The organism is Intestinimonas sp. HCP28S3_D6 (genome assembly GCF_052065695.1).
In the GTDB taxonomy this organism is placed as follows: Bacteria; Bacillota; Clostridia; order Oscillospirales; family Oscillospiraceae; genus Intestinimonas.
The window spans coordinates 1-56,988 of record NZ_JBQHTM010000014.1 but is presented as its reverse complement, the minus strand read 5'-3'; the positions used below and the strand labels follow the sequence as shown (position 1 = coordinate 56,988).

The 56,988-nt window shown below is 63.3% G+C and carries 51 protein-coding genes (1 of these 51 only partly in view); 28 read left to right on the top strand and 23 right to left on the bottom strand.

Annotated features, from left to right (window positions below; genetic code table 11):
- The 5 genes from ACTNBK_RS06670 to ACTNBK_RS06650 form a co-directional block, all read right to left on the bottom strand.
- Positions 1-1,280: the 5' portion of an MATE family efflux transporter gene (locus tag ACTNBK_RS06670; RefSeq protein WP_441144702.1), read on the bottom strand. It extends 58 nt beyond the left edge of the window; 1,280 of the gene's 1,338 nt are visible here — the first part of the coding sequence; it begins with the start codon at positions 1,278-1,280; the stop codon falls past the left edge of the window.
- A 26-nt stretch (positions 1,281-1,306) separates the two neighbouring features.
- On the bottom strand, positions 1,307-2,128 hold the full coding sequence (locus ACTNBK_RS06665; protein WP_441144700.1) for a hypothetical protein: 822 nt from the start codon (positions 2,126-2,128) through the stop codon (positions 1,307-1,309).
- Between the two features lie 2 nt (positions 2,129-2,130).
- Positions 2,131-2,694, bottom strand: coding sequence for an N-acetyltransferase family protein (locus ACTNBK_RS06660; RefSeq protein ID WP_441144699.1), 564 nt, complete (start codon positions 2,692-2,694; stop codon positions 2,131-2,133).
- Between the two features lie 79 nt (positions 2,695-2,773).
- Positions 2,774-4,105: a 2-hydroxyglutaryl-CoA dehydratase gene (locus ACTNBK_RS06655; protein ID WP_441144697.1), complete on the bottom strand. Its 1,332-nt coding sequence runs from the start codon at positions 4,103-4,105 to the stop codon at positions 2,774-2,776.
- 82 nt (positions 4,106-4,187) lie between these two features.
- Positions 4,188-7,148: an acyl-CoA dehydratase activase gene (locus ACTNBK_RS06650; RefSeq protein WP_441144695.1), complete on the bottom strand. Its 2,961-nt coding sequence runs from the start codon at positions 7,146-7,148 to the stop codon at positions 4,188-4,190.
- 269 nt (positions 7,149-7,417) lie between these two features.
- Here ACTNBK_RS06650 and ACTNBK_RS06645 point away from each other — a divergent pair, with 269 nt between their 5' ends.
- A complete protein-coding gene (locus tag ACTNBK_RS06645) occupies positions 7,418-7,840 on the top strand; it encodes a hypothetical protein (RefSeq protein WP_441144693.1) in 423 nt (140 codons plus the stop codon).
- Positions 7,841-7,918: 78 nt separating this feature from the next.
- The gene (locus tag ACTNBK_RS06640) at positions 7,919-8,392 is read left to right on the top strand and encodes a hypothetical protein (RefSeq protein WP_441144691.1); all 474 of its coding nucleotides are present in this window, start codon (positions 7,919-7,921) and stop codon (positions 8,390-8,392) included.
- Between the two features lie 69 nt (positions 8,393-8,461).
- Here ACTNBK_RS06640 and malQ read toward each other — a convergent pair whose 3' ends face one another.
- The gene (malQ, locus tag ACTNBK_RS06635; RefSeq protein WP_441144689.1) at positions 8,462-9,940 is read right to left on the bottom strand and encodes a 4-alpha-glucanotransferase; all 1,479 of its coding nucleotides are present in this window, start codon (positions 9,938-9,940) and stop codon (positions 8,462-8,464) included.
- 160 nt (positions 9,941-10,100) lie between these two features.
- On the opposite strand from malQ, the gene ACTNBK_RS06630 reads away from it, so the two are divergent.
- The 15 genes from ACTNBK_RS06630 to cls all read left to right on the top strand — a co-directional run bounded on the left by ACTNBK_RS06630 (position 10,101) and on the right by cls (position 31,885).
- A complete protein-coding gene (locus ACTNBK_RS06630) occupies positions 10,101-10,952 on the top strand; it encodes a patatin-like phospholipase family protein (protein ID WP_441144687.1) in 852 nt (283 codons plus the stop codon).
- 237 nt (positions 10,953-11,189) lie between these two features.
- Complete coding sequence (gene glnA / locus ACTNBK_RS06625; protein ID WP_441144685.1) at positions 11,190-12,521, top strand: type I glutamate--ammonia ligase; 1,332 nt, start codon at positions 11,190-11,192, stop codon at positions 12,519-12,521.
- An 87-nt stretch (positions 12,522-12,608) separates the two neighbouring features.
- Positions 12,609-13,142 (top strand): ANTAR domain-containing response regulator, encoded by a 534-nt coding sequence (locus ACTNBK_RS06620; RefSeq protein WP_441144715.1) that lies wholly within the window; start codon positions 12,609-12,611, stop codon positions 13,140-13,142.
- A gap of 184 nt (positions 13,143-13,326) precedes the next feature.
- Positions 13,327-14,118: a diaminopimelate epimerase gene (dapF, locus tag ACTNBK_RS06615; RefSeq protein WP_441144683.1), complete on the top strand. Its 792-nt coding sequence runs from the start codon at positions 13,327-13,329 to the stop codon at positions 14,116-14,118.
- Positions 14,119-14,130: 12 nt separating this feature from the next.
- Positions 14,131-15,345, top strand: a complete 1,215-nt coding sequence (locus tag ACTNBK_RS06610; RefSeq protein WP_441144681.1) for an LL-diaminopimelate aminotransferase — start codon at positions 14,131-14,133, stop codon at positions 15,343-15,345.
- 157 nt (positions 15,346-15,502) lie between these two features.
- Positions 15,503-20,026: a glutamate synthase large subunit gene (gltB, locus tag ACTNBK_RS06605; RefSeq protein ID WP_441144679.1), complete on the top strand. Its 4,524-nt coding sequence runs from the start codon at positions 15,503-15,505 to the stop codon at positions 20,024-20,026.
- Entirely contained in the window at positions 20,026-21,489 is a 1,464-nt protein-coding gene (locus ACTNBK_RS06600; RefSeq protein WP_441144677.1) for a glutamate synthase subunit beta, read from the top strand. The genes gltB and ACTNBK_RS06600 overlap by 1 nt, the downstream gene beginning before the upstream one ends.
- Positions 21,490-21,617: 128 nt before the next feature.
- Positions 21,618-22,376: a GH25 family lysozyme gene (locus ACTNBK_RS06595; RefSeq protein WP_441144675.1), complete on the top strand. Its 759-nt coding sequence runs from the start codon at positions 21,618-21,620 to the stop codon at positions 22,374-22,376.
- Between the two features lie 160 nt (positions 22,377-22,536).
- Positions 22,537-23,451: a UDP-N-acetylmuramate dehydrogenase gene (gene murB, locus ACTNBK_RS06590; RefSeq protein WP_441144673.1), complete on the top strand. Its 915-nt coding sequence runs from the start codon at positions 22,537-22,539 to the stop codon at positions 23,449-23,451.
- 21 nt (positions 23,452-23,472) lie between these two features.
- Positions 23,473-24,333 carry an RNase adapter RapZ gene (gene rapZ / locus ACTNBK_RS06585; RefSeq protein ID WP_441144671.1) on the top strand — a complete coding sequence of 287 codons (861 nt, stop codon included), beginning with the start codon at positions 23,473-23,475 and terminating at the stop codon, positions 24,331-24,333.
- Positions 24,334-24,336: 3 nt separating this feature from the next.
- Positions 24,337-25,401 (top strand): gluconeogenesis factor YvcK family protein, encoded by a 1,065-nt coding sequence (locus ACTNBK_RS06580; protein WP_441144670.1) that lies wholly within the window; start codon positions 24,337-24,339, stop codon positions 25,399-25,401.
- Between the two features lie 40 nt (positions 25,402-25,441).
- Complete coding sequence (gene whiA, locus ACTNBK_RS06575; RefSeq protein WP_441144668.1) at positions 25,442-26,338, top strand: DNA-binding protein WhiA; 897 nt, start codon at positions 25,442-25,444, stop codon at positions 26,336-26,338.
- 2 nt (positions 26,339-26,340) lie between these two features.
- On the top strand, positions 26,341-26,784 hold the full coding sequence (locus ACTNBK_RS06570) for a hypothetical protein (RefSeq protein WP_441144666.1): 444 nt from the start codon (positions 26,341-26,343) through the stop codon (positions 26,782-26,784).
- Between the two features lie 25 nt (positions 26,785-26,809).
- Positions 26,810-30,304 (top strand): DNA polymerase III subunit alpha, encoded by a 3,495-nt coding sequence (locus tag ACTNBK_RS06565; RefSeq protein WP_441144665.1) that lies wholly within the window; start codon positions 26,810-26,812, stop codon positions 30,302-30,304.
- A 48-nt stretch (positions 30,305-30,352) separates the two neighbouring features.
- Entirely contained in the window at positions 30,353-31,885 is a 1,533-nt protein-coding gene (cls, locus tag ACTNBK_RS06560; protein ID WP_441144663.1) for a cardiolipin synthase, read from the top strand.
- A 69-nt stretch (positions 31,886-31,954) separates the two neighbouring features.
- Here cls and ACTNBK_RS06555 read toward each other — a convergent pair whose 3' ends face one another.
- On the bottom strand, positions 31,955-32,836 hold the full coding sequence (locus ACTNBK_RS06555; protein ID WP_441144661.1) for a putative ABC transporter permease: 882 nt from the start codon (positions 32,834-32,836) through the stop codon (positions 31,955-31,957).
- Positions 32,837-32,854: 18 nt separating this feature from the next.
- Positions 32,855-33,397: a DUF4364 family protein gene (locus tag ACTNBK_RS06550; RefSeq protein WP_441144659.1), complete on the bottom strand. Its 543-nt coding sequence runs from the start codon at positions 33,395-33,397 to the stop codon at positions 32,855-32,857.
- Positions 33,398-33,594: 197 nt separating this feature from the next.
- Between ACTNBK_RS06550 and ACTNBK_RS06545 the strand changes: the two genes are divergently transcribed.
- A complete protein-coding gene (locus ACTNBK_RS06545) occupies positions 33,595-34,680 on the top strand; it encodes a DUF3048 domain-containing protein (RefSeq protein ID WP_441144657.1) in 1,086 nt (361 codons plus the stop codon).
- 55 nt (positions 34,681-34,735) lie between these two features.
- On the opposite strand, the gene ppk1 is transcribed toward ACTNBK_RS06545, so the two are convergent.
- The 3 genes from ppk1 to ACTNBK_RS06530 all read right to left on the bottom strand — a co-directional run bounded on the left by ppk1 (position 34,736) and on the right by ACTNBK_RS06530 (position 38,078).
- The gene (ppk1, locus tag ACTNBK_RS06540; RefSeq protein WP_441144656.1) at positions 34,736-36,880 is read right to left on the bottom strand and encodes a polyphosphate kinase 1; all 2,145 of its coding nucleotides are present in this window, start codon (positions 36,878-36,880) and stop codon (positions 34,736-34,738) included.
- A gap of 13 nt (positions 36,881-36,893) precedes the next feature.
- Entirely contained in the window at positions 36,894-37,790 is an 897-nt protein-coding gene (locus tag ACTNBK_RS06535; RefSeq protein ID WP_441144654.1) for a Ppx/GppA phosphatase family protein, read from the bottom strand.
- A gap of 69 nt (positions 37,791-37,859) precedes the next feature.
- Positions 37,860-38,078 (bottom strand): DUF6774 domain-containing protein, encoded by a 219-nt coding sequence (locus ACTNBK_RS06530; protein ID WP_441144652.1) that lies wholly within the window; start codon positions 38,076-38,078, stop codon positions 37,860-37,862.
- Positions 38,079-38,194: 116 nt separating this feature from the next.
- Between ACTNBK_RS06530 and ACTNBK_RS06525 the strand changes: the two genes are divergently transcribed.
- From ACTNBK_RS06525 to ACTNBK_RS06505, 5 genes are all read left to right on the top strand, one after another.
- Positions 38,195-39,316, top strand: a complete 1,122-nt coding sequence (locus tag ACTNBK_RS06525) for an aldo/keto reductase (protein ID WP_441144650.1) — start codon at positions 38,195-38,197, stop codon at positions 39,314-39,316.
- Positions 39,317-39,318: 2 nt separating this feature from the next.
- The gene (locus ACTNBK_RS06520; RefSeq protein WP_441144648.1) at positions 39,319-39,855 is read left to right on the top strand and encodes a GNAT family N-acetyltransferase; all 537 of its coding nucleotides are present in this window, start codon (positions 39,319-39,321) and stop codon (positions 39,853-39,855) included.
- Positions 39,852-40,421: an NUDIX hydrolase gene (locus tag ACTNBK_RS06515; protein WP_441144646.1), complete on the top strand. Its 570-nt coding sequence runs from the start codon at positions 39,852-39,854 to the stop codon at positions 40,419-40,421. The genes ACTNBK_RS06520 and ACTNBK_RS06515 overlap by 4 nt, the downstream gene beginning before the upstream one ends.
- A 121-nt stretch (positions 40,422-40,542) precedes the next feature.
- Positions 40,543-40,788, top strand: coding sequence for a FeoA family protein (locus tag ACTNBK_RS06510; protein WP_441144644.1), 246 nt, complete (start codon positions 40,543-40,545; stop codon positions 40,786-40,788).
- Positions 40,785-42,050, top strand: coding sequence for a FeoB small GTPase domain-containing protein (locus ACTNBK_RS06505; RefSeq protein ID WP_441144643.1), 1,266 nt, complete (start codon positions 40,785-40,787; stop codon positions 42,048-42,050). Before ACTNBK_RS06510 ends, ACTNBK_RS06505 begins: the two co-directional genes overlap by 4 nt.
- A 68-nt stretch (positions 42,051-42,118) precedes the next feature.
- On the opposite strand, the gene ACTNBK_RS06500 is transcribed toward ACTNBK_RS06505, so the two are convergent.
- The 11 genes from ACTNBK_RS06500 to ACTNBK_RS06450 form a co-directional block, all read right to left on the bottom strand.
- Positions 42,119-42,718 (bottom strand): ABC transporter ATP-binding protein, encoded by a 600-nt coding sequence (locus ACTNBK_RS06500; protein WP_441144641.1) that lies wholly within the window; start codon positions 42,716-42,718, stop codon positions 42,119-42,121.
- Positions 42,715-43,632 (bottom strand): ABC transporter ATP-binding protein, encoded by a 918-nt coding sequence (locus ACTNBK_RS06495; protein WP_441144639.1) that lies wholly within the window; start codon positions 43,630-43,632, stop codon positions 42,715-42,717. Before ACTNBK_RS06495 ends, ACTNBK_RS06500 begins: the two co-directional genes overlap by 4 nt.
- Before the next feature lie 16 nt (positions 43,633-43,648).
- Positions 43,649-44,476, bottom strand: a complete 828-nt coding sequence (locus ACTNBK_RS06490) for an ABC transporter permease (RefSeq protein WP_441144638.1) — start codon at positions 44,474-44,476, stop codon at positions 43,649-43,651.
- A gap of 1 nt (position 44,477) precedes the next feature.
- Positions 44,478-45,488 carry an ABC transporter permease gene (locus ACTNBK_RS06485; RefSeq protein ID WP_441144636.1) on the bottom strand — a complete coding sequence of 337 codons (1,011 nt, stop codon included), beginning with the start codon at positions 45,486-45,488 and terminating at the stop codon, positions 44,478-44,480.
- 135 nt (positions 45,489-45,623) lie between these two features.
- Positions 45,624-47,189, bottom strand: coding sequence for an ABC transporter substrate-binding protein (locus ACTNBK_RS06480; RefSeq protein ID WP_441144634.1), 1,566 nt, complete (start codon positions 47,187-47,189; stop codon positions 45,624-45,626).
- A gap of 15 nt (positions 47,190-47,204) precedes the next feature.
- Positions 47,205-48,614 (bottom strand): nickel pincer cofactor biosynthesis protein LarC, encoded by a 1,410-nt coding sequence (larC, locus tag ACTNBK_RS06475; RefSeq protein ID WP_441144632.1) that lies wholly within the window; start codon positions 48,612-48,614, stop codon positions 47,205-47,207.
- A 1-nt stretch (position 48,615) separates the two neighbouring features.
- Entirely contained in the window at positions 48,616-49,383 is a 768-nt protein-coding gene (larB, locus tag ACTNBK_RS06470; protein ID WP_441144630.1) for a nickel pincer cofactor biosynthesis protein LarB, read from the bottom strand.
- Between the two features lie 15 nt (positions 49,384-49,398).
- Positions 49,399-50,142, bottom strand: coding sequence for an ATP-dependent sacrificial sulfur transferase LarE (gene larE / locus ACTNBK_RS06465; RefSeq protein WP_441144628.1), 744 nt, complete (start codon positions 50,140-50,142; stop codon positions 49,399-49,401).
- Between the two features lie 206 nt (positions 50,143-50,348).
- Positions 50,349-50,888 (bottom strand): EutP/PduV family microcompartment system protein, encoded by a 540-nt coding sequence (locus ACTNBK_RS06460; protein WP_441144627.1) that lies wholly within the window; start codon positions 50,886-50,888, stop codon positions 50,349-50,351.
- A gap of 11 nt (positions 50,889-50,899) precedes the next feature.
- The gene (locus ACTNBK_RS06455; RefSeq protein WP_441144625.1) at positions 50,900-51,331 is read right to left on the bottom strand and encodes a BMC domain-containing protein; all 432 of its coding nucleotides are present in this window, start codon (positions 51,329-51,331) and stop codon (positions 50,900-50,902) included.
- 8 nt (positions 51,332-51,339) lie between these two features.
- Positions 51,340-51,702, bottom strand: a complete 363-nt coding sequence (locus tag ACTNBK_RS06450) for a BMC domain-containing protein (RefSeq protein ID WP_441144623.1) — start codon at positions 51,700-51,702, stop codon at positions 51,340-51,342.
- Positions 51,703-51,911: 209 nt separating this feature from the next.
- Here ACTNBK_RS06450 and ACTNBK_RS06445 point away from each other — a divergent pair, with 209 nt between their 5' ends.
- The 3 genes from ACTNBK_RS06445 to ACTNBK_RS06435 all read left to right on the top strand — a co-directional run bounded on the left by ACTNBK_RS06445 (position 51,912) and on the right by ACTNBK_RS06435 (position 55,123).
- Complete coding sequence (locus tag ACTNBK_RS06445) at positions 51,912-53,579, top strand: recombinase family protein (protein ID WP_441144621.1); 1,668 nt, start codon at positions 51,912-51,914, stop codon at positions 53,577-53,579.
- Between the two features lie 96 nt (positions 53,580-53,675).
- Complete coding sequence (locus ACTNBK_RS06440; protein ID WP_441144619.1) at positions 53,676-54,458, top strand: nucleoside recognition domain-containing protein; 783 nt, start codon at positions 53,676-53,678, stop codon at positions 54,456-54,458.
- A gap of 155 nt (positions 54,459-54,613) precedes the next feature.
- Entirely contained in the window at positions 54,614-55,123 is a 510-nt protein-coding gene (locus ACTNBK_RS06435; RefSeq protein WP_441144617.1) for a DUF6465 family protein, read from the top strand.
- A gap of 40 nt (positions 55,124-55,163) precedes the next feature.
- Here ACTNBK_RS06435 and ACTNBK_RS06430 read toward each other — a convergent pair whose 3' ends face one another.
- A complete protein-coding gene (locus ACTNBK_RS06430; RefSeq protein WP_441144615.1) occupies positions 55,164-56,075 on the bottom strand; it encodes a LysR family transcriptional regulator in 912 nt (303 codons plus the stop codon).
- Between the two features lie 164 nt (positions 56,076-56,239).
- On the opposite strand from ACTNBK_RS06430, the gene ACTNBK_RS06425 reads away from it, so the two are divergent.
- Together ACTNBK_RS06425 and ACTNBK_RS06420 are read left to right on the top strand one after the other, a co-directional pair.
- Positions 56,240-56,710, top strand: coding sequence for a MarR family winged helix-turn-helix transcriptional regulator (locus tag ACTNBK_RS06425; protein WP_441144613.1), 471 nt, complete (start codon positions 56,240-56,242; stop codon positions 56,708-56,710).
- Positions 56,707-56,892, top strand: coding sequence for a hypothetical protein (locus ACTNBK_RS06420; protein WP_441144611.1), 186 nt, complete (start codon positions 56,707-56,709; stop codon positions 56,890-56,892). The genes ACTNBK_RS06425 and ACTNBK_RS06420 overlap by 4 nt, the downstream gene beginning before the upstream one ends.
- Positions 56,893-56,988 lie beyond the last annotated feature (96 nt).

Here is a 56,988-nt window from a genome sequence, read left to right as displayed (position 1 = left end):
CAGGTGAGGACCTCGGCCAGAGGAAAAGAGAGCCATGTGAGCTGGGCTTGGACAAGGCCAAGGAGATAGGCGGCGGGGAGGATGAGGACCACCTGGCGCAGCAGGGAGATAACCAGACTGGTCATGGCGGCGCCAAGGGCCTGAAAGACGGCACAGAGCACGGTGGAGAGCCCGCTGAATATGAGACCGACAGCAATCCACCGCAGGGCCGGGATACCGGAGTTCAGAACGGTCTGATCGGCGCCGAAGAGACCAAGAAGGGGGCCGGGGATGAAGAGCAGCAGGACAGTGCCCACAGCCATGATGACGGCGCCCAGGAACAGGGCGAACCGGGTCAGAGCCAGGATGCGCTCCCGGCTCCTGGCGCCGTAGTTGTAGGCCACCAAAGGGGTGAGTCCGTTGGTGAGTCCGGAAACCGGCATGATGAGGAAGGTCTGGAGTTTAAAATATGCGCCCAGGATAAAGACGGCACCGGGGTCGTAGAGGGCCATGATTTTGTTGAGGCCCAGAGTCATAACAGAGGAGAGGGATTGCATTGCGGCAGCAGGGATGCCGATCCGGCACAGCTCGGCCAGGATGTCTCCTCTGGGGCGAAAACCTTTGGGGGAGAGGGGGAAGCGACGGAGCCGACGGAGAAGAAGAAAGCCCACGGCCATGCCGGTCCACTGGCCCATGACAGTGGCGATGGCGGCGCCGGCCACTCCCAGGGCGGGGAAAGGCCCCAGACCGAAAATGAGGATGGGGTCCATAATCAGGTTGACCACAGCGCCCACCCCCTGGATCACCATGGGTCCCACCGGGTCGCCGCAGGCCAGAAGGATGCGCTCGGTGGTAAACTGCATGGTCATGCCCACCGAGACACCGGTGACAATGGTGAGGTAGGTCCTCCCCGCCGACAGAATGGTGGGATCGGCAGTGAAGAAGGCCATGAAGGGCCGGGTGAGGAACAGGGCAAAGGAGAGGAAAATGAGGTAGCACAGCAGATAGAGGAATACGCCGTTGAGGGCCACTGCCTTGGCCTCCGTCCGGTCTCCCTGGCCCAGACGCTTGGAGAGGAGGGCATTGAGCCCTACACCAACACCCACGCAGACCGCCACCATAAACATCTGCACCGGATAGGCCAGGGACAGGGCTTGGAAGGCCTCTCCGCTGAGCCGGGAGACGAACATGGAGTCCACCAGGTTGTAGAGGGCCTGGATGAGCATAGAGAGCATCATGGGCCAGGCCATCCGCAGCAGAAGCGGACGTACCGGCATGGTGCCCATACGGGCGTCATCCATATGTGCTCCTCCTTTCCATATCAAATTCAGACCACCGTGGTGGGTTCTACCCGGATGTCCCGCAGGGTAAAGGTATCCCCTTCACAGTCGATGGTGGCCAGCACGTTGGCAAAGAGGACGCCGGTGGCGTCCAGCCGGGCACCCAGCACCACGGTGAAGACTCCTTCCTGTTCCCGGAAGAAGCAGGTGTCCAGCGTAAGCTGGCCTGGGTGGGACTGGTACTGACCGGGTACCTGGTAGACGGCGCTGGTGGCGCCGTAGGACAGGGTGAACTGTCCTGTGCCGGTATCATAAGCGGTGGTCACTTCATCCAACGCTTTCTGAGCACAGACCTCATGGGTGACAGCCAGGTCGGACCAGGTGTCCTCCACCAGGCGATAGACATGGAGGTCATAGGCGATCCTGTCCCCCTGGGCTTCCATGAGGTAGCGGACCGCCAGCTCCTCCTGATCGTCACCGTCGGTGTCGGTGAGGTAGAGCTCCGGCAGGGCAGGGGTCTCCGGAGAGGCGAATTCCTGGTCGAAGTGGGTGAGCTCCTCCCCACGGCGGAGGAGGACGCCACCGCCGTAGCCGTCGTTCAGACCGTAAAGGTAAAGTTCTTCACTGAGCTTGCAGCCCAGGAGATAGACCTGTGGACTATCATCAGAAAAGAGATCGTTGGGGTCGGCCAGGGAGGTGGGAAGGTCGTCCACGGTGAGGGAGGCCCAGGGCGCCTCATCTTCGGCAGCGGCAGTGGCTGTCGGCCGAGGTGTGGCGGGGGTGGGCGTCCAGTTGAGGGGCTCCTCCTTGCCGCAGGCGGCCAAGAGGGCCAGGGCGCACAGCAGGGCGGGTAGGATCGGCTTTCTCATGGTCACAGCTCCCTTGTGTAGCGCAGGTCCACACAGATAGCGTCGGGGGGGAAGGGAATGTCGGCGTGGGTGCCGTCCCAGGAGAAGCCATGGGCGGCATAGAACCGGCGAGCCTTTTCGTTCTCCCGGAGAACAAAGACAAAGCAGTTCTTGTAGCCCTCCCGCCGCAGGCGGTCCATGGCCTCCTCGATGAGGAGACTGCCGTAGCCCTTGCCCCGTTCGGCGGGGTGGGTATAGAAGGAGATGAGCTCTCCCCAGCCGGCATAGGCGGCGTTGGGAAAGTCGGAGCCCTCCTTGGTGCCGGCATTGTAGTTCTCGGTCCGGGCAGGGCCATAGTTGATGCAGGCCACCGGAGTGTCATCTCTATAAAGCAAAAGACCATGACAGCGCTTGAGGCGATAGTCGTCCCGGAAAAAGGGGACCCAGCGCTCATCGGTGATCTCCCGAGCCATATACTCCGCCGGCACTGCGTCCACATAAGTGTCTCTCCAGCCTAAGGCGTGGATGAGGGACATGGCGCGAAAGTGCTCATCAGTACAGGCGTCCACAAAGTGTAGCTGTTCCATTTGGTATTCCTCCAGTCTAGGGAAATTCCCACCATAGGGGAATCCCCGGTCTCCCAAACTGGGAGACCGGGGAGGGAGATCACACGCTGACAGGCTCAGCCTTGGTGTCCGCCGGAGCGGATGCGTAAGCCTCCTCCTCGGCGTGCTGTTTGGCGAGGCCACGGGCGTTGGCCAGCATGAGCTTGATACGGTTTTCCTGGTTGATCTTGGTGGCGCCAGGGTCGTAGTCGATGGCCACAATGTTGCTCCAGGGGTAGTCATCCTTGAGCTTGCGGATCATACCCTTGCCCACAATGTGGTTGGGCAGGCAGCCGAAGGGTTGAGTGCAGACGATATTGGGCACGCCGGTGTGGATGAGCTCCAGCATCTCAGCGGTGAGAAGCCAGCCTTCGCCCATCTTATTGCCGTCGCCCAGGTAGCCCTTGATGTAGCTGTGGAGCTCGTCAAAGTCGCCGGGGGCCCGGAAGCGGTTGGAGCGCTTCAGGGCGTCGATGAGGGCGTGCTGGTACTTTTTCACATAGTTGGCGAAGAGGCGGCACACCGCCTGCTTTACCCACTTGCCGCCGTAGAGGTCCACATCCACGTCCCGGTTGTAGATCTTGAAAATGACGAAGTCCACCAAACCGGGGACTACCGGCTCCGCCCCCTCGGAGAGGAGGAACTGGTTGAGGTTGTTGTTGCCCAGGGGGGCGTACTTGACATAGATCTCGCCCACCACGCCCACGCGGACCTTCTCCTCGCCGGTGACGGGGATGGCCTTGAAGCGGTCGATGATGCGGTCAAAATTCTTCACCATACTCTTGTAGGAGAGGCCCTTGCCCTTGGCCATGTCCTCCAGCAGGAAGTCCATGCACTCGGAGGTCACCCGGTCGGTGTCCCCGGCGGTGACCTCGTAGGGGCGGACCTGGTTGCCCACGTTCATGATGAGGTCGCCGTACATGACGGCGAAGATGGCCTTGCGGATGAAGCCCAGGGTGAGCTTGAAGCCGGGGTTGTGCTCCAGGCCGGACAGGTTCACCGAGATGACGGGGACATAGGAGAGGCCCGCCTTCTCCAGGGCCTTGCGGAGCAGGTGGATGTAGTTGGAGGCCCGGCAGCCGCCGCCGGTCTGGGTAATGACCAGGGCCACCTTGTGGGGGTCGTACTTGCCGCACTGCACCGCGTTGATGAGCTGGCCGATAACCAGGATGGCGGGGTAGCAGGCGTCGTTGTGGACGTACTTCTGCCCGGCGTCGATGACCGGCTTGCCGGTGTTGCTCAGCATCTCCACCTTGTAGCCCTCGTTCTGCATGATGCGCACCAGCAGGGCGAAGTGGTCGGGGAGCATCTGGGGGACCAGGAGGGTGTACTCCTCCTTCATCTCCTTGGTGAAGAGGAGACGGCCCGTCTTGTCGTATACCAATTCTGCCATAACAGTAGTTCCTTTCAGCGATGGGGGCGCGCCCGGATCGGGTCGACGCTGTCATGTATTTTTACCTGACAGGCGCTGGGCCTCAGGCGGTAGCCTCTTCACGGGCGGGTTCCTGACCCTTTCTGGCGTCCATGGCTGCCATGAGGGAGCGGATGCGGATGCGCACGGCGCCCAGGTTGTTGATGTCGTCGATTTTCAGCTGGGTGTAGAGCTTGCCGCCCTTTTCCAGGATGTCGCGCATCTCGTCGGTGGTGATGGCGTCGGTGCCGCAGCCGAAGGAGACCAGCTGCACCACCTGCATGTCGGGCTGGGTGCAGACGTACCGGGCAGCGTTGTACATCCGGCTCTGGAAGGTCCACTGGTTGAGGACCTTCCGGGGGGCGTAGCCCTCCAGGTAGGAGAGGGCGTCCTCGGTGACCAGCACGAAGCCGAAGGAGGTGATGAGGTCGTTGATACCGTGGTTGATTTCCGGATCGATGTGGTAGGGGCGGCCGCACACCACGATGATGTTCCGGCCCTCGGCCCGGGCCTGGGCGATGTACTTGGCGCCGGTCTCCCGCACGTCGTGGACGTAGGCGTCGTAGGCGTCGTAGGCCGCCTTGGCAGCCCGGACCGACTCTTTCCTGGGGATGCCGAACTCCTCCTCCATGAGTTTGGCGACGCGCTTTTCAAAGTCCTTGTGCCGCCAGAGGCCCACATAGGGGTCCAGGTACTTGGTCTGCTTAAGAACGGGTACGTTGGCGGCCAGCAGCTCGGGGTAGTAGGCCACCACGGGGCAGTTGTAGTGGTTGTCGCCGATGCCCTCGTCGTTGTTGTAGGACATGCAGGGGTACCAGATGGCGTCCACGCCCTCCTCCACCAGGGCCTCCACGTGGCCGTGGAGGAGCTTGGCGGGGTAGCACACCGTGTCGGAGGGGATAGTGTGCTGGCCCTTCAGGTAGAGCTTCCGGGAGGACTTGGGGGAGAGGACCACCTCGAAGTTGAGCTTGGTGAAGAAGGTGTACCAGAAAGGCAGGTTCTCGTACATGTTGAGGCCAAAGGGAATGCCGATCCGGCCCCGGGAGCCGTCGCCGTCTCCCTTGCCCTCCATAGCCCGGAGCTTGTTGTACTTGTAGACCATAAGGTCGGGCATGGATACCTTCTCCTTGCCCAAGGGGCGGGAGCAGCGGTTGCCCGAGATGAATTTGCGCCCGCCGTCGAAGCTGTTGACGGTGAGGGAGCAGTGGTTGGTGCACAGGTTGCAGGTCACCGGCTTTGCGGTGTGGGTGAAGGACTGCAAAGCCTTTTCACTTAACAGGGAGCTCTTCTCCAGATGAAGGTCCCGGGCGGCCAGGGCGGCTCCAAAGGCGCCCATAAGGCCGGCAATGGTGGGCCGGGTGACGTTGCGGCCCAGCTCCAGCTCGAAGGCCCGGAGAACGGCGTCGTTGAGGAAGGTGCCGCCCTGGACCACGATGTGCTTGCCCAGGTCGTCGGCGGAGGCGGCCCGGATGACCTTGTAGACGGCGTTCTTCACGATGGAGATGGAGAGGCCGGCGGAGATGTCCTCTACGCTGGCACCGTCCTTCTGGGCCTGCTTCACCGAGGAGTTCATGAACACGGTGCAGCGGGAGCCCAGGTTCACCGGATGCCGGGCGAAGAGGCCCAGCTTGGAGAAGTCGGCGATGTTGTAGCCCAGGGCCTTGGCAAAGGTCTCGATGAAGGAGCCGCAGCCGGAGGAGCAGGCCTCGTTGAGCATGATGGAGTCCACGGCGCCGTTGCGGATCTTGAAGCACTTCATGTCCTGGCCGCCGATGTCGATGATGAAGTCCACGTCGGGGTTGAAGTGGGCAGCGGCGTTGTAGTGGGCCACCGTCTCCACCAGGCCCAGGTCACAGCCGAAGGCGTTCTTGACCAGATCTTCGCCGTAGCCGGTGACGGCGGCGCCCTTGATGGTGATGCGGTCGCCGCAGAGCTTATAGATCTCCTTGAGCTGCTCCAGCACCACCGCCACCGGATTGCCCAGGTTGGAGTGGTAGTAGGTGTAGAGGAGGCCGCCGTCGGGGGCGATGAGGCACATCTTGGTAGTGGTGGAGCCGGCGTCGATGCCCAGCCAGGCGTCGCCAGTGTAGGTGCTCACGTCCACCTCGGGAGGGTGGTTGGCATTGTGGCGGACGGTAAATTCCTCATACTGCTCGGGGCCGTCAAAGAGGGGGAGGAGGGTGTCCATGGTGTTCTTGGCCTCCACGGACTCTTCCAGCAGCTTGAGGGCCTCGTCAAAGGGGCGCTCCACATAGTCAGTGGAGCACAGGGCGGCGCCCATGGCGGCGAAGCAGTCGCCATCGGCGGGGAAGATGGCGTGCTCCTCGTCCAGCTTCAGGGTCTCCACGAACCGCTGCCGCAGGCCCATGAGGAAGTAGAGGGGACCGCCCAGAAAGACGATCTTGCCCTTGAGCTCACGGCCCTGGGTAAGGCCGGCCACGGTCTGGTCCACCACAGCCTGGAAGATGGAGGCGGCCACGTCCTCCTTCCGCCCACCCTGGTTGAGGATGGGCTGGATGTCGCTCTTGGCAAAGACGCCGCAGCGGGAGGCGATGGGATAAATCTTCTCGTGCTTGAGGGAGAGAGCGTCCAGCTCGTCGATGGAGACGTTGAGCAGGGAGGCCATCTGGTCGATGAAGGCGCCGGTGCCGCCGGCGCAGGAGCCGTTCATGCGTTCCTCCAGAGCGCCGCCGAAGAAGATGATCTTGGCATCCTCACCGCCCAGCTCGATGACGGCGTCGGTGCCGGGGATGTAGGTGTTGACGGCGGCGGCGGTGGCGTAGACCTCCTGAACGAAGTCGATGCCGGCGGCCTTGGCCACGCCCAGTCCGGCGGAGCCAGTGATGACCAGCTTCACATCCTTTCCGGCCAGCTTGTCCTGAATGGAGTGGAGGGTCTCACAGGCCCGCTCCCGGGCCTTGGAATAGTGCCGCTCGTAGGAGCGGAACAGGAGTTTGTTGTCCTCATCCAGCACCACGACCTTGACGGTGGTGGAGCCGATGTCGATGCCGATGCGAAGGCTCATAGGTTCACCTCATAGCCCCGGAACCCACCGGGGGCGTATTTTTTCGTACCCTATATACTATAACAAATCGACAGATTTTACAACTGATAAATCTGTAAAGAAAATACCACAAAACCTAGTGGATTTCAATGGTATTTTGACGGAAAGAATTGGATGGTTTTTGGAAACGGTTCAAGACCAAGATTTTAAAGAATCTTAATCCTTATCTTCTCTTGGTTTAAGAAAGCTGGACTACAATAGGGCTGAAAACAGAGAAAGGAAGGATGGCCATGCGGGCGATCACAGATGGAAAAATGGAAAACGGGCCGTGGGAGATCAGGGAGGAGCCGGTCTCTCAGCACCGGCGGTGGCCGGTGTGGCTTGTCGTGCTGGCTTTATGCGGGGCGCCCATCGTCATCCCCCTGGCGGTGGGGGGCGTCGCCCTGGCCGGAGGTCTGCTGCTGTGCCTTTTGACCCTCATCGCCGGCGCCGGGGTGGCCGGTGTGCTGAGCATGGGAGCGGGAGCGGTGGCCTCGGTGGTGGGTTTTGCCGGGCTCTTTGTCCACGGCCTGGGCTGGGGACTCCACTATATGGTGGGCGGTGTAGTGTCCTCTCTCTTTGGACTTTTGATGTTGGCGCTCTTCGCCGCGGGCGTGTTCCTGTGCCGCCAGGCGGTGGTGTGGTTTCTCCGGCGGCGGGGTTCCGCGATGTAAAAGACGAAAAGAATATTTAACCATAGTGCGAAATGTGCTATCCTGATGGTACCAGATCCATGAAGGGTGGTGCGGACGGTGACGAAGGCATTCCGGAACAGGAAAACGACGTTGTGGCTGCTGGCAGGGATAGCAGCGCTCTTTCTTGCAGCTGGCTTGCTCTGGCGGGGCCGACCGGCGGAGGCCAGGCCCGCTCTGACTGACTATGTGGGGGACCTGGACGGGTATGAGACGGTCCGGGCCACCCGGCAGGACGGCCAGACGCTGACGCTGGAGGGGGCGCAGGCGGCGGAATTGAAGGGACTGCTAGACCAACTCTCCTTCGCCGGGGCGGCGGAGGAAAAGCCCAGCCGGGCGAACAGCGCCCCGGGCGTTGAAGCCGTGGTCCGACTGGAGTCCTCCATGGGGGCGGCATGCTCCGTCACTTTCGTGACCAACAACCCGGAGACCTCCCATATGTGCCTTGGGCTTCCCGATGGGACGGAGGTCCACATCATAGGTGCGTTCCAGGCGGATTACAGGGCGGCGACAGATTTCATCAACGGACTCTGAGGACGGTCATCCGACAGAAGACGAGGCGCTTCCCTGGAGGGAAGCGCCTCGTTTTTATGAGATAAGTTCTTATCCCCGGCGATAGGTCCGGGTAATGTGCGCCAGCTTGCCGGAGACATCGGGGTTGAGGGCGGCGGAGCGAACCCTCCAGGACCAGTTGAGGGGGCCGGTGGTGCCGGGGAAGTTGACCCGGGCGTCGGCGCCCAAGCCCAGCACGTCCTGAAGGGGGGCGATGGCCAGGGCGCTGGGGCACATCCAGGCGCCGCAGATGGCCCCCCAGCCGAAGCCCTCGTCGGCCCGGAGCCGCAGGTAGTCGGAGGCGAAGTCCCGCTCGGCGGGGGTGGCCTCGTCGAAGAGCCACTGGACAAAGGTGGGGGTGTCGTGGGTGCCGGTGTAGACCACCGACTCTTTGGGGCAGTTGTGGGGGAGGTAGGAGCTCTCCCCGTTGGGATCAAAGGCGAAGACCAGGATCTTCATTCCGGGGATGCCGGAGTTGTGGATGAACTGCCATACGTCGTCGTCCAGTACGCCCAGGTCCTCGGCGATGAGTTCCAGCTCCGGCACCTCTTTGGCAAAATGGTCTAGCAAGGCTTGGCCGGGGCCCTTCTCCCATTTGCCGTCCTTGGCCACAGTGGAGGAGGCAGGAATGGCCCAGTAGGTATGGAAGCCCCGGAAGTGGTCGATGCGCAGCCGGTCGTAGAGAAGGGCGGCGTTCCGGAGCCGCCGGGTCCACCAGTCAAAGAGCTGGGCTCTGTGGCCGGCCCAGTCGTAGAGTGGGTTGCCCCAATACTGGCCCACGTCGGAAAAGGCGTCGGGGGGGACGCCGGCCACGGCAGTGGGAACGAAGTCGGCGTCCATTTGGAAGAGCTGGGGCTGGGCCCACACCTCCACGCTGTCGGCGGAGACGTAGATGGGCAAGTCGCCCATAATGGCAATACCCTTCTGGTTGGCGTAGGCCTTCAACGCCTTCCACTGGCGGAAGAAGTGGTACTGGAGGAAGACCTGGTAGTCCACCTCGTCGGCGAGCTCTGTCTGCCAGCGCGCCATGGCCTCGGGTTCCCGACAGCGGATGTCATGGGGCCACTGGTCCAGGGGGAGCCCCAGCTTCTCATGGATGGCGGAGAAGAGGGCGTGGTCGGGGAGCCAGTCGGCCTGCTCGGCCAGAAAGGCAGCCCGGGCGGCGGTGTCGGTGTCCCGGCGCCAGGCGGCGCGGAGCAGGGGAGGACGGTTCTCCCGGAGCCAGTCGTAATCCACCCGGTCGGGGTCGGGGTAACGAGCGGAATTCAGTTCCTCTTGGGTGAGGAGTCCCCGCTGGACGAATTCCTCCAGATCCAGCAGCCAGGGGTTGCCGGCGAAGGCGGAGGGGGACATGTAGGGGGAGTCGCCGCTCCCCGGGGGGACCAGGGGGAGGATCTGCCAGGTGTGTTGCCTGGCCTGGGCGAGGAAATCGATGAACTGACGGGCGCCGCTGCCCATGGTCCCGATGCCGTAATCGCCGGGCAGGGAGAAGATGGGCAGGAGCAGGCCGCTGGAACGTCCTTTGAGCATGAACGTGCCTCCATTTCGTGGACCCGCGGGGAAGCGCTGTCCCGGGCGGGGTGGTTTCTCTCCTATTATAAATCAAAGGGGGCGGCTGGTGCAAGGGCGGCGGGCGGCTTTACATTTTGACGGAAGGGGGCGTATAATAAAATAGTAAGGAAGTGATACCATGAAGACCGGCATCGTGTTGGAGGGCGGCGCCCTCCGAACCATTTTTTCCAGCGGCGTCTGTGACGCCCTACTGGAGGCGGACCTCCTGCCCGACTATGTCATCGGTGTTTCGGCGGGCATCGCCTACGGCGTGAGCTATGTCTCCCGCCAGAAGGGGCGCAATCTGGAGATCGTGACCAAGTATGCCAACGACAAACGCTATATGGGGCTGCGGAACCTGCTGGTTCCGTCCAACCGCTGTTATTTCGGCCTGCGGTTTACTTATGAGACCATCCCAAACGAACTGGTGCCCTTTGACTATGACACCTTTGCCGCCTTCCCCGGAGAGGTGGAGGCGGTGGTGAGCAACCTGAAGAGCGGTCAGGCGGAGTATTTGCCGGTCCCCCGGCGGGATGATAAATTCCTCATTCTACAGGCTACCTGTGCCATGCCCGTTCTCTTCCCCATCTTCTGGATGAACGGAATGCCCTATCTGGATGGGGGCTCGGCGGATGGTATTCCGTACCGCCGGGCTTTTGAGATGGGCTGTGACCGGGTGGTGGTAGTCCTCACCAGGGAGCGGAGCTACCGACGGGGACCGGAAAAGTTTCAGCGGCTCATCAATCTGCGATACAGCCGATACCCGAATTTCTGCGAGACCATGCGCACCCGGGCGGAGCGGTATAATGCCTGCCGGGAGGAGCTCTTTCAACTGGAGAAGGAGGGGAAGGTCCTTCTCATTGCCCCAAAGAGTACCGAGGGCTTTTCCCGGGTGGAACGGGATCTGGATAAAATCCGGGCGTTGTGGAAAGACGGCTACGATCAGGGTCTGGCCCACAGTGAGGAGATACGGACCTTCTGGGGGAAATAAAACAATACGAAAAAGTGCATAAAGGACCAAGCAGGAAGGGGAAGCCCTCCCGCCACTTGCTACAAAAAAGCGTCAAAGTAGAATCTGGGTCTTGACAGAGAATGGGGGAACCGGTATACTTAGCGCATCAGTTGAGAACGAAGGCGTTCCACCCGATGAGGGCGGAGCGCCTTCTCTGCTATCCAAGGTCATCCGCACCGCCGATGGCGAATCCAATAGAGGAAGGGGACACCAACAATGGCGCACACCAAGGAAGACATTATTCGTATGGTCAAGGAGGAGGACATCGAGTTCATCCGCCTGCAGTTCACTGACATCTTCGGCCAGCTTAAGAATGTGGCCATCACCGCCTCCCAGATCGAGAAGGCGGTCAACAACCAGTGCATGTTCGACGGCTCCTCCATCGAGGGCTTTGTACGTATCGACGAGTCCGACCAGTATCTGTACCCTGATCTGAAGTCCTTCCGGGTGTTTCCCTGGCGACCCAGCCATGGGAAGGTGGCCCGTCTCATCTGCGACGTCCACAACCCCGACGGTTCCCATTTTGAAGGTGATCCCCGGTACGTGCTGAAGCGTGCCATCGAGAAGGCAAAGGCCATGGGCTATGACGCTTTTAACGTAGGTCCTGAGGCGGAGTTCTTCCTCTTCCAGACCGACGACGAGGGCAAGCCCACCACCAAGACCAACGATGAGGCCGGCTACTTTGATCTGGGTCCTCTGGACCACGGTGAGTCCACCCGCCGGGAGATCTGCATGGCCCTGGAGGCCATGAAGTTCGAGATCGAGGCCAGCCACCACGAGGTGGCCGAGGGCCAGCACGAGATCGACTTCAAGTACGAGGAGGCCCTCCACACCGCCGACAACATTATGACCTTCAAGCTGGCGGTCAAGACCCTGGCTCAGAAGAACGGCCTCCACGCCACCTTCATGCCCAAGCCCATCTTCGGCATCAACGGCTCCGGCATGCACACCAACATGTCCCTTTTCCGGGACGGCAAGAACGTCTTCTATGATCCCAACGATCCCCGCGGCCTGTCCAAGGAGGCTTACAGCTTCATCGCCGGCCTGCTGGCCCACGTGAAGGGCTTTGCCGCTATTACCAACCCCCTGGTGAACTCCTACAAGCGTCTGGTGCCCGGCTACGAGGCTCCCTGCTACCTGGCCTGGTCTGCCTCCAACCGTTCCGCCCTCATCCGTATCCCTGCCGCCCGTGGTCAGGCCACCCGTGTAGAGCTGCGCTCCCCCGACCCGGCCTGCAACCCCTACCTGGCCTTTGCCGTGTGCCTGGCTGCCGGCCTGGACGGCATCGAGAAGGGTATGACGCCTCCTGAGGAGGTCACCGAGAACATCTTTGCCATGGATCAGGCCGCCCGTGAGGCCAACGGTATTGCGTCCCTGCCCGGCTCCCTGGAGGAGGCCATCCACTCCCTGGAGAAGGATCAGCTGATCCTGGATACTCTGGGCGAGCACGTGGCCACCAACTTCATCGAGGGCAAGATGAAAGAGTGGGATGAGTACCGCACCCGCGTGAGCTCCTGGGAGCGGGACAAGTATATCATCAACTACTGATTCCCAATAGAGACCCATGACCCCGCAGGCATGTCGGCCTGGCGCCGGCGTGTCACTCCTGCCAGAAGGAGTTGAGAAACGTTGGAGATGGAAAGTGTCATCGTGGCCTTTGAGAGCGACCGCAGCTGCGAGCGGATCCGGGACATCCTGGAGACCAGCGGCACTGCTGCGTGTATCCTGTGCCATTCCGCCGCCGAGGTGAAGCGGATCGTGAGCAAGCAGCGGATCACCACTGTGATTTGTGGCTTCAAGCTGCCTGACCAGCCCGCCGAGGCCCTCTTTGAAGACCTGCCGCCTACCTGTTCCATGCTGATGGTGGCGGTCCAGGGCATGCTGGACCTGTGCCAGAACGACGACATCTTCCGTCTGGCGTCCCCGGTGCGCCGGGGTGATCTGGTGGCGTCGGTGCGCCTGCTGCTCCAGATGGGGCACCGGCTGGAGAAGTTCGTCCGTCCCCAGCGCAGTCAGGAGGAGGAGAACCTCATCCGGTCGGCCAAGGAGCTGCTCATGGACCGCAACGGTATGACAGAAGAGCAGGCCCATCGGTTTTTGCAGAAAAAGAGTATGGATTCTGGGGTCAAGATGGTCCAGACTGCCCGACTGGTGCTGGGCATGGGCTAACGCCGCCCCGAAAAAACGCCACCGGAAGATTGAAGGGCCAAAGATGGCCTAGGATCGGTCCCAGGCGCATACATATCGTCAGACGAGGATGTCTCTCCGCCCGGGGCGGCAGTTCGGAACGCGATGCTGGACTGCCGCCCTTATGCTATCCACAGGGGGAGAGCGCCGGACAGGAGGTCTGACGATGCGTTTCACCAAAATGCAGGCCCTGGGCAACGACTACGTCTGCCTGGACTTGACCCGCCAACAGCCGGAAGGAGAGCTTTCTCGGCTGGCCCGTACCCTCACCGACCGCCATTTTGGGGTGGGGGCCGATGGACTGCTGTGCGTGCTTCCAGGGCAGGGAAGCCGCCTGCGGATGGCCCTCTACAACGCCGACGGCTCCCGGGCCGCCATGTGCGGCAACGGCATCCGCTGTTTGGCTGCCTACGCCTGGTCCCACGGCCTGGCGGAGGAGGGGAAACCGCTCACCTTGGAAACTGACGCCGGGCTCCGTACCCTCACCGACGCCGCAGACGGAATCCGGGTGGAGATGGGGCAGCCGGTGTTGGGGGAATCCCTGGTCCTGGAGGCTGGGGGAAGGACTTGGCGGGTACGGCCCGTGTCCATGGGCAACCATCACGCTGTCATCTTTGTGCCCCGCCTGGACCGGGCTCCGCTGGAACAGGTGGGGCCGGAGCTGGAGCGCCACAGTGCCTTTCCGGACCGGACCAACGTGGAGCTGGTAGAGGTCACCACCCCAGACCTACTGCGGATGCGGGTGTGGGAGCGTGGTTGTGGGGAGACCCTGGCCTGCGGCACCGGCGCCTGTGCCGCCTTTGCCGCGGCGGCGGTCTCCAGACTGACGGCCCGGCGGGGGCGGGTGGAGTTGCCCGGCGGCGTCCTCTCTCTGGATTGGCCGGACCCGGAGGGCTCCATTTTTCTGGAAGGCCCCGCGTTCACCGTGTTTGAAGGTGAGTGGCCGGGGGGATCATAAGGAGGTAACAACGTGCACATCAACGAGAATTTCGCAAAACTGCCCGGTAGCTATCTCTTTTCCGAGATCGCCCGCCGGGTGACGGCTTACAACGGGGAGCACCCTGAGGCGGACCTTATTCGCCTGGGCATTGGCGACGTGACTCTGCCTCTGGCACCGGCGGTGCTGGAGGCTATGCACAAGGCGGTGGACGAGCAGGGGAAGGCCGAGACCTTCCGCGGCTACGGCCCCGAGCAGGGCTGGCCCTTCCTCCGGGAGGCCATGGCCAAGTATGATTTCCAGGCCCGGGGGATGGATATTTCCCCCGAGGAGATTTTCATCAGTGACGGCGCCAAGAGCGACTGCGGCAACATTGTAGACCTCTTCCAGAGCGGCAATAAGGTAGCGGTGTGCGACCCGGTATATCCGGTGTATGTGGACTCCAACGCCATGGCCGGTCGTGCGGGGGACTATGACGCCGATACCGGCCGGTGGACGGGGCTTCTTTACATGCCCTGCACGGCAGAGAATGGTTTTCTTCCTGAGATTCCCCGGGAAAAGGCCGACCTCATCTACCTGTGTTTCCCCAACAACCCCACCGGCGGGGTGGCCGGCCGGGAGGTCCTCCAGGCCTGGGTGGACTACGCCAACGACTGCGGGGCGGTCATCCTCTTTGACGCCGCCTATGAGGCCTTTATCACCCAGCCGGAGATCCCCCACTCCATCTTTGAGATCCCCGGTGCCAAGACCTGCGCCATCGAGTTCCGGTCCTTCTCCAAGACCGCCGGCTTTACCGGCACCCGGTGCGCAGCCACCATCATTCCCAAGGAACTGGTCCGGGACGGTATGAGCCTCCGGGACATGTGGAACCGCCGCCAGTGCACTAAGTTCAACGGTGCGCCCTACATCGTCCAGCGGGGTGCCGAGGCCACCTATACCGAAGAGGGCCGAAAGCAGGTCATGGAGAACATCGCCTACTACCTCCGGAACGCCGGAAGCATCCGGGCCGGCCTGGCAGAGGCCGGGCTCACTGTCTCCGGTGGCGTGGACTCTCCCTACGTGTGGGTGAAGACCCCAGACGGGGTGGACTCCTGGTCCTTCTTTGATACTCTCCTTCGGGAGGCAAATGTGGTCACCACCCCGGGTGCCGGCTTTGGCCCCAGCGGGGAGGGGTATATCCGCCTTACCGGCTTCGGCGGCGCCGAGGCTACAAAGCGGGCGGTGGAGCGGATCCGAAAGATTCTTTGATATTGTTGGCGCGTACAATGGGGTGCGTGCCGCCGTGCTGGACCGCGACGTCCGGCGCGGCGGCGGCGCGCCCTTTTTTCACAACCATCCGATGGTAAAAAAGAAAAAACGCCGGACGGCCCTGGCCGCCGGACACACCCGGAAAGGGGATGCGGAGATGAAAAAGACCAGAAGTGAGGGCTTTCAGCGGTCCGGGCTCTACGACCCGGCGCTGGAGCACGACGCCTGCGGCATCGGTGCCGTGGTGGACATCCAGGGCCGGAAGACCCGCCAGACGGTGGACGACGCCCTGAAAATCGTAGAGAAGCTGGAGCACCGCGCCGGTAAGGACGCCGAGGGCAAGACCGGTGACGGCGTGGGCATTCTGCTCCAGATCCCCCATGACTTTTTTGCCAAGACGGTGCCCTTCCCTCTGGGCGGGGAGCGGGACTACGGCGTTGGCATGTTCTTCCTGCCCCAGGATGTGCTGCTCCGGGGCCGGGCCCAGAAGAGCTTTGAGCGGGCGGCGGCGGCCGAGGGCCTGGAGGTGCTGGGCTGGCGCGAGGTGCCCGTGGACCCCTCCGTGCTGGGGGAGCGGGCCCTGGCCAAGATGCCCTGCATCATGCAGGTCTTCCTGAAGCGTCCGGAGGGGATGGAGCAGGGGCTCCCCTTTGACCGGAAGCTGTATGTGGCCCGCCGGGCTTTTGAGCACACCGACAAGGACACCTATGTCTGCTCCCTCTCCAGCCGGACCATCGTCTACAAGGGCATGTTCCTGGTGAAGCAGCTGCGGGCCTTCTATCTGGACCTCCAGGACGAGGACTGCCGCTCCGCCATCGCCATCGTCCACTCCCGGTTCTCCACCAACACCAATCCTTCCTGGGAGCGGGCCCACCCCAACCGGCTGCTGGCCCACAACGGCGAGATCAACACTATCCGGGGCAATGTGGACCGTATGCTGGCCCGTGAGGAGACCATGTCCTCGCCGCTGCTGGACGGGGAGCGGGACAAGATCTACCCTGTCATCAACGTGGAGGGCTCCGACTCGGCCATGCTGGACAACACCCTGGAGTTTCTGATGATGGCGGGCATGGAGCTGCCCCTGGCCGTCATGGCGGCCATCCCGGAGCCCTGGCAGGAGGACAAGACCATGTCCCGTGCCCGCCGGGATATGTACCGCTACTACGCCACCCTCATGGAGCCCTGGGACGGCCCTGCGGCGGTCCTCTTCTCCGACGGCGACCTCCTGGGCGCGGTGCTGGACCGCAACGGTCTGCGTCCCGCCCGCTACTATATCACTACCGACCAGCGCCTCATCCTGGCCTCCGAGGTGGGTGTTCTGGACCTGCCCCCGGAGATGGTGTGTGAGAAGGGCCGTCTGGGCCCGGGCCGGATGATCCTGGCCGATACCAAGGCAGGGCGAGTCATCCGGGACTGGGAGCTCAAGGAGAACCAGGCCGCCAAGGCGCCTTATGGCGAGTGGCTGGACCGGGAGCTGGTGGGCCTGGCCGACCTGTCCCTGCCCAACCGCCGGGTGGAGTCCCGGAGCCGCGAGGAGCTCCAGCGGCTCCAGAAGGCTTTCGGTTATACCTATGAGGATGTGCGGGACACCATCCTGCCCATGGCCCGGGACGGCTCCGAGCCCACCGCCTCCATGGGGGCTGACATCCCTCTGGCGGTGCTGGACAAGAAAGACCGCTCCCTCTTCGACTACTTCCGCCAGCTCTTCGCCCAGGTCACCAATCCCCCCATCGACGCCATTCGAGAGGAGCTGGTCACAGACACCGCCGTCTATGTGGGCGACGACGGCAACCTGTTGGAGGAGAAGGCGGAGAACTGCCGGGTCCTCCAGATCCGCAACCCCATCCTGAGCTCCACCGACCTCATCAAGATCAAGGCCATGAAGCGGCCCGGCTTCCAGGTGGAGACGGTGTCCATCCTGTACTACAAGGGTTCCTCCCTGGAGGAGGCCCTGGAGCGCCTCTTCCTGGACGTGGACCGGGCCTACCGCCGGGGGGCCAATGTGGTCATCCTCTCCGACCGCGGGGTGGACGAGAACCACATGGCCATCCCGTCCCTGCTGGCGGTGTCCGCCATGGAGCAGCACCTCATCCGCACCAAGAAGCGCACGGCGGTGTCCATCATTCTGGAGTCCGCCGAGCCCCGGAACGTCCACCACTTTGCCGCCCTGCTGGGCTACGGCGCCCGGGCAGTGAACCCCTACCTGGCCCAGGAGACCATCGTCTCCCTCATCGAGGACGGCCAGCTGGACAAGGATTTCCACGCCGCCGTGGCCGACTACGACAACGCCGTCCTCCACGGCATCGTGAAGGTGGCCTCCAAGATGGGCATTTCCTCCATCCAGTCTTACCAGTCCGCCCAGATCTTTGAGGCGGTGGGCATCTCCAAGGAGGTCATTGACCGCTACTTCACCAACACCGTCTCCCGTGTGGGGGGCATCGGCCTCAAGGAGATCGGCGCGGCGGTGGAGCGCACCCACTCCAAGGCCTTCGATCCCCTGGGCCTGGAGGTGGACCTGGAGCTGGACTCCCTGGGCTGCCACAAGGCCCGGGCGGGGGGAGAGGAGCACCTCTACACCCCGCAGACCATCCACCTGCTCCAGGAGGCTGTGCGCCGCGGGGACTATGGCCTTTTCCAGCAGTATACCGCCCTGGTGGACGATCAGACCAAGCCCCGGACCCTCCGAGGCCTCCTGGAGCTCAACTACGCCAAGGAGCCTATCCCCCTGGACGAGGTGGAGCCGGTGTCCTCCATCGTCAAGCGCTTCAAGACGGGAGCCATGAGCTACGGCTCCATCTCCCGGGAGGCCCACGAGTGCCTGGCCAAGGCTATGAACATGCTGGGCGGGCGTTCTAACTCCGGCGAGGGCGGCGAGGAGCCCGAGCGCCTGGGCACCGACCGCAACTCGGCCATCAAGCAGGTGGCCTCCGGCCGCTTCGGCGTCACCAGCGCCTACCTGGTCAGTGCCAACGAGATCCAGATCAAGCTGGCCCAGGGCGCCAAGCCCGGCGAGGGCGGCCATCTGCCCGGCGGGAAGGTGTACCCCTGGATTGCCAAGTGCCGCCACTCCACCCCCGGAGTTACCCTCATCTCTCCGCCGCCCCACCACGACATCTACTCCATCGAGGACCTGGCCCAGCTCATCTATGACCTCAAGTGCGCCAACCGCCGAGCTCGGATCTCGGTGAAGTTGGTCAGTGAGGCGGGGGTGGGCACCATCGCCGCCGGCGTGGCCAAGGCGGGCGCCCAGGTGGTCCTCATTTCTGGCAGCGACGGCGGTACCGGAGCTGCTCCCCGCACGTCCATCCACGGCGCCGGCCTCCCCTGGGAGCTGGGCGTGGCCGAGACCCACCAGACCCTCATGGCCAACGGCCTGCGCTCCCGGGTGGCGGTGGAGGCCGACGGCAAGCTCATGTCCGGCCGTGACGTGGCCATCGCCTGCATGCTGGGCGCCGAGGAGTTCGGCTTTGCCACCGCCCCCCTGGTCTCCATGGGCTGCGTCATGATGCGGGTGTGCAACCTGGACACCTGCCCCGTGGGCGTGGCCACCCAGGACCCGGAGCTGCGCAAGCGCTTCCAGGGCAAGCCGGAGCACGTGGTCAACTTCATGACCTTCATCGCCCAGGAGCTGCGGGAGCACATGGCCAAGCTGGGTGTGCGCACCGTGGACGAGCTGGTGGGCCGCACCGACCTGCTCTCCCTCCGGAAGAACGATGTGGGTGTGGATCTCTCCGGCCTGCTGGAGGACACCTGGGGGAAGGCCGGCGCCAAGCGGCACTTCGACCCTGCCGACGTCTACGACTTCAAGCTGGAGCAGACGGTGGACCTGCGGGAGCTGGAGCCCCGGCTGAAGGAGTCCCTGGAGCAGGGGGTCCCCGGCCATGTGGAGCTGAACGTCTCCTCCACCGACCGGGCCCTGGGCACCATCCTGGGCTCCGATGTCACCCGTCTCCACGGCGACGCCCTGCCACCGGGAACCATCACCATCAAGTGCACCGGCGGCGGCGGCCAGTCCTTTGGCGCCTTCCTGCCCAAGGGTGTGTCCCTGGAGCTGGAGGGCGACGCCAACGACTCCTTCGGCAAGGGCCTCTCCGGCGGCCGCCTGGCCCTGTATCCCCCAAAGGAGAGCACCTTCGTGGCCGATGAGAACGTCATCGTGGGCAACGCCGCTCTCTACGGAGCCACCTCCGGCGAGGTCTACATCGCCGGTATCGCCGGCGAGCGGTTCTGCGTCCGCAACTCCGGCGCCACGGCGGTGGCCGAGGGCGTGGGCGACCACGGCTGTGAGTATATGACCGGCGGCTGCGCGGTCATCCTGGGCCCCACGGGCCGGAACTTTGCCGCGGGCATGTCCGGCGGCGTGGCCTACGTCCTGGACGAGAAGCGGGACCTGTACCTCCGCCTCAACAAGACCCTGGTCTCCATGGAGCCGGTCACCGATGGGGAGGACGCCAAGCGCCTGGAGAAGATCCTCCGGGCCCATTTGGAGGCCACGGGCTCCGTCCGGGCCAAGGCCATTCTGGAGGATCTGGACCACTGGCTGCCCCTCTTCAAGAAGATCCTGCCCATGGACTACGACCGGATGCTGCGTACCACTGCGGCGCTGGAGGGCCGGGGCATGGACAAGGAGCAGGCCGAGGTGGAGGCCTTCTATCTCAACACCAGAGGAGGGAAGCGGTAATGGGAAAGCCTACTGGATTTATGGAGTATCCGCGGCAGGGAGAGCCCGCCCAGCCGCCCCTGGAGCGAATCCGTCACTTCAACGAGTTTCACCCCCGGCTCAGCCGGGAGGAGCGCCGGCGGCAGGGGGGCCGCTGCATGGCCTGTGGCGTGCCCTTCTGCCAGTCGGGCGCGGTGCTTGGGGGCATGGTTTCCGGCTGTCCCCTCCACAACCTGATCCCCGAGTGGAATGACCTTATCTATACCGGCAGCTTTGACCACGCCCTGCGCCGGCTGCTGAAGACCAACAGCTTTCCGGAGTTCACCGGCCGGGTGTGCCCCGCCCTCTGTGAGGCGGCCTGCACCTGCGGCCTCCACGGCGATCCGGTCACCGTCCGGGAAAACGAGCTGGGCATTATCGAGGAGGCCTGGGAGAAGGGCCTGGTCCAGCCCCGTCCGCCCCGTGTCCGCACCGGCAAGACGGTGGCGGTGGTGGGCTCCGGCCCCTCCGGTCTGGCCTGCGCCGACCGGCTCAACCACCGCGGCCACACCGTCACCGTCTTCGAGCGGGCCGACCGGCCCGGCGGGCTGCTGATGTACGGTATCCCCAACATGAAGCTGGAGAAGACCGTGGTCCAGCGGCGCATCGACCTTATGACCAAGGAGGGAGTCGTCTTCCGCACCGGCGTGGACGTGGGCCGGGACATCACGCCCAAGACCCTGCTGGAGGAATATGACGCCGTGGTCCTCTGCTGCGGTGCCGCCCACCCCCGGGACCTGGCGGTGCCGGGCCGGGAAGGGGAGAGCGTCTTCTTCGCCGTGGACTACCTGAAGGCGGCCACCAAGGCCCTCCTGGCCGGCGACCCGACCGCTACCACCGTCTCCGCCAAGGGGCTGGACGTGGTCATCGTGGGCGGCGGCGACACCGGCAACGACTGTGTTGGCACCGCCTTGCGGCAGGGCTGCAAGAGCGTCACCCAGCTGGAGATGATGCCCAAAGCCCCCGACCACCGCACGGACGCCTGCCCTTGGCCGGAGTGGCCCAAGGTGTGCAAGACTGATTACGGTCAGCAGGAGGCCGCCGCCGTCTTCGGCCACGACCCCCGTATCTTCCAGACCACCCTCACCGGCCTGGTCCGGGACGAGGCGGGCCATCTCACCGCCGTGGAGACGGTGCAGCTGGACGAAAAGCTCAAGCCCGTGCCCGGTACCGAGGGCAAGCTGCCCTGTCAGCTCCTCCTCATCGCCGCCGGCTTCCTGGGGCCGGAGGACTATGTGCCCGAGGCCTTTGGCCTGGAGCGCACCCCCCGCTCCTGCGTCAAGACCGAGGAAGGTCACTACGCCGCCTGCGGCGGTGACCGGAAGGTGTTCACCGCCGGCGACATGCACCGGGGCCAGTCCCTGGTGGTGTGGGCCATCCGGGAGGGCCGGGAGGCCGCCCGGGAGGTGGATGAGTATCTCATGGGCTATACCGCTCTGGAATAAAAGGAACCAGATCACAGCCGGACCGCCGAAAGGCGGCCCGGCTGTTTTTCTCCCTCTAAATATTCCGCCGGAGAAAAGACGGTTGCCTTTCCACCGAAAGTGCCGTATCATATATCATGGTGATTTTTGTGAAGATCCTCATGCGCATTCTGCGTTTGTTGTTTCGGCTGGTGGTGCTGGGGGCCGTGCTGGTCCTGCTGGCCTATGCGGCCTTTCAATTCTGCCGCTGGCGGGGGCTGATCCTTTTCTCCCAGGAGGCCGACCCAAACCAGTGGGAGGTCTTTGGAGTGGACGCCTCGGTGTACCAGGGGGAGGTGGACTGGACCGCCCTGGAGGCCCAAGGGGTGGACTTTGCCTTTTTGAAGGCCACCGAGGGCAGCTCCCTCCAGGATGTGAACTTTGCCCGGAACTGGGCCGCGGCCCAGGCCGCCGGGGTCCGGGTGGGAGCTTACCACTTCTTCAGCTACGACAGCCCCGGTGAGACCCAGGCCGACAATTTCATCTCCGTCGTCCCCGTCACCCCGGGGGCATTGCCGCCGGTGGTGGACATCGAGTTCTATGGTGACAATCTGAAAAATCCGCCGGACAAGGACCATGTGAAGGCTGTGCTGGACCCTCTGCTGGAGCGGCTGGAGGAGCACTACGGGGTGAAGCCCATCCTTTACGTGACCTACCGCTCCTACGACCTCTATCTGAAGAAGGGCTATGAGGACTACCTCTTCTGGTTCTCCAGTCCGGTGGTGGCCCCCTTCTGGAAACCCTGGACCTTCTGGCAGTATTCCCACAGCGCCCTGCTGGAGGGGTACAGCGGGGGAGAGGAGCGCATTGACCTCAACGTGTTCCGGGGGAGCCGGGAGGAGTTCCAGGAACTCTTCGGACCGGGCTGAGGACGGCCTTTTTTGCCGGAACTATTCTATTTGAGCGCCGGTTCTGTTATAATATTCATATTGGGAGCATATGGCCTTTGGAGCCGCCCCAATGATCGAGCATACCGCCGGGCGGTGCGGCCACCGGCGTCTGATATGGATAATAGGAGGAAAAGAGAGTATGGACCGATATGCGTCTTTGTTCCGGGAGTTGTCCCGGACCTGTCCCGACCTGGAGCTTCGGGCGGAGGAGCCCATGAGCCGTCATACCACCTTCCGCATAGGCGGGCCGGTGCGGCTCATGGCCCTGCCCCGGACCGAGGAGGATGCCAAGAAGGCGGTGCGCACCGCCCTGCAGCACGACATCCACCCCTTCTATATGGGCAACGGCAGCGATCTGCTGGTGTCCGACCAGGGCTACGAGGGCTTTATCATCAAGGCGGTGGACGGCCTGGGCAAGCTGGAGCACCACGACAATGTCATCACCGCTGGCAGCGGTGTGCTCCTCTCCCGGCTGTCCAGCTTCGCCATGGACAAGGGCCTTTCCGGCCTGGAGTTCGCCCATGGCATCCCCGGTTCGGTGGGCGGCGCCGTCACCATGAACGCCGGCGCCTATGACGGGGAGATGAAGGCGGTGGTCCGTTCTGTGCGCTGCCTCACCGCCGAGGGCCAGGAGGAGACCGTGGCGGGGGACGACCTGGACTTCTCCTATCGCCACAGCGCCTTCCAGGACGAGAGCCGCCTCATCCTCTCAGCAGAGATGGAGCTCAAGCCGGGGGACAGTGGGGACATCAAGGCCCTGATGGATGACTTTGGCAACCGCCGCCGCCACAAACAGCCTTTGGACCTGCCCAGCGCCGGCAGTGTCTTCAAGCGCCCCAAGGGATATTTTGCCGCCTCCCTCATCGACGAGTGCAAGCTCAAGGGCCTCACCGTGGGTGGTGCTCAGGTCTCTACGAAGCATGCCGGCTTTATCGTCAACCTGGGGAACGCCACGTGCTCGGACGTGCTCACCCTGGCCAACCAGGTGCGGGAGACCGTGCTCAAGGAGACCGGTGTGGAGTTGGAGCTGGAAGTGCGCACCCTGGGCGTGTAAGCGATCCGTGAGGTGAGCACCATGAGATTCATCCTGATCTCCGGCCTCTCCGGGGCCGGAAAGAGCAAGTCCGCCTCCTTCCTGGAGGATATGGGCTACTATGTGGTGGACAATCTGCCCGCCGCCCTCATTCCCAAGTTTGCCGAGCTGTGCATGGCGGGCCAGGGGCGCTACGACAAGGTGGCCTTAGTCACCGACATCCGGGGCGGTCAGACCTTCGACGCCCTCTTTGACGCCCTGGCCCAGCTTAAGGACATGGGCTGTGACTACAAGATCCTCTTTGTGGAGGCCAGCCTGGAGGCCATCATCAAGCGGTACAAGGAGACCCGGCGGAGCCACCCGCTGGCCAAGGCGGGCCGCTCCCTGGAGGAGGCGGTGGCCCTGGAGCGGTCGGCGCTGGAGCCGGTGCGGAAGCGCTCGGAGTACATCCTGGACACCTCGGCCCTCTCCACCGCCAAGCTGCGGGGGGAGATGCTCCGCCTCTTCGGCGAGGGGGATGGCAAGCCGGACATGAGCGTGTCGGTGATCTCCTTCGGCTTCAAAAACGGCATTCCCCTGGAGGCAGACCTGGTCTTCGATGTGCGGTGTCTGCCCAACCCCTATTATATCGCCGAGCTCCGCAATCAGACGGGACTGGATGCCGGGGTGCGGGATTTCGTCTTCGGCTACCAGCAGACCCGGGACCTGATGTCCCATCTGGAGAGCCTGCTGAGTTTCCTGTTGCCCCTCTATGTGGAGGAGGGCAAGACGGCGCTGGTCATTGCCGTGGGCTGCACCGGCGGACACCACCGGTCGGTGGCGGTGACCCGGGCCTTGGCCGATTTCATCCGGCAGAAGGGGTACAACGCCTCTGAGAGCCACCGTGACATGACGAGGGACTGATGTATGAGCGAGCAGTACAGCCGCAGCGACCAGCGCTGGGAGCACGGGCCGAAAATCGCCGCCATCGGCGGCGGTACCGGCTTGTCCACCATGCTCCGTGGCCTGAAGCAGTATACCCGCAATCTGACCGCCATCGTCACTGTGGCCGACGATGGCGGCGGCTCCGGTATGCTCCGGCAGGATTTAGGCATGCCGCCGCCGGGGGATATCCGCCACTGTATGGAGGCCCTGGCCAACGCCGAGCCCATCATGAACCAGCTCCTGACCTACCGCTTTCCCGGCGGGTCGGGGAGTCTTACCGGCCAGTCCTTTGGCAACCTGATCCTGGCCGCCCTCAACGGCATCACCGGGTCCTTTGACCAGGCGGTAGCTCGGATGAGTGAGGTCCTGGCCATCACGGGTCGAGTGCTGCCGGTGACCAACGAGAACGTGCAGCTGGAGGCCACATTTGAAAACGGGAAGAGCGTGGTGGGGGAGTCCAAGATCTGCGCCTTCAAGAAGGAGCAGGACTGCCGCATCGTCCGGGTGCGGCTGCTGCCTGAGCGTCCCCCGGCGCTCCCCGAGACGCTTCGGGCCATCCGGGAGGCCGACCTCATTTTGCTGGGGCCGGGGAGCCTCTACACCAGCGTCATCCCCAACCTGCTGGTGGACGGGGTGGGGGAGGCCATCCGCCACTCCGATGCCCTGAAGGTCTATATCTGCAACATCATGACCCAGGACGGGGAGACCGAGGGCTACACCGTGGCCGACCACGTGGCCGCCCTCCTGTCCCACGGAGGCGGGCCGGGTCTGGTGGACCTATGCCTGGCCAACTCGGCCCAGGTGCGGCCCGGCTTGGTAGAGCGCTACCGGGAGGAGGATGCCGCCCCCATCGTCATCGACCGGGAGCGGGTGGAGGCTCTGGGGGTGGAGCTGGTGGAGCGGCCTCTGGCCTCCGAGACCTCCGATTACGCCCGCCACTCGGTGGCCCGGCTGTCGGCCGCCGTCATGGAGCTGCTGGCCGAGCGGTCCATCCGCATCGCCCACGAGCTGGGCGCTGAGGAGACCCCGTTCCGTCTGGAGGAGTGACCGGGCTGATACCCATCATAGAAAGAAAAAAGGAGCACCTATGTCCTTTTCCAACCAAGTCAAAACAGAGCTGTGCCGGGGAGAGCTCGCCCGACGGTGCTGTGCCCGGGCGGAGGCCTACGGCGCCCTACTGTTCTGCCGCAGCTTCACCCGGGAGGAGGTGAAGGTGGTCACCGCCTCGCCCGCCTTTGCTAAGCGCCTGCCGGAGCTCTTCCGCCGGGCCTTTCGGGTGGAATTTGACACCGTGACGGCGTCGGCGGCGGGGAAGCAGACCTTCCACCTCACCGACCCCGCCAAGCTCACCGCCGTCAGGGAGGCCTTCGGCTACGAGCCGGAGGCCTCTCTGGCCCACCACATCAATTTCGCTATGGTAGAGGAGGACCACTGCCGGTCCGCCTTTCTGCGGGGGGCCTTTCTGGCGGGGGGCTCGGTGAGCGACCCGGCCAAGAGCTACCACCTGGAGCTGTGCACCACCCACTTCAACGTGAGCCGGGAGCTGGCGGCGCTGCTGCGGGAGGTGGGCTTTGAGCCCAAGCAGACCACCCGGAAATCCAATTACATCACCTATTTCAAGCCCAGCGAGACCATTGCCGACTTCCTCACCGCCCTGGGGGCGCCGGTGTCGGCTATGGAGATCATGAACGCCAAGCTGGAAAAACACCTGCGGGGGAGCGTCAACCGCCGGGTGAACTGCGACTCGGCCAATCTGGACAAAGCGGTGGATGCCGCCCTGGAGCAGGTGGAGGCCATCGAGCGGTACGCCCGGAGCCGGGGGCTGGACTCCCTGCCGGACAAGCTCCGGGCTACGGCGGAGCTGCGCCTCAGCCACCCGGAGCTCACACTATCCCAGCTGGCCGCCCTCAGCGATCCGCCGGTGACCAAGTCCTGTCTCAACCACCGGCTCCGCAAGCTCATGGAGCTGGCGGGGGAGGGGTGAGTATGGTCCGCCGGTGCGTATTGGAAACGGCGCTCACACCCCGGGAGACAGAAGAAGCCTTGTGCCGCGGCGCCCGGCCCTGGTCCCGACTGGACCGGTGGACTGCCCGGAATACCTGGTTTGCCCGGGTTCGACCAGATGGACTGTGCCTGGCCCGGACCGGCCCCATCGGCGGCCATGTCCAGGTGGATGCCGCTCTGATGGCAGTGGAAGGCGGAACGCGGATCGAAATGACCGTGCGATTGCCGGCTGGCTTCTTCCTGTTCCACGGCATCTTCTGGCTGGCACTGGCCCTGCTCATCTGGGCCGACGGTTTCTCTCTGCGCACCCTGTGCTGCGCCTGCCTGCCGCTTTTTTCTCTCTGGCAGCGGCGTACCCTGACGGGGCTGTTGCCAGAGGTGGAGCGTGAGCTCCGTGCGCGGGTCCAAGACCATTCATCCTATTGACACCATTGAACTGAGGAGGTCCCCTATGTCCTTCGTCCACTTACATGTCCATACCGAGTTCAGTCTTCTGGACGGCTGCTGCCGCATCCCGGGGCTGGTGAAGCGGGTGAAGGAGCTGGGGCAGAACGCCGTAGCCATCACCGACCACGGCGTCATGTACGGGGCGGTGGACTTCTACAAGGCCTGCAAGGCCGAGGGGGTCAAGCCCATCATCGGCTGTGAGGTCTATGTGGCCCCCCGGACCCGGTTCCAGAAGGAGCACGAGTTTGACTCCTCCCCCCGCCATCTCATCCTGCTCTGCCGGAACGAGGAGGGCTACCGCAACCTGTGCCACATGGTCTCCCGCAGCTTCACCGAGGGCTTTTACATCAAGCCCCGCATCGACAAGGAGCTGCTGCGGCAGCACGCCGGCGGACTCATCGCCCTCTCCGCCTGCCTGGCGGGGGAGCTGCCCCGGCTGCTCCGCAACGGCCAGTATGAGGACGCCAAGAAGGAGGCCCTGGCCATGCGGGACCTCTTTGGTCCCGACGGCTACTATCTGGAGCTCCAGGACCACAGCCTGCCCGAAGACCCGGCCATCATCCAGGGCCTGCTGCGCCTCCACGAGGAGACGGGCATCCCCCTGGTAGCAACAAACGACGCCCACTACCTGACCCGGGAGGACGCCCGTACCCAGGACGTGCTCATGTGCATCCAGATGGGCAAGACGGTGGATGAGCCAGGCCGGATGAAGTTTGAGACCGAGGAGTTCTATGTGAAGAGCGAGGCCGAGATGGCCCAGCTCTTCCAGAGTTGCCCGGAGGCCCTGGAGAACACCCAAAAGATCGCCGACCTCTGCAATGTAGAGTTTCAGTTCGGCACATACCACCTGCCCGAGTTCAAGCTGCCCGAGGGCTGGACCGACGGGGATGCCTACTTTGAAAAGCTGTGCCTGGACGGCTTTGCCCAGCGCTATCCCGACGCCCCGGAGGACTACCGGAAGCAGCTGGCCTACGAGATGGATATGATCCGCAAGATGGGCTTCGTGGACTACTTCCTCATCGTCTCCGACTTCATCGGCTACGCCAAGCGGCACAATATCCCCGTGGGCCCCGGCCGCGGCTCCGCCGCCGGCAGCATGGTGTCCTACTGCCTCCACATCACCGACGTAGACCCCACCAAGTACGGCCTTTACTTTGAGCGATTCCTCAACCCGGAGCGGGTCACCATGCCCGATATCGACATCGACTTCTGTATCCGCCGTCGGCAGGAGGTCATCGACTACGTCTGCTGCAAATACGGCGCCGACCACGTGGCCCAGATCGTCACCTTCGGCACCATGGCCGCCCGGGGCGCCATCCGGGACGTGGGCCGGGCCCTCAACTTCCCCTACGCCGAGGTGGACAACATCGCCAAGCAGGTGCCCAGCGGCCCCGGCGCCCTCCACATCACCCTGGACGAGGCCCTGAAGCTGTCCAAGCCCCTGCGGGACCTCTACGAGGGGGATGAGCGGGTCAAGACCCTCATCGATACCGCTCGCAGCATCGAGGGCATGCCCCGCCACGCCTCCACCCATGCCGCCGGTGTGGTCATCACCCGGCTCCCCGTGGATGACTATGTCCCCCTGGCCAAGAACGACGAGTCGGTAGTCACCCAGTACACCATGACCACCCTGGAGGAGCTGGGCCTCCTCAAAATGGACTTTTTGGGCCTGCGGAACCTGACGGTGCTGGACGACGCCGTCCAGCTGGTCCGCCGGAAGGAGCCCGATTTCGACCTCCACAACATCCCGGACAACGACCCGGCGGTCTTTCAAATGCTCTCAGAGGGCAAGACCTCCGGCGTATTCCAGATGGAGTCTCCCGGCATGACGGGGGTGTGTGTGGGCCTCAAGCCCAAGGACATCGAGGACATCACGGCCATCATCGCCCTCTACCGCCCCGGCCCCATGGAGTCCATCCCCCGGTTCATCGCCTGCAAGCACGACCTCAAGCTCATCCGATACAAGCACCCGGCCCTGGAGCCCATCCTGTCGGTGACCTATGGCTGCATCGTCTACCAGGAGCAGGTCATCGAGATCTTCCGCAAGCTGGGCGGCTACTCTCTGGGCCAGGCCGACATGGTGCGCCGTGCCATCTCCAAGAAGAAGAAGGCCCAGATCGAGAAGGAGCGCCAGGCCTTCATCTACGGCGACCAGGAGCGGAACATTCCTGGTTGTATCGCTCTGGGCATCCCGGAGCAGACCGGCCAGGACATCTATGACGAGATCTACGATTTCGCCAATTACGCCTTCAACAAGGCCCATGCTGTGAGCTACGCCATCGTCTGCTACCAAACGGCCTGGTTCAAATACCACTATCCCAGGGAGTATATGGCTGCTCTCCTCACCTCGGTGCTGGATTCCCAGGCCAAGGTGGCCGAGTACATCGGGGAGTGCCGGGAGAGCGGCATCGACCTGCTGCCCCCCGACATCAATGCTTCCGGCGCCGACTTCACTGTGGAGGGTGACAACCTCCGCTTTGGTCTGGTGGCAGTAAAGGGCGTGGGGCGTGGCGTCATCCTGGACCTACTCTCCGAGCGGGAGCGGGGGGGACCCTTCACCTCCTTTGCCGACTTCTGCCAGCGCATGGGGGGTGCCGATCTCAACCGGCGGGTGGCCGAAAGCCTCATCAAGTGCGGCGCCTTCGACAGCCTGGGTTACCGCCGCTCCCAGCTGCTGGCCGTGTATGGCCAGGTGCTGGACGGAGTGGCCCAGCAGCGGAAGAAGAACCTGGAGGGGCAGTTTGACCTTTTCGGCGGCGGGGGAGAGGAGCCCTCCGCCGTCACCGACCCGCCCCTGCCCAACCTGCCTGAGTTCACCCGCCAGGAGCGGATGGCCATGGAGAAGGAGACCACCGGCCTCTATCTCACCGGCCACCCCATGGACGAGTACCGGCAGGCCGCCAAAGCGGTGCACGCCGCCCCCATGGGGGCCATCCTGGCCGACTTCGGCAAGGAGAGCGGCCCGGACACCTATCGGGACGAGCAGAAGATTACGCTGGCGGGGGTGGTGGCCGCAGCCAAGACCAAGACCACGCGGAACAACACCCTTATGTGCTATGTCACCCTAGAGGACGACACCGGCTCCATGGAGCTGCTGGTCTTTGCCCGCACCCTAAGCGCCAGCGGTTCCCTCCTTCAGGAGAACAACCCGATCTGGGTCACCGGCCGGCTCTCCGTCCGGGATGAGAAGGCGCCACAGCTGCTGGTGGACGAGGTCCACCCTCTGGGCACGGTGCCGGGCCAGCCGGAAGAAGAGGCAACAACCACGAAAGCGAATACCCTTTATATCAAGCTGGAACAGGAGGAAGGCCCGGTCTGGGAGCGGGTCCAGAAGATTTTTCTCATGTTCCCCGGCACCGAGAAGGTGATCTTCTATTTTGCCGGGAGCGGCCGGAAGCGCCGGGGTCTGTGTATCCAGCATCCGGCGCTGATCCGGGAGCTGGAAGAGCTGCTGGGCCCGGAAAATGTGGTCCTGCGTCCACCCAAGACGGCTGGCTGATAAGAAAAATATCTGAAAAGCAAAAACACTTGTCACTGTGAGGCATATATGAAGAAACTGGTCTCTCTGCTGTTCCACCGGGCGGTGTTGATGGGGGTATTCCTCATCATCCAAATCGCCGTGCTGGTGCTTATGCTCCTGCGGTTCAACGAATTTTTCCTGCCCTTTTACGGGATCTGTGTGGCGTTGAGCATCGCGGCAGTTTTCTGGATCGTGAACCGCAGCAGCGAACCGGCCTATAAGATCGCGTGGATCGTACCCATCCTGATCTTTCCCATCTTCGGCGGGCTCTTCTATCTTCTCTTCGGCGGCAACAAGCTGAGTAAGCGGACCCGCCGGAAGATGGAGGGGATGGACCAGAAGATGCTGGAGGTGCTGCATCAGGACTTCAAGGCGGACAGCCTCATCACATTTGGTGAGGATGCTGTGCACCAGGCCCGGTATTTAGAGCACATGGCCCACTGTCCGGTATACGGCGGCACGGAAACCGAGTATTTTCCCCTGGGAGAGGATTGCTTTGCCCGGATGGTGGAGGAGCTCAAAAAGGCGGAGCGATATATTTTCCTGGAGTATTTTATTATCGATGACGGGGTTATGTGGGACACCATCCTGGACATCCTCACAGGAAAGGTGAAGGAGGGGGTGGACGTGCGGGTGATGTACGATGACATCGGCTCCATGTTTACCCTGCCCCGGGAGTACGCCTCCGAGCTGGAAAAGCGCACCGGTATCCGGTGCTGTGTCTTCAATCCCTTTGTCCCCATCCTGTCCCTGCGGCTCAACAACCGGGACCACCGAAAAATCCTGGTCATCGACGGAAAGGTGGCCTTTACCGGCGGCATCAACCTGGCCGACGAGTATATCAACAAAAAGGTCCGTTTCGGCCACTGGAAGGACAGTGCCATCCTAGTCCGTGGAGAGGCGGCCTGGAGCATGACGGTGATGTTCCTCACCCTGTGGGACTATACACGGGAGACCTTCACGGAGGATTATGACGCCTTCCGTCCGAAGTGGGAGACGCCGCCCGAGGGAACGGGCTATGTGCAGCCCTATACCGACAACCCCCTGGACGGGGAGGCGGTGGGCCAGTCGGTCTATCTCAACCTCATCAACAAGGCCAGGCGTTATGTCTATATCACCACGCCCTACCTCATCGTGGACGACAGCATGAATACGGCTTTGTGTATCGCAGCAAAGTCGGGGGTGGACGTACGCATCATGACCCCTCATATCCCGGACAAAAAGGTAGTCTTTGAGGTCACAAGGGCCCACTATGGTCCGCTGCTGGAAGCCGGGGTAAAGATCTACGAGTATACCCCCGGTTTTGTTCACGCCAAGAACTTTGCCGTGGACGACAAGTACGGCACTGTCGGCACAGTGAACATGGATTACCGCAGTCTGTTCCTCCACTTTGAAAATGGTGTGTGGCTGTGCGGTGATCCCACGGTGCGGGACATCAAAGCCGACTTCCTGGCCACGCTTGAGAAGTGCCAACCCATCACCCTGGAGCAGAGCCGGGCTCTCCCTTGGTGGCGGAAGGCCTACCGGGCTGTTCTCCGTGTGTTCGCGCCGCTGATGTAAGCCCAAAAATGAAAAAATGCTGTTCCCCAGATGGGGAACAGCATTTTTTATCCTGTTTGGACAAACGGCTCAGGCTTTACTGGCCTTCTTGGCGGCCTTTTCCGCCTTCCGCGCCGCCTTGGCGGCCTGGATGGAGGCCCGCCACTGACTGCCATAGGCCCGGACGTCATCCAGTGCATAGCGGCGGGAGCTCATGTGGCGGTAACGGTTGCGGAACCGGCGGCTCATGCGCTCAGCACGCTTCAGCAGCTCGTCGTAATCGGACATCAGCCGATCCAGCCGCTGGGCATTGGCAGGGGAGAGATTCTCCCGGACGTCATCCAGCCGGGCACGCAGCTCCTCGCCCACCACTTCCAGGTTGTCGCCCAGATCGGACCGGGCCAGGGCCATCTGGAGCCGCAGCTCGTCGCCGGCGGTCTGGAGCCGGTCCATGGCTTTGGTGACCAGGGCCAGCTTCCGGATGGTGGTGACGGTATCCACCAGCAGCAGGGAGAGACAGGCGCCACAGGCGGTGTACTGGAGCCAGTCGGGCATCCGGGAAAAAAGCCGCGCTACCGGAGGGTGAATGAGAAATACAGCCACATAGGACATGATACCCCAGAAGAGGCTTACTTCCAGGCACACCCGACCCTTGATGTTGAACCGGCGGTCACTGTAATCCCAGTACTTGATGTGGGTGGTGGTTTCCAGAAACCAGCCTACAAAGTATTCCCAGGCCGTCATGACGATGACGGCCACGAAGTAAAAGACCACCAGATTATCCTTGAAGGGAGCGAAAAAGAGGACCATCAGCAAGAAGCCTACCCCGTAAATGGGGCAGACCGGTCCGTACAGAAATCCTCGGGGAACATAGTGTCGTTCCTTGATGGAGCAGTAGCAGGTCTCCCACAGCCAGCCGCAGAAGGAGTAGAAGATAAAATAGAGGAACAGCAGGGTAATGGGCTGTCCCATCAGTGTTGGTACCTCCAATCAGCTCTGCTCCTTTCCGTCGAAGTCGGTGAGCAGCACATCCAGCACGCCGTTGTAGATCTGCTCAGGGTGAGCTTTGAACTGTTCGGCCAGACGGTCGCACTGCTGCTCTGTGGCAGCCAGCATCTCAATGGTGAGGAGATTGCCGTGCTCATCGTCCAGAGCCATCACCAGGGTGAAGGTGCCATCTCCACGGGGGATGCGCTCGGAGCGGACCTGGGCGTCCCGGCGCAGCCGGCTGTTGAGCTTGGCCACATTCTTGTCGCATTTGACTCGGATGGAGTAGGGGAGGCTGCTCTCACAGATGGCGCCATTTTTCCGGCCCTTTTCCGTGATGGAATAGAGGTCGTCCTCCAGCAGCAGATGTTCGGTGTCCACCAGCTCGTGGACGGCCTCGGCAAAGGCGAAATAGTCCACTCCCTCGTCGCACATGGTGAGGTCGGTCAGGGTGGGCAGGTCGATGGGTGCCACAACACGGGACATGATGTAAAGCACCAGGAATTTAATGTCCAGCTTATCGTGGATGAATCCGACGCGAGCCATGGCGTACCTCCTTGCTTGGCCGGAGCAGTGCTCCGGATGGGGAGCGGGCCTGGATGGCCCACCCTAAAAACATATTATACCGAAAAAGAAAGACCGGAACAAGAGTGAATTTTGCCCGAAGGCTGTCGAGGCGGCGGTTGACAGGGAGAAGGGGCCGGGGGTAAGATGAGGGTACCATACTGGATGGAGGCGACGATATGAGAGGATCTGTCCTGTCAGCTTTATGCCTGACCGCCCTGCTGTGTCTCACCGCCTGCGGTGCCGGAGAGGGTGAGCCCTCTCCCACACCTGCGCCGGTGCAGACCTCACCGCCGCCCATGGCCACTGTGACGCCCACGCCCACTCCGTACAACGGTCCCGTCAATCCCCTCAGTGGGATGCCCGCCGAGACCGCCGCCCGGCGGCCGGTGGCCGTCATGCTCAACAACCTGGAGCAGGCCCTGCCCCAGTTAGGCCAATCCCAGGCGGACATCATTTATGAGGTGGTGGCTGAGGGCGGCATTACCCGGATGCTGGGGGTGTTCCAGTCGGTGGAGGACGTGGGTATGATCGGGTCCGTCCGCTCCGCCCGGCCCTATTACATCGAGCTGGCCCTGGGTCATGATGCCCTTTTCATCCACGCTGGCGGCAGTGAGCAGGCGTACAGCGACCTGCGGAGCTGGAATGTGGATCACTTCGATGCTGTCCGGGGACCCTATCTGGGCAAGAATCCTGAAAGCAATATGATGTGGCGGGACGCCGACCGCCGGAAGGAGAATGGCTACGAGCACAGTGTGGTGGCCACCGGTGCCTCCATCCTGGCTAACCTCCCGGAGAGCCTGCGCCTGGAACATGAGGAAGGCTACGATGCCGGCCTGACCTTCACCGATGACGGTACCCCTGCCGGAGGAAGCCAGGCGTCGGTGGTGACGGTGCCCTTCTCCAATTATAAGACGGGAATCTTTGTCTATGATGAGGACCAGAAGGCCTATCTGGTGGAGGAATACGGTTCCCCCTATGTGGACGGAAACACCGGAGCGCAGGTGGCGGTGACCAACGTCATCGTGGTTCAGACCCGATGCCGCTATACCGGAGACAGCCTGGGCCATATGGACGTGGATGTGGTGGGGGAGGGAGACGGTTGGTTCGCCTGTGGCGGACGGGCCGTTCCCATCCGCTGGAGCAAACCCGACCGGGAGAGTCCCCTGATTTATACCACCAAGGACGGCGCCCCCCTGGTCCTAGGCCGAGGACACACCTATGTGAATGTCGTCCCGCTGGATGCCGCCGTTACCATGGAATGAGGGAAATAAAGTATGGAAGGGCCGCCGTTTTGGAAAAACGGCGGCCCTTTTGTCATTAGCGCCGGCGCAGCCGCTGAGCCAGCGTGGAGAAAATACCCTTTCGGGCAGCGGGAGCTGGGGCGGTGGTTCCCTCCGGAGGTTCTTTGGCGATGGCCTCGGACATGAAGACAGCTTGGGCATCCACCGGCGGCTCCCCGTGGTCGGGGACGTGGAAGTAGTGGCCGTCGGAGCCCATGATGCGGGCCTTCACGTTGTCAGAGCAGAGGACTTCCACATAGTGGCGGATCTGCTCCCGGATGGAACGGTCCAGGATCGGGCAGGCGATCTCCACCCGGTGCTCCGTATTCCGGGTCATAAAGTCGGCGGAGCCGATGTAGACCTTGGCGTCGTCACCGGTGCCGAAGACGAAGATCCGGGGGTGCTCCAGGAACCGGCCCACGATGGAAAAGACCTTGATGCGATCGGTTTTTCCGGGAACGCCGGGGCGAAGACAGCAGATGCCTCGAATATTCATGGTGATGTCCACCCCGGCCTGGCTGGCTTCGGAGAGCTTGTCGATGAGTTCACGGTCTGTGACCGAGTTGCACTTAATAAAGATGCGGGCCTTTTGACCGGCCTTTGCCTTGGCGATCTCCCCGTCCATTAGGGCCATGAGCCGAGGCTTGAGACTGTGGGGTGCCACCAGCAAGAGGCGGTACTCCCCGTCCAGATTGGCGGTGGAGATATTTTGGAAGAAGGCGGCGGCATCGGCGCCGATGGCGGGGTTGGCCGTCATCAGGGAGAGGTCGGTGTAGAGCTTTGCCGTCTTCTCGTTGTAGTTGCCAGTACCCACCTGGGTGATCTGTTGGATGTGTCCCCGCTCCCGGCGGGTGATGAGACAGATCTTGGAGTGGACCTTGAAGCCCTCAAAGCCGTAGATGACGGTGCAGCCCGCCTCCTCCAGCCGCTCCGCCCACTGGATGTTGTTCTGCTCGTCGAACCGGGCCCGAAGCTCCATGAGCACCGTCACATCCTTGCCGTTCTCAGCGGCGGCAGCCAGGTATTCGATGAGCTTGGCCTTGGAGGCGAGGCGGTAGATGGTGATCTTGATGGAGAGAACGGCGGGGTCGTTGGCGGCCTCCTTCACCAGACGCAGGAAGGGGTCCATGGAGTGGAAGGGATAGAAGAGGAGAACGTCGTGGCGGAGAAGTTGGGGGATGATCTTCTCCCCGCGGATCAGCCCGGCGGGCGCTTTGGGGGAGAAGGGGGGATAGCACAGGGCCGCTCTGCTCTCCTCGGGCAGCAGCCCCTCCAGAGCGTAGACGTAGCTGAGGACCAGAGGGGACTTGGAGCGGAAGACCTGGGCGGGGGTGAGTTCCAGCCGCTGGCATAGGTACTCCACCAGGGCGTCACTGGCTGTCCCCTGGATCTCCAGCCGCACCGGGGCCAGCCGGGAGCGCTTTTTGAGCACCTTGCGCATGTGCTGGCGGTAGTCGTCGTTGACGTCGTAGTCCTCGTCCTCTGGCGAGATGTCGGCGTTCCGGGTCACCGAGATCACCGCCCGGCTCACCACCTGGTACTGGTCAAAGATCTCCTCCACATGGGCCTGAACGATCTGCTCGGTGAGGATGTAGCGCACCCCACGCTCGCTCAGGCGCAGATAGGGGGGGAGGCTCCGTGGAATGGGCACCACGCCGAAGGAGGTCTCCCCGCCCCGGCGCAGCTCCACGGCAATGTTGAGGGACTTGCTGGGCAGGTGGGGGAAGGGGTGGAGGGTATCCACCACCTGGGGAGAGAGGATGGGCAGGATGTAGTCCCGAAAATAGCGGTCGCACTGTTTGCGCTCCTTCACGTCCAGCTCGGAGAGGGCGAGGGAGCAGATGTTGCAGGTCCGAAGCCGGGTCTCCAGCTGGGCCATCAGCTTGTCCCGCTGTTTGTAGAGGGGGCCCACCGCCGCGAAGATGGCGTCCAGCTGCTGGGCGGGAGTGAGGCCGCTCTTATTGTCCACGTGGGTCTTCTTTACCAGAGTGAGGTCATAGATGGAACCCACCCGGATCATAAAGAACTCGTCCAGATTACTGGTGAAGATAGCGGCAAATTTGAGCCGTTCAAAGAGGGGGACGGACTCGTCCCTGGCCTCCTCCATGACCCGCTCGTTGAAGCGGAGCCAGGAGAGTTCCCGCTCCTGGGTGAAGCTGTAATCGTAATGTTGGTCAGACATGTTCCAGTTCCTCTCAGATTTTTAGGACACGGTCCATAAGGTAGCCTTCCCGGACACCGGCGGAGGAGGCCTCTACCGTCTCGACACCGCAGGTTTTGACGATGGCGTTGAGGATGATGAGTCCGGGAAGCAAGGTATGGACGCGGTCAGGGGCGGAGCGGAGCAGCTGACGCAAGGTGTCTCGGCCGCCCTTTTTCAGTAGCTTGTAGAGGTCCTTGAGTTCCTGGGCGGACATGGTCCGCAGCTCCGGGTCCCGCCCATAGACGTCGTTGCACAGCTTGGCCACGGCCCGGACGGTGCCGCCTACGCCGCATAGGTGTTTGCGCCGGATCTGGGCGGCATCGGCCTTCTCCAGCTGTTCGTTGACGAAACGGCGCATCTCACGGCACTCGTCGGCGGTGGGAAAGAGGCCGCCGGTGAACCGGGTGTAGAGGGAGAGGGAGCCCACCGGCAGGGAGCAGGCAGAGGTAATGGACATGTCCTCGTAGCTCACCAGCTCGAAGGAGCCGCCGCCGATGTCGGCCAGCACACCGGTGCTCACCCCGCCGGGGAGGACGGCGCCCCGGAAGGAGAGAGCGGCCTCCTCATCGCCGGAGAGGACCTCCACCTGGATGCCGGTGACGTCCCGGATAGTCTCCACCGCCTCGGTGGTGTTGAAGATGTTCCGGAGGGAGGCGGTGGCGAAGACGTGCATGTGGGAGACGTTGAAATTGTCCAGCAGAGCCCGGTAGCCGGCCAGGGTCCGGCAGGCCACCAGGATGCCGCTGTCGGAGAGGACGCCCTCCTGGACATAGCCGGCCAGTCCGGCCATGGTCTTTTTGTGCATGAGCAGGCGGAACTGACCCTGATCGCAGTGGTAGATGGACAGACGAATGGTGTTGGAGCCGAGGTCAACGATACCGCAGAGCATAGGGGATCCCCGCTTTCTTGAGATTCTTATCGCATATTGTACTCGTTTTCTTCCGATGGTGCAATGTAATTACGAAGATTTTACATCTCCGCACGGCCCTTCCTTACCGCCCAGGTCACGGCATATGGCAATGAGCCCCAACTGATCGCCCAAAACGGTAAAGAAAGCGGCCATCACACCTAATTCATCGCTGCTCCGCCCCTGAGCAAGGCGGATGGCTGCCGTCACAGCCAGTAAGGCCAATTCCTCTCCGCCCTTTCCAGAACCTCCGCCTCGGCAGCACCCCATTCGCTCCACCTCTCTTTCCTTTCCTTTAAGATATGTAGACGGCAACTAAGGCATGTGATAAAATAAACCAATATGTTCTGGAGCGGAGTGCCCAGAGTGTACAGGAGGTTTGCCATATGGAACGAAGAGCGCAGAAAAAGCTGGGCGCAGAGCCGTCCCTGCTGGGTTTTGGATGCATGCGGTTCCCCACCCTGGAGGGGGGCGCCATCGACGAGGAGCAGGCCATGGCCATGCTGGACCGGGCCTATCAGAGCGGGGTCAACTACTTTGACACTGCCTATTTTTATCACAACGGCAAGAGCGAGGCGTTTATGGGGCGGGCCCTGGCGCGCTACCCCAGAGAGAGCTACTATCTTACCTCCAAGTTGCCCACCACACTGATCCACTCCCTGGAGGATGCCAAGCGGATCTACGCCGAGCAGCGGGAACGGCTCCAGAAGGACTATCTGGACTTTTACCTCCTCCATAACCTCAACGGCGCCCGATGGCACGAGATGGTGGACACTGGCGTAGTGGACTGGTGCTTGGAGCGGCAGACGGCGGGGGATTTTAGGCACTTCGGCTTCTCCTTCCATGGAAGCTATGAGGAGTTCCGCGAGATCCTCACGGCGCGGAGCTGGGACTGCTGCCAGATCCAACTCAACTACATGGATACCGAAGAGCAGGCCGGGCTTCAGGGCTACCGCCTTACCGAGGAGCTGGGGGTCCCACTCATCATCATGGAGCCGGTCAAGGGCGGGGCTCTGGCAGCGCCTCCCGCCGATGTGATGGAGGTCTTTACCGCCCTGCATCCCCAGGCGTCGGCTTCCTCCTGGGCCCTCCGTTGGGTGGCCAGTCTGCCCAACGTCATGACCGTCCTCTCCGGCATGTCCACCATGGGTCAGGTGGAGGACAACCTGGCCACCTTCAACGCCTTCCAGCCCCTGAGTGAGGCGGAGCGGGCGGCGGTAGAGCAGGCGGCGACCCTCTTCCGGCAAAAGGTCCGCAACGGCTGCACCGGCTGCCGTTACTGCATGCCCTGCCCGGCGGGGGTGGACATTCCCGGCACCTTCCGGCTGTGGAACGACTGGGCCATGTACCAGAACCGGGAGCGGTCCCGGTTCAAGTGGAAGGACATGGACGACGACAAGCGTCCCCAGAACTGTGTGGGCTGCGGCGCCTGTGAGGAGAAGTGCCCCCAGAGTCTCCCCATCCGGGCCGATCTGGTCCGGGCCAAAGAGGAGCTGGAGGGGCTGTGAGTATGGAAGGGGAGAACCGCCTGGAGCTGGTGCGGCCGGACGAGCGTTGGGCGGCGGAAGTCTGGGACTACAAAGCTGAATTTGAGGCCCGGGGCGACCACCTGGATGGCACTGCCGACCTGGGAGCGGCGGCCGACTTCTCACACTGGCTGTCCGATCTTCGAGCGGATGACAGTCCCAATACGGTGCGGCCCGGACGGGTGCCCGCCGACACCTTCCTGGCCGTTCGCCGGTCCGACCGGCGGCTGGTGGGTATGGTCAATATCCGCCACACACTCAATGACTACCTCTTTCAGTTTGGTGGCCACATCGGATACAGCGTCCGGTCCAGCGAGCGCCGGAAGGGCTACGCCAAGGAGATGCTGGCGCTGGCCCTGGATAAATGTAAAGGGTTAAAGCTTGACCATGTTCTGGTGACCTGCGACAGTGAGAACGAGGCCTCTGCCCGGACCATCCGGGCCAATGGCGGCGTGCTGGAAAACCGGGTCCCGGAGGGGGAAGGGTTCACAGACCGGTATTGGATTGAGGTGGGTGTATGAAAAATCTGCTGGAACAGTTGGAGGGTTACACGCCCTGGAACGAACAGGAGGAGCGGGATCGGGCGGTGCTGCTGAGCATGCTCAGGTCCGGGCAGGACCTGTGGACCCGGGAGAACGAGACGGCCCACTTCACCGCCTCGGCCTGGGTCACCGACCCCACTCGGACCAAGGTCCTCATGTGCTATCACAACATCTATGACTCCTGGTCCTGGCTGGGGGGACACGCCGACGGGGAGCGGGACCTCCTGGCGGTGGCCCTCCGGGAGGTGGGGGAGGAAAGCGGCCTTACATCGGTGCGCCCGGTGTCGGAGGACCTCTTTTCCCTGGAGATCCTGACGGTGGACGGCCATGAGAAGAGGGGGCGGTATGTGCCCTCCCACCTCCATCTCAACGTCACCTATCTGCTGGAGGCCGACGACGCCGAGCCCCTGGCAGTGAAGCCGGATGAGAACAGCGCTGTGGGCTGGTTCGGGCTGGCTGAGGCGGTGGCGGCCTCCTCGGAGCCCTGGTTCCGGGAGCGGATCTATACCAAGCTCAACGCCAAGCTGCGTGCCCGTGTCAACTGAAGCAAAACAGAGGACCCCGCCATCTTGGAAAGAGACGGCGGGGTCCTCTGCCGCATAGGATAGGACGGCGGGGACCGTCCGGTCCCTGTCCATACTATCTCAATGAAATGGAGCTGTGAGCATGGAAAAACAGCTTTCTATGGATTGTCTGCCGGAGGGTGAGAGCGCCCGTGTCCTCCATGTGGGTGGAGAGGCCGCCATGCGGCGGCGTCTGATGGATTTGGGGCTCATTCCCGGCACAAGCGTGACCTGCCGGGGACGGGCACCCGCCGGTGATCCGGGAGCCTACTCCTTCCTGGGCTGTGTGGTGGCTCTGCGCTCCCGGGATGCCGCCGCCGTGGCCCTGACGCAGGAGGAAGCCCTGTGAACGGGGAGGGACGCAACGCCTTTTGGCTGGAACGGCGGCGTGGAGAGCGGGTGGTGGCGCTCACCGGCAGCCCAAACGTGGGCAAATCCACCCTCTTCAATGCCCTCACCGGCCTGCGGCAGCACACAGGTAACTGGCCGGGAAAGACTGTGGCAGGGGCCACCGGCCGTCATGTCCGCCATGGGCAGGATTACTTATTGGCCGATCTGCCGGGGACATACTCCCTTCTGGCCAAATCTCCGGAGGAGGCGGTGGCCCGGGATCTGCTGTGTTTTGGCGGTGCAGACGCCGCCGTGGTGGTGTGCGATGCCGGTGCCCTGGAACGGAGCCTGGGGCTGGTACTCCAGGTGCTGGAAGTCCAGCCCAAAACCGTGGTGTGTGTCAATCTCATGGACGAGGCCAGGCGGAACGGAGTGGAGGTTGATCTGGATGGCCTCGCCCGCCGCCTTGGGGTACCGGTGGTGGGAACCTCTGCCGGGCGGCGGGAGGGCCTGGAACCCCTCATGGCGGCGGTGGAGGCCGTCATCGAGGGCCGGGTAGAGCTTCACCCGGCGTTGGCGGCGTATCCGGCGGCAGTGGAGATGGCCATTGGTCTGGTGGAGCCTGTGGTGGGGGAGACCGGCCTTCCCGCCCGGTGGGTGGCCCTCTCCTTGCTGGAGGGAGAGCCTGGCCTCATGGACAGTATGAAAACCGCCCTGGGCCGGGATGTGAGAGAGGATAGGGCGGTGGCCGCCGCTCTGGAGGAGGCCAGACAGGTGCTGAAGAAGGCGGGGCTCACAGGGCCTGCCTTCCAGGAGGCGGTGACCGCCGCTCAGATCCGCCGGGGGGCGGAGCTGGCCCGGGAGACGGTAAGGGGGCTCGGCGGCGGACCAAAGTGGGGCCGAAAACTGGACCGTCTCCTCACCGGGCGGTTCACCAGTGCCCCCGCCATGCTGGCGCTGTTGGCTTTGGTATTCTGGATCACCATTGCCGGGGCCCAGGTACCCTCTGACCTGCTGTCAAAAGGCCTCTTTTGGGTCCAGGACCGGCTCACCGAACTTTTTATGTATCTGGGCGCTCCCGACTGGCTCCACGGTGCCCTAGTGCTGGGGGCCTACCGCACCCTGGCCTGGGTGACGGCGGTGATGCTGCCCCCCATGGCTATTTTCTTTCCCCTCTTTACCTTGCTGGAGGACCTGGGTTACCTGCCCCGGGTGGCTTTTTTGCTGGACCACGCCTTTCAGAAGGCGGGCTCCTGCGGCAAACAGGCCCTCACCATGTGAAGAGGACCCGGTGGGATGCCGAAATGAAAGGGCGCCCCGGACCGCAATGGTCCGGGGCGCTGTCTTTGTCAAAGGGCCTGGGTGCGGGTGCACAGCCGCTCCAGCAGGGGGGCGCTGTGGCTGACGATGAGGAGCCCCAGGCCCCGGCGCTCCGCCTCTTCCAGGAGAAAGGACCAGATCTGGGCCTGGGTGATGAGGTCCAGCATGGCGGAGAGCTCGTCGCACAGGAGAAAGCGGGTGGCGGGGCCCAGGGCCCGGGCCACACAGAACCGCTGAAGCTCACCGCCGGAGAGCTCGGAGGGGTAGCGGGTGAGCCAGCCCGGCTCGATATGGAGCCCGGTGAGGACCCGCTCCTCCACCGCCCAGCCCTCGGCCAGGGTGGCGCCCAGGGTGCGCAGGGGGTCCACCACCAGCTCCGGGTGCTGCCACACCACCTGCACCGGGCAGTAGCCCCGGTAAGTGGAGAGGGGCTTGCCGTCCAGAAACACTTCACCGGTGTCAGGCCGGTCGTAGCCCGCCAGCAGCCGGCATAGGGTGGTCTTGCCACGGCCGGAGGGGCCGGTGAGCCCCAAACGCTCCCCACTTTGAAGGGTGAGGTCCAGATGTTCTATGACGGCGGGGCCCTTGGGGTGGTAGCGGAAGGTGAGATCTCTGGCTTCCAGGATCATGAGGCGTTCCCCCTCTCCGGGTAGAGACAGCGGACGAAGCCGCCGTCCAGGGGGCGGTAGGGCACCTCGCCGCTACACTCCGCTGTGCGTTTGGGGCAGCGGGGAGCGAAGGGACAGCCCTCCGGAAGGGCGCCGGGGTAGGGCTGGGTGCCGGGGATGGGGTGGAAGCCGTGCTGGGGGAGGGCCCGCCACAGGGCACGGGTATAGGGGTGGCGCAGGTCCTCCAGCCGGTCAAAGTCCCCGGCGGAGGCCTCCTCCACCGTCTCACCAGCGTAGAACACGGCCACCTTGTCGGCGATGGTGAGGGCCAGTTCCAGGTCGTGGGTGATGAGGAGAACGCCAGCCCCGGCGTTGGCCAGCTCCCGGAAGTGGCCTAAAATGCGGCCCGCCGCCCGGACGTCCAGGCCGGGGGTGGGCTCGTCGGCGATGACCAGGGCGGGGGAAGCGGCCACGGCGGTGGAGATGAGGACCCGCCGGGCCATACCGCCGGAGAGCTGGAAGGGGTAGAGTTCCTCGGTCTCCGGTCCCAGACCGTACCGGCCCAGAACGGCCCGCACGGCTTTTTTGTCCGGCCCCACCTGGGGCCCCACCTTCCGGAGGGGGTCCAGATAGCTCACCGACTGGGGCACCAGCACGATCTCCCGCCCCCGGAGGGCGGCGGCCCGCTGCGGAGTGAGGGGGGCGCCGTCATAGGTGATGGTCCCCTCCATGTGGGCATTGTAGGGCAGGATGCCCAGAATGCCGTGGGCCAGCAGGCTTTTACCCGAGCCGCTGGAGCCCACCACCGCCGCCACCTGCCCCCGGTCAATGGTGAGGTCCAGGTCCCGGATGGCGGGAAGAATGCGGCGGCGGGTGCCCCGATCATATTGAATAAAGGAGATGGAGAGGTGCTCCACGGATAAGAGGGGGGTCATGGGCAAGCCTCCTTGTTCATTGATGGATGGTGGCCGGGTCCAGGATGCGGCGGAGCCGGTCCCCCAGCAGGGCGAAGAGGGCCACCGTGGCCACCAGGGCCAGGCCGGGGAAGAAAGCCAGCCACCACTTGCCGGTGGTGAGGTAGCTCATGCTCTCGGAGAGGATGACGCCGATGGCGGGCTGCTCCGAAGAGAGTCCGAAGCCCAGAAAGGTGACGCTGGCCTCGTGGAGGATGGCGTGGGGGAAAAGGAGAATGAGGCCGGTGAGGAACTGGGGAAGCAGGTGAGGGAGCAGGTGATCCCGGGCCACCTGGAGATTGGTGCGGCCCAGCTTTTCCGCCGTCAGTATGTAGGGGGCGCCCCGGAGCTGGAGGACCTCGCCCCGGAGGAGCCGGGACAGGGAGGTCCAGTGGCTCAGGGACACGCCGGCCACCACGCCGAGAAAGCCCTTGCCGAAGGCCAGGGAGATGAGCATGACCAGCAGGATGTGGGGGATGCCCATGACCAGGTCGATGCACCAGGAGAGGACAGCGTCCACCCGGCGGCCCAGGGTAGCGGCGGCGGTGCCCACCGCCAGGGCTACCACGGCGCTCACCGCCGCCGTCAGCACCCCGATGCGGATGCTCAGGGAGAGGCCGGTGAGGGTGCGGGAGAGCATGTCCCGACCCATCCAGTCGGTGCCGAAGGGGTAGGCCAGGCAGGGCGCCAGGTTTTTGCGGGAGAAGTCGGTGACCACGGCGGCGTCGGCGAGGAGAAGCCCGGCCACGGTCACGACCAGCAGGACCAGGGCGGCGAAGACGGAGAGAAGCAGGGCCCGCTGCCGCTGGTTGAGGAGACGGTCCATGCTATGCGCCTCCTTTCCGGCCGCGGGCCCGGACCCTGGCCCGGATCTTGGGGTCCACCACGCCGTAGAGCAGGTCGGCGATGAGGTTGCCGCCGAAGACTAGGGCGGCGCTCACCACTGTGACCCCCAGCAGCAGGGGGAGGTCGCTGCCCAGTCCCGCCGTCACGGCACACTGGCCCAGTCCTTGGTAGGAGAAGACCTGCTCCACCAGCACCGAGCCGCCGAAGATCTCGCTGATGGACCCGAACTGAAGGGTGATGGCGGGGAGGGCCATGTTCCGGAGGCCGTGGTGCCAGAGGATGGAGAGGGTGGACTCCCCCCGGGCCCGGGCGAAGAGCACGTAGTCCGACTCCAGCACGTCACAGAGCTTTTCCCGGGTGTGGAGGGTCATGTTGGCAAGGCCGGTGACGCTGAGGGTGAGGGCGGGGAGGATGGCGTGGCGGAGCCGGTCAGCCAGGGTGACGGCGCTGGCCTGGGCGCCGATGGGGGCGGAGAGGCCGATGGGCAGCCAGCCCAGCCACACGGAGAAGACCATGAGGAGGAGGATGGCCAGCCAGAAGGTAGGGGTGCTGGAGATGAGGAGACACCAGCCCCGGATGAGCCTGTCGGGCCAGCGGCCCCGGCAGGCGGCGGCCACGGTGCCCAGCAGCAGACCCAGAAGGCCGGAGAGGACCCAGGCGGCAGCCATGAGCCACAGGGAGCTCTGGAGCCGCTCCGCCAGGACCTGGGTGACGGGCACCCGGTAGAGGAGGGAGGTCCCCATATCCCCGTGGAGGACGTCGGTGAGCCAGCCCAGGTACCGCTCCAGGGGCGGGTCGTTGACCCCCCAGTAGTCCTCCAGCTGGGCGATCTGCTCCTGGCTCATGGTGCCCAGTGCGGCCTGGCCCACGTTGGTCTGCAAGGGGTCCAGGGGGGAGGCCGACATGAGGAGAAAGGCCGCCAGGCTCACCCCCAGCAGGAGCAGTACCATGCGCAGGAGCTTTTTGCCGGCGAAACCCAGACGATGGGCCATGGGCGGGGACCTCCTTTCGATTAAAATGGATGAATCGCCCTCCCCTTTCCAGGGGAGGGCAAAGGTTGTCTGCTGACTGTAAACAAGAAAAAATAATAAAGTTCTTTTGCCTACTTTTCTTTCAAGAAAAGTAGGTTAGGAAACGAAGGACCATTGATCCACGTTGTTGACGATGGACCAGCCGTGGCCGTGGGGGTGGATCTTCTGCTCGGCCACCTGGAGCCCGTCCCGGACCCAGTAGAGGTGGTTGACGTTCACCAGCCATACCCAGGGGATGTCGCCGTCCTGGGTGACGCCGGTGGTGCCGTCCCACTGGGCCTTCTGCCACAGCTCATAGGACTCCTCCAGGTCAGAGCACTGAAGGGCCTGATCCATATAGCTGTCCACAGTGGGGTTGGAGTAGGGGGAGTAGAGGGCGGTGCCGGTGTCGGGCATGGTGTGGTAGATGTTGTAGAGCTCCATGGGGGTGTGGGCGCCCCAGCCCCACACCAGGGGAGTGGTAAGGGCCCGGTCATAGGCGGTGTCCCAGCCCACGCCCTCGGTGGTGCAGGCGATACCCAGCTCGGCGAGCTGATTGGAGAGGTCGGCGGCCAGGGCCTGGCGCACCGAGTCGCCGGTGGAATAGAGGATGTTGAGCTCGGCCCGGACGCCGTCCTTCACCCGGACGCCGTCGTCCCCCAGGACCCAGCCCGCCTCCTCCAGCAGACGCACGGCCTCTTCGGGATCATAATTTACCTCGGATGCGGGGTTGTACCAGGGCAGCTTGTCGCAGACGCTGTAAGCCGGGGTGCCGTAGCCGCTCAGGACGTTCTGGATCATCTCCTCCCGGTCCACCCCGATGTTGATGGCCCGGCGGACGGCCAGGTCGGCGGTGACGGGGTTGCCCTCGGTGGGCAGGTTGATGCCCCGGTTGTCCACGCTCTCACAGGAGAGGAGGGAGTACCCAGCCGGACTCTGGTCAGCGTAGACGGCGGAGGTGTAGGCCAGGTCGGCCTGTCCCGCCTGGACTGCCAGGAAGGCGGCGTCCTCCTCCATGAAGAGGATGGTGACCTTCTTCATCTTGGGGGTCTCGCCGTAGTAGTCCGGGTTGGCCTTCAGAATGATCTGCTCCCCCCGGTCCCACTGGACCAGGGTGTATCGGCCGGAGCCGATGGGGTTGGAGCCGTAGGTGGCGCTGTCATAGGCGTGCTCGGGAACGATGCCCACAATGGCCATGGTATAGGGCCAGATGGAGTAGGGGGTGTTCATGTGAAAGCGCACCGTGGTGTCGTCCACCGCCTCGGCGGAGGAGAGCATGGTGAAGTCGTTGACCGAGGAGGTGGCTTTGACGGTGTTGTAAGTGAAGGCCACGTCCTCCGCCGTCAGGGCTTCGCCGTCGGTGAAGGAGACGTCATCACGGATGGTGACGGTCCAGGTGAGGCCGTCGTCGCTGACGGACATGTCGGTGGCCAGGTCGTAGCCGATGGTGAGGTCGGCGTTGGTGACGGTGAGGGTGGACTGGATGAGGGGCTCGTGGACGTGCTCGCCGGCACCCCAGCCGAAGGCGGGATCGAAGCCGGCCTCAGGCTCCGAGGTGGGGCCCATGACCACCACCACCTCGTCGGCGGGATGCTCGGGTACGGGCGTGGTAGCAGCTGTGCCGCCGGCGGCGCAGCCGGCAATGAGGGTGAGGGAGAGCAGGCAGGGGAGAAGTCGCTTCATAAAGACCTCCTGAATTTACTTGTTCAATGCTGCCTGCCAGACGGTCTGATAGGGCACGCCGTGGGCCCTGGCAGCGGCGGCCACCGAGGCGTGTTCCGGCTTGACCTTGGAGAGGCCGAAGCCCTCCGCCGTCTTGACGTCGATCTCCCCGTAGGGGGTGGAGACAGTGGCAGCACCGGGGGTGAGGAAATACTTCTCACACCGGCGGGCCCGCAGGCCGATGGTGGTGGTGTGGGTGAGGACGGCCCGGGCCATCCGGGCCTCCTGAGAGGGGGCGCACAGCACCATCAGCAGGTGGCCGGAGCGGCCCTTCTTCATGGTGCCGGGCAGGGTGTAAACGTCTAGGGCCCCCTCCGCGCGCAGCTGCTCGCAGGCGTAGGCCAGGGCCTCGGGGGTCATGTCGTCGATGTTGCACACCAGCTCACTGATGGAGCCGTTGGCGCTGTTTTCGCTCTCGCCCAGGAAGACCCGGACGCAGTTGGGCCGGTCAAAGACCTTCCGGCCCACGCCGCAGCCCACCTTGTCCGCCGCCAGGGCGGGCATGGGGCCGAAGGACTGGGCAAAGGTGACCAGCAGGGCGGCGCCGGTGGGGGTGCACAGCTCCCCAAAGACCTCGCCGCCGTAGGTGGGCACGCCGGTGAGCAGGTTGGCGGTGGCGGGGGCGGGCACCGGCATCACGCCATGGGCGCAGCGGACGGTGCCGCTGCCCACGTGGACGGGGGAGGCGACGATCCGGTCGGGGGAGAGGAGCCACAGGGCGTAGCAGGCCCCCACCACGTCGGCCACGGCGTCCAGGGCCCCCACCTCGTGGTAGTGGACCTCGCCCACGGGGCAGCCGTGGGCCTTGGCCTCGGCCTGGGCGATGGCGTCATAGACGCTTCGGGCACAGACTTTGACCTCATCCGGCAGGTCCATGCCGTCGATGAGGTCCCGGATGTGGTCGGGAGAGGCGTGGTGATGGTGGTGTTCATGCCCATGTTCGTGCTCGTGGGGATGGTCATGCCCATGGTCGTGATCGTGTACGTGGTCGTGCTCATGCACGTGGTCATGGATATGGTCGTGCGCATGGAGATGGAGGACAGCGTGTACGTGCCCATGCTCGTGGTCGTGGTGATCGTGGTCATGATCGGGGTGCTCATGATGCTCGTGGTCGTGACCATCATGGTCATGCCCGTGGTGGTTGTGATCATGGTGGTGGTCGTCGTGGTCCCCTTCCTCATGGCCGTGGACGGTCACTGCCATATGGGTGCCCGCGATGCCGCAGGTCACCGCCGGCTCCGCCTCCACGTGGACGCCGGGAAGGCCCAGGCCGTTCATCTTCTCCAGAAAGCCGGTCTTCTGCTCCTCGCTCAGGAGCTCAAAGAGGGCGGCGGTGAGCATGTCCCCGGCACACCCCATGGCACATTCAATGTAAAGGGTTTTCACGTTACTTCTCCTCCAGTCCTTCCATTTGATTGATCATGCTGGCCAGATAACCGGCGCCGAAGCCGTTGTCAATGTTGACCACACTGCACCCGGAGGCGCAGGAGTTGAGCATGGCCAGCAGGGCGGAGAGGCCGCCGAAGCTGGCGCCGTAGCCCACGCTGGTGGGGACGGCCACCACGGGGCAGTCCACCAGTCCGCCCACCACCGAGGCCAGAGCCCCCTCCATGCCGGCCACGGCGATGACGCACCGGGCGGACATGAGGGACTCCAGATTGGAGAGGAGTCGGTGGAGGCCGGCCACGCCCACGTCGTAGAGCCGAGTGACCTTGTTGCCCATGGCCTCGGCGGTGAGGGCGGCCTCCTCGGCCACCGGCTGGTCGCTGGTGCCGCCGGTGCACACCGCGATGGAGCCCAGAGTGGGCCGGGGACCGGGCAGGGCGATGCCCAGCCGGGCGTCGGCGTGGTACTCCAGGTCCACACCGGCCTGGGTGAGGACGTCGGCCTTTTCCTGGTTCATGCGGGTGATGAGGATGTTGCGGCAGTGCCGCTCCCCCATGGCCCGGACGATACCCAGGATCTGCTCCGCCGTCTTGGAGGCCCCGTAGATGACTTCGGCGGCGCCCTGACGGACCCCCCGGTGGAAGTCCACCTTGGCGTAGCCCAGGTCGGCGAAGGGCTCCGTCTTCAGCTCCAGCAGGGCGTCCTCCGGGGCGGTCTTTCCCGCAGCCACGGCCCGTAAGAGCTCCAGAATCTCATGCTTGTTGTCCATGTCCGCTCCTCCTTCTCATCGTGTCTCCAGGTCCAGGGTCACCGCGGAAAACCAGGGCTTCAGGGCGGCCAGGATCTCCTGCCGCTGGGTGGCGGCTCTGCCCCATTGGCCCTCCGGCAGCTGGATGCGGGCGGCGTCGGCCAGGAGCCGTACCCGGAAGTCGGTGAACCCCAGGGCAAAGAGGGTGTCTTCCGCCTTCTCCACCCGCTCCAGGTCCTCTTTGATGATGGTCCGGCCAGTGGGGATGCGGGTGGCCAGGCAGGCGTAGGCAGGCTTGTCCCAGGTAAAGAGGCCAGCCTCCTTTGAGGCCGCCCGGACATCGGCCTTGGTGAGTCCGCACAGCCGCAGGGGGGACTCCACTGCCAGCTCCCGGAGGGCCTTCATGCCGGGGCGGTCCCCGGCGTCGTCAGAGGCATTGGTGCCGTCCAGCAGCAGGGTGTGGCCGTCCCGGCGCGCGCACTCCCACAGCTTGGTGAAGAGGGCGGTCTTGCAGTGGTAGCAGCGGTCGGGCCCGTTGGCGGCGGCCAGGGGCACCGACAGGATGTCGGCCTCCACCACCACCATGGGAACGCCGACATCTTCGGCCAGACGCCGGGCGTCCCGGAATTCGAATTCCGGCTGGAAGGCGGTGTGGACATAGTAGGCCGTGAGGTCACAGCCGTAGTGCCTGCCCGCCCACAGCAGGTAGGCGGAATCCACGCCGCCGGAGAAGGCCAGGGCGGCTCTGGGATGGGCGCTGAAGTATTCGGCTAAGGTCATGGTGGCGTCCTCCTCATGGGGAAAATACAAAAAATGGCACGCCAAAACTGGCGTGCCTTCTGGCCGCGGCGCGGTGTTCTCGCCGCGCGGGTGGCAATATGACAGGAAGATACTGGAGGAATGCGGGAAAAAGACCCTTCAGGGCCGGAGCACGGCCTTCTGACCGCTTAAATCTTATCTATTATAGCAAATGGAGGGATATTCTGTCAAGCCCGGCGGGGGAGGGCGGCCATCTCCCGCCTCCACTCGGCGGGGTCCCGCCACTCGGGGATACCCTGGCGCTGACGGTCCTTGGCCTCCTCCAGGGTCAGCTTCACCGGGTCGTCCTTCAGATAGTCGATGAGTTCCTGGATGCCCTCTCTGGTGAGGCTGCTCACCTCAAAAATGCGCTCACAGCCGGAGTTGATCATCCAGCTGCGCACCATGGGCACATTGGCGTAGGGGGAGTCGATCTTGGTGATGATGCCGATGAGGGGTCGGTTGGTGAAGCACTGACAGTTGGCCTCAAAGACACTGAAGGGCTCATCGGCGGCGATGAGGAGGGCCAGCACGTCGGCTTCGAAGGAGAAGCAGGCCAGCCCCAGACCGCACCGCTTGGTCTCGGAGTACTCTCCGGGGGTGTCGATGATGTCGTCGTTGGTGTTGGTGTACTGGGTCTTGTGGTAGTGGAGCTCCTCACCGTTGAGGATCTGGGTGAGGGAGGTCTTGCCGGCCTCGCTCCGGCCCATGAGAAACAGCTTTTTCATGGCGGCACCTCCTATCGCTCCGTCAGTTCACACACAGGGAACCCCAGCTCGTCCCGGAAGAAGTCCAGCACGTGCCGCAGGGAGGTCTTGACCTCCTCCCGGTTTCCCAGCAGGATCACGGCTCCGCTGAACCGGTCCAGAAAGCCCAGCTCCACATCGCCGCTCTTCATGGCGATGTCGGCGGCGGCCACGGTGGCCTCCCAGGGGGTGATGTGGAGGAGGCCGATGGACTCACCGGTGTGGTCCTCCCCCAGGTGGGTGCCGATATGGAGGCCCAGGTTTTCATAAATGCGCCGGTCGGACACGCCGATGAGCTGGGCCAGGGAGACCTCCCGGCCCACAACCTTTACCCGGACCAGGCGCAGCTCCCTGCCCCTGAGCTCCTCATAGCTGCGGGAGAAGACCCTTTCCAGGAACTCCTCCGTCGTCATGCGCTGTCCCATGGCGGGCCTCAGCGCTTGGTGATCTTGCAGACCACGTAGCCCAGGGTATCCCGGAAGTAGTCTACGATCTCGGTAAGGGCGGTGGTGACGTCGGCCAGCTCGCCGGTGATGATGACGGTGCCGGTGAAGCGGTCGGCAAAGCCCAGGTAGACGTCGCCGCTCTTGACGGCGATGTCGGCGGCGATGACCGCGGACTCCGGCGGGGTCAGATTCATGAGGCCAATGGCGGCGGAACCGTAGTCAATGGAGGGGTTGAGGCCCAGCTTCTGATAGATGATGGGGGCGGGGCCGCCGATCACATGTGCAAAGGTGATCTCCTTGCCTGCCACTGTCTCCTGGACGATACGGATCTTATCCTGATGGTCGTTCATGGGCTCACGTCCCTCCACGGTGATAGATTTTATGCTCCTATTATACGATATGGGAAGGGGAAATGTCAATCAGGGCAAGGGGGACAGGCCGGCTGGCATAGAGTGTTGGAAGGAGGTGATAAAGTGAAAAAGAAAGGCATTGAGCGATACCGGCTCACCGTCCGCGGTACCGGAAAGGTGAGCCTGCGGGCGGCGCTGGCGGAGGCGGTATGGCGGCGGTACCGGGCGAAGCGGTGAACCTCCGGGCGGCCCTTTACCTGCGGCTGTCCCGGGACGACGCCGGGGCGGGGGAGAGCGTCAGCATCGGCGGTCAGCGGGCCCTGCTGCGCGCCTATGCCGCCGACCATGGCTGGACGGTGGTGGGAGAGTATGTGGACGACGGCTTTTCTGGAACTAGCTTCCGGCGGCCTGGACTCCAGAGACTGCTGGAGGATGTGGAGGCGGGGCAGGTGGACCTGGTCCTCACCAAGGATCTGAGCCGCCTGGGGCGGGACTACATCCGTACCGGCGAGCTGGCCGAGGTCTATTTTCCCTCCCGGCATGTGCGCTACATCGCTGTCAACGACGGCTTCGACACCCAGGGCCCGGACAACGGTCTGGCGCCCTTTCAGCATGTGGTCAACGAGATGTATGCTCGGGACGCCAGCAAGAAAATCCGCTCCGCTCTGGCTGTCCGCCGGGCCCAGGGGCGGTATGTGGGGAGCCTGGCGCCCTACGGCTATCGCAAGGACCCTACAGACAAGAATAAGCTCCTGCCCGATCCACCGGCGGCGATGGTGGTGGGGGAGATCTTTGCCCAAGCGGCGATGGGGGTGAGGCCGGGGGAGATCGCCCGGCGGCTCAACCAGCGGGGGGTGGTCTGTCCCGCTCTCCACCGCTCCGGCGGCCGCCCCGGGCCAGACGGGCCGGTGTGGATGGCCTCCACAGTGTCCAAGCTGCTGCGGAACCCCACCTATCTGGGCTGCACTGCCCAGGGCCGTACCCGGAAACCCTCCTTCAAGGCCAAGGTCCGGGAGGCCATTCCCCGGGAGGAATGGACGGTGGTGGAGGGTACCCATCCGGCCCTGGTGGACCGGGAGACCTTTCGGCTGGCGGCCAGGCGGAGTAGGGGACGGACCGGAACAGGGCGGTTTCAGAACCGGCTGGCGGGGCTGGTCCGGTGTGGGACCTGCGGCGGGGCCATGGTGTCCGCAGGCACTCGGAGAAAGGACTCACCAGCCGTGCTGGTGTGCCCCCAATATAAAAGAAGGGGACCTTCTGCCTGTGGCAGCCATACCATACACTACCCTGTTCTGAATGACCTGCTGGACCGGGTCCTGAGGCAGGCGGTGGTCCTCACCGCGGAGGAGCGTGGGGAGATTTTGGCGGAATTAATCCGCCGGGCGGTACCGAAAAATGTGGGAGATCAGAGGGCGGCCCTGGAGGCGGAGCTCAGACGGCTGGACCGCCTGGAGGGGGAGTTATGGGACAGCCACCTGCTGGGGGAGCTGGGGGAAGAACGATTTCGGGTATTGCTGGATCGAGTCAATGCGCTCCGGCGGGAGACTACCCAGAAAGTGGAGACTTGTCTGCAAGAGGGGGAAATCGACCTGATTGCCCTGCGGATAGAGCTGGAGCGAATCCTGGATCAGATCTTGTCCGCGCCGGCGGAGGATCAAAGGCTCCTGTTTTCGCTGGTCACATCGGTAGAAGTGGGGGAGCGGGAAGAGGACGGGACACTGCTGGTGCAGGTGGAGCTGGCCTTTCCCGTTCTGGAGCAGACTGAACTTCTGGAGCGCTCCGGCCCCATGGATCACAGCACATGGAGAGCGGCCTTGCCCGATGAGGGCAGTGGTGCCGCTCTCTTACACGACGCTGTTGAGGGGGATAAGCTGTAAAGTAAAAATACAGTTCAGGAAATGTCATCCCAGTAGGGCGATTTCATGTGCATGGGACTGGGGTGCAATGCCGCTGGGGTGGTGGGATGTCGGATTGTGGATTCCCCCCGGGAGCGGCTTATCGCCATTCTCACCAACAGTCTTGTCCCCTGCAATGGGCGTTTTCCGACCTTGATTACGATCCTGACGCTGTTCTGCGCCGGGGGAGGGCTGGTGGCTGGTGGTGCTCTGGCCGGACTGGTGGTGCTGGGGGTGGCGGGGACGCTGGTAGCATCCCGACTGCTGTCGGCCACCCTCCTGAGGGGAACGCCTTCGGCCTTTGCCATGGAGCTGCCGCCCTATCGTCGCCCACGGCTGGGGCAGGTGGTGGTACGCTCCGTGCTGGACCGGACCTGCTTCGTGCTGGGGCGGGCGGCGGCGGTGGCGGCGCCTGCGGGACTACTCATCTGGCTGTGCGCCAACTGGGCTCCGGGGGGCATGTCCCTGCTGGGCCGGTGCGCCTCTGCCCTGGATGGGGTGGGGGAGCTGCTGGGCATGGATGGAGTGATCCTCACAGCCTTCCTTCTGAGCTGCCCGGCCAACGAGCTTTTTTTGCCGCTGCTCCTTATGGGTTACCTCTCCACTGGGGTACTGGCCGAGCCGGAGGATCTGGCGGCGCTAGGACAGCTTTTGACAGACAACGGATGGACAGGACTGACGGCGGTGTGTGTCCTCCTGTTTACACTGTTCCATTGGCCCTGTACCACCACCTGTCTCACGGTATGGCGGGAGACGGGAAAGGTCCGCTGGGCTGTAGCGGCGGCATTGGTACCTACCGGATTGGGAGGGTTGTTGTGCCTGATCGTAGCTTCGGTGGCACGCCTGCTGGGACTGGGATGAGCCTGAAATCCCCACAATGCGGGCAAAGTGACAGAGAATTCCAAAATATTTCTAGAAAAATAGTAGAATCGCCCGATGGAAAACAGGAAAATATCTGATAAAATGGAACCGATAAAAAAGCGGCCGTGAGGCCGCGGAACGAGGAGAAAAGAGTCATGCTGAACAATACCAAGAAGCCGGAGCCTCTGGCTGCCCAGACCGCGGCCGAACAGAAGTCGACTCCCAAGGCGGAGAAGCCTATGGAGGCCCCCAAGGCCGTCGAGGCTAAGGCGGAAAAGCCCGCTGCCGCATCCAAGACAGAGAAGGCTGCCGCCGCTGCCAAAGCCAAAGCGGAGAAGGCTGCCGCCGTTGCCGCCGCCAAGGCTGAGAAGGCAGCTGCTGCTGCCAAGGCCAAGGCCGAGAAAGCTGCTGCTGCCGCCAAGGCTAAGGCCGAGAAAGCTCCTGTCCGTAAGCGCACTGTGGGTGCCCGGAAGGCCGCCGCTCCCGAAGTGAAGCTGTATGTCCAGTATCAGGGAAAGCAGATCTCTCAGGAAGAGGCTGTGGAGGCCGTGAAGGCCGCCTGGACCGGTGAGCCCATCAAGAGTATGGAGCTCTACGTGAAGCCTGAGGATGGAGCTGTCTATTATGTCATCAACGGCAGTGAGACCGGTAAAGTGACCTTCTGAATGTAAATGGAATGGTAAGAAAAGGGACTGACCATGTGGGTCAGTCCCTTTTTTGCTGCTTGGCATCCAGACCTTGTTCCTGGGCACAGGCCTTCAGCAGCTCCAGAAATCGTTGGATGATCGTTCCACCCTTTTGGGGGAAGCAGACAGCGCCGAAGGAAAGCGGTTCCACCTGCTCAATGGTGAGGTAGCGCAATTCGGGCATACGGGTGTTGGGATAGTCCGGGACGAGAGCGAAGCCGTAACCGGCGGCCACCAGGGGAAAGATGGCCTCGTGATTGTCGCAGAAGAGGATTTGGCTGGTGGCTCTACCGCCCACGGCTTGGGTCTGAATGGCGAAGAGATCAGGGGGACAGCTGGGAGGGCGGCACACTGCAATGCGCCCGGAGGACCTCAGCTGTTCGATGGTGACGCTGTCGTAGGCGGCCAGCGGGTGGGAGCGGGCGCAGATGCACCTGATGGGGCAGTGGCAGAGCTCCACGTAGCGCGCTTTTGCCATAGCAGAATTCCGAAAAGAGAACATGAGCTGGATGGCGCCCTCTTCCAGCAGATTTTCCATGGCGTCAAAGGGGATGAGCCGCAGCACGGGCAGCACCTCAGGCTGGGTGAGGCGCAGCTGCTCCAGGGCGGGGAGGAGGAGGCGTAGCTCAACGACATTCCGGCAGCCGATGACCATACGGTGGGGGGCGTCCTGACTGGATTCCTTCATCCGAGCCACCGAGTTTCGGGAAAGCTTCAGGATCTCACCGGCATATTGGGTAAAAAGATAGCCCTCCTGAGTCAGGCGGACGCTTTTGCTGGTGCGCTGGAAGAGCTTGACGCCCAACTCATTTTCCAAAGTGTTGATCTGGTGGCTGACAGCGGGCTGGGTAATGTTGAGCCGCTGGGCCGCCCTGGAGAAATTCAGGCAGTTTGCCACCTCCATAAAACACTCCAGTTGTGTAGTATTCATCAAGACCTCCCCGGCAGCAGCGCCGCCTTTTGTATAATAGATGGAATCAATAAAATTCTTTTATAGAATATAGCATATTTGAATTTAACAAGCAAGGACCTTTATGCTATAAACAGTAAGTGGCAAATAGTTACCGTCCAAACAAACTGGAAAAAGGTGAAAGTATGACGAAGGTAGACCAGAGCCAGCTGCTGCGGAACAATCGCTGGATCTGTATCCAAATGGAACAGTGTACAAACCGTGCCTTGGCGCCTCTGGGCATCACTGCGGTACAGGCACATCTTCTGTTCTATATCCTGGATCACGGAGCAGAGGGGATCTCTCTGACGACCATACACCGGACCTTCGGGTATTCCATGGCGACCCTTTCGGGTATGCTCAAGCGGCTGAGAGAAAAGGGGTATCTCCGAGTGGAGCACTGTGTCGACGATGACAGGCGAAAGCTCCTCTTCGGCACAGAAAAGAGCCAGAGAGACAGGGAAGGCCTGGAGCGGGCAGTCCGATTATCGGAGCGAAAGCTGTACGGCTGCTTCTCCAAGGATGAGCTCCGGACCCTGGACGGTATGCAGCAGAAACTGCTGCGGCATTTGTCCGAGCTCTCAGAAGAAAGACGAAAGGAGACAACGCAATCGTGAGGACTGTACTGCATCAACTTGGGCGATTCAAGCGGGACACCTTCCTGTGCATCGGACTGTGTACCTTGGAGGTCATCATGGAGATCCTGCTGCCCTTCATCACTTCCATCATCATTGACCAGGGCCTGGAGCAGGCCAACCTGCCTGTGGTGTACCGCTACGGTATCCTAAGGAATCTCTGATTTAATCCGCACTACCATAAAGGCTCCGGATGTGGGATAATAACACTATCAACGCAATGGTGGTGTATGGGGATGAAGAAACAGGAAACATTTACG

Bases quoted from the DNA above. Each gene is read 5' to 3' on its own strand.
- ACTNBK_RS06435 (WP_441144617.1), top strand. From the start codon at position 54,614: ATGCTGAACAATACCAAGAAGCCGGAGCCTCTGGCTGCCCAGACCGCG.
- ACTNBK_RS06495 (WP_441144639.1), bottom strand. From the start codon at position 43,632: ATGACCCCCCTCTTATCCGTGGAGCACCTCTCCATCTCCTTTATTCAA.
- ACTNBK_RS06660 (WP_441144699.1), bottom strand. From the start codon at position 2,694: ATGGAACAGCTACACTTTGTGGACGCCTGTACTGATGAGCACTTTCGC.
- ACTNBK_RS06565 (WP_441144665.1), top strand. From the start codon at position 26,810: ATGTCCTTCGTCCACTTACATGTCCATACCGAGTTCAGTCTTCTGGAC.
- ACTNBK_RS06430 (WP_441144615.1), bottom strand. From the start codon at position 56,075: ATGAATACTACACAACTGGAGTGTTTTATGGAGGTGGCAAACTGCCTG.
- ACTNBK_RS06530 (WP_441144652.1), bottom strand. From the start codon at position 38,078: ATGGGGTGCTGCCGAGGCGGAGGTTCTGGAAAGGGCGGAGAGGAATTG.
- ppk1 (WP_441144656.1), bottom strand. From the start codon at position 36,880: ATGTCTGACCAACATTACGATTACAGCTTCACCCAGGAGCGGGAACTC.
- larB (WP_441144630.1), bottom strand. From the start codon at position 49,383: ATGGACAACAAGCATGAGATTCTGGAGCTCTTACGGGCCGTGGCTGCG.
- ACTNBK_RS06650 (WP_441144695.1), bottom strand. From the start codon at position 7,148: ATGAGCCTTCGCATCGGCATCGACATCGGCTCCACCACCGTCAAGGTC.
- ACTNBK_RS06480 (WP_441144634.1), bottom strand. From the start codon at position 47,189: ATGAAGCGACTTCTCCCCTGCCTGCTCTCCCTCACCCTCATTGCCGGC.
- ACTNBK_RS06620 (WP_441144715.1), top strand. From the start codon at position 12,609: ATGGAAAGTGTCATCGTGGCCTTTGAGAGCGACCGCAGCTGCGAGCGG.
- ACTNBK_RS06455 (WP_441144625.1), bottom strand. From the start codon at position 51,331: ATGGGACAGCGCATGACGACGGAGGAGTTCCTGGAAAGGGTCTTCTCC.
- ACTNBK_RS06550 (WP_441144659.1), bottom strand. From the start codon at position 33,397: ATGGCTCGCGTCGGATTCATCCACGATAAGCTGGACATTAAATTCCTG.
- glnA (WP_441144685.1), top strand. From the start codon at position 11,190: ATGGCGCACACCAAGGAAGACATTATTCGTATGGTCAAGGAGGAGGAC.
- ACTNBK_RS06580 (WP_441144670.1), top strand. From the start codon at position 24,337: ATGAGCGAGCAGTACAGCCGCAGCGACCAGCGCTGGGAGCACGGGCCG.
- ACTNBK_RS06570 (WP_441144666.1), top strand. From the start codon at position 26,341: ATGGTCCGCCGGTGCGTATTGGAAACGGCGCTCACACCCCGGGAGACA.
- ACTNBK_RS06630 (WP_441144687.1), top strand. From the start codon at position 10,101: ATGAAGACCGGCATCGTGTTGGAGGGCGGCGCCCTCCGAACCATTTTT.
- ACTNBK_RS06450 (WP_441144623.1), bottom strand. From the start codon at position 51,702: ATGAACGACCATCAGGATAAGATCCGTATCGTCCAGGAGACAGTGGCA.
- ACTNBK_RS06490 (WP_441144638.1), bottom strand. From the start codon at position 44,476: ATGGACCGTCTCCTCAACCAGCGGCAGCGGGCCCTGCTTCTCTCCGTC.
- dapF (WP_441144683.1), top strand. From the start codon at position 13,327: ATGCGTTTCACCAAAATGCAGGCCCTGGGCAACGACTACGTCTGCCTG.
- larE (WP_441144628.1), bottom strand. From the start codon at position 50,142: ATGACCTTAGCCGAATACTTCAGCGCCCATCCCAGAGCCGCCCTGGCC.
- ACTNBK_RS06460 (WP_441144627.1), bottom strand. From the start codon at position 50,888: ATGAAAAAGCTGTTTCTCATGGGCCGGAGCGAGGCCGGCAAGACCTCC.
- ACTNBK_RS06445 (WP_441144621.1), top strand. From the start codon at position 51,912: ATGGCGGCGGTACCGGGCGAAGCGGTGAACCTCCGGGCGGCCCTTTAC.
- ACTNBK_RS06500 (WP_441144641.1), bottom strand. From the start codon at position 42,718: ATGATCCTGGAAGCCAGAGATCTCACCTTCCGCTACCACCCCAAGGGC.
- ACTNBK_RS06665 (WP_441144700.1), bottom strand. From the start codon at position 2,128: ATGAGAAAGCCGATCCTACCCGCCCTGCTGTGCGCCCTGGCCCTCTTG.
- malQ (WP_441144689.1), bottom strand. From the start codon at position 9,940: ATGCTCAAAGGACGTTCCAGCGGCCTGCTCCTGCCCATCTTCTCCCTG.
- ACTNBK_RS06600 (WP_441144677.1), top strand. From the start codon at position 20,026: ATGGGAAAGCCTACTGGATTTATGGAGTATCCGCGGCAGGGAGAGCCC.
- ACTNBK_RS06485 (WP_441144636.1), bottom strand. From the start codon at position 45,488: ATGGCCCATCGTCTGGGTTTCGCCGGCAAAAAGCTCCTGCGCATGGTA.
- rapZ (WP_441144671.1), top strand. From the start codon at position 23,473: ATGAGATTCATCCTGATCTCCGGCCTCTCCGGGGCCGGAAAGAGCAAG.
- ACTNBK_RS06545 (WP_441144657.1), top strand. From the start codon at position 33,595: ATGAGAGGATCTGTCCTGTCAGCTTTATGCCTGACCGCCCTGCTGTGT.
- gltB (WP_441144679.1), top strand. From the start codon at position 15,503: ATGAAAAAGACCAGAAGTGAGGGCTTTCAGCGGTCCGGGCTCTACGAC.
- cls (WP_441144663.1), top strand. From the start codon at position 30,353: ATGAAGAAACTGGTCTCTCTGCTGTTCCACCGGGCGGTGTTGATGGGG.
- ACTNBK_RS06425 (WP_441144613.1), top strand. From the start codon at position 56,240: ATGACGAAGGTAGACCAGAGCCAGCTGCTGCGGAACAATCGCTGGATC.
- ACTNBK_RS06515 (WP_441144646.1), top strand. From the start codon at position 39,852: ATGAAAAATCTGCTGGAACAGTTGGAGGGTTACACGCCCTGGAACGAA.
- ACTNBK_RS06555 (WP_441144661.1), bottom strand. From the start codon at position 32,836: ATGGGACAGCCCATTACCCTGCTGTTCCTCTATTTTATCTTCTACTCC.
- ACTNBK_RS06655 (WP_441144697.1), bottom strand. From the start codon at position 4,105: ATGGCAGAATTGGTATACGACAAGACGGGCCGTCTCCTCTTCACCAAG.
- ACTNBK_RS06510 (WP_441144644.1), top strand. From the start codon at position 40,543: ATGGAAAAACAGCTTTCTATGGATTGTCTGCCGGAGGGTGAGAGCGCC.
- whiA (WP_441144668.1), top strand. From the start codon at position 25,442: ATGTCCTTTTCCAACCAAGTCAAAACAGAGCTGTGCCGGGGAGAGCTC.
- ACTNBK_RS06645 (WP_441144693.1), top strand. From the start codon at position 7,418: ATGCGGGCGATCACAGATGGAAAAATGGAAAACGGGCCGTGGGAGATC.
- ACTNBK_RS06535 (WP_441144654.1), bottom strand. From the start codon at position 37,790: ATGCTCTGCGGTATCGTTGACCTCGGCTCCAACACCATTCGTCTGTCC.
- ACTNBK_RS06525 (WP_441144650.1), top strand. From the start codon at position 38,195: ATGGAACGAAGAGCGCAGAAAAAGCTGGGCGCAGAGCCGTCCCTGCTG.
- murB (WP_441144673.1), top strand. From the start codon at position 22,537: ATGGACCGATATGCGTCTTTGTTCCGGGAGTTGTCCCGGACCTGTCCC.
- ACTNBK_RS06520 (WP_441144648.1), top strand. From the start codon at position 39,319: ATGGAAGGGGAGAACCGCCTGGAGCTGGTGCGGCCGGACGAGCGTTGG.